This window comes from Streptomyces sp. NPDC037242 (assembly GCF_055604165.1).
This window is the reverse complement of sequence record NZ_JBVJUY010000037.1, coordinates 1-55561: the sequence shown is the minus strand read 5'-3', so window position 1 is coordinate 55561 and position 55561 is coordinate 1. Positions and strand designations below refer to the sequence as shown.

The window sequence follows — 55561 nt, the reverse complement described above, 5'->3', positions numbered from 1 at the left end:
ACTTGTCACCGCCAAGGGTGAATGAACTGTGCTTCTGAGGCGGCAAAGCACCGTAGTTGTCACCGAATCGGCAGGCTATTTGGCACCGGCGGCCCGGACAGCAGGGTGATCGGCTGCTATGGGGAGGTGAGGGGGACGGTGATTGCGAGGTGCCCGGCATGCTCCGGTTGAGGGGTATCGAGAGCGTTCATACGGGTGGCCAGGTGGCCGATCACGCGGCTGGTGAGTGACCCGTCCGGCGTGGCTGTGCCCTCTGGGGGCAGACGGGTTTCGTCCTCACTCGGTGGGTTGCTGCCGAAGTAGCGGGCTGTGTCCATGTTGACGACCCAACAGGCCAGCGAGACCTTGACCTGTCCGGGCACCGTCAGACATACCCGAACGTGGGCACACATGTTGAAGCCGTCTCCGCGGAAGGTAACCGTTGTGGAGGGCTCCTGGCCGTTAGCGCACTGGTGCATCAGCTCGCGTACGGCCGGTTCCACGACGGCTCGCGCCATGGGTTCTGTGTAGACCATCTGATCTCCTCGTCAAGCACTGAAGTGTCCCAGGTGAGGCCCTCTACGGCTATAGCGACCGCGAACGACGAGTGTGCGTTCTCATGCATGTTGCGGTACGGCCGTCTCTTGCCATCTCTCTGACCTGTGATGCTGCAGGTCGATGAGACGCCCCCTGATGGGTTGATTCGGGTGCTGGAGGAGGTTCGACCTGTGGTGCCGCAAGTTGGATGAGAGCCCCGCAGATGTATTGAGAATTTTGGCAGTTGCCTTCTGCGGGCAAGCGGACAGCGGTGTGACTGGCGGTTCGTGTTCACCGAGGTCGGCATCCTGTTGGGGGCGTATCTGGGCATCCGAACATCCCTCTCCGGAAACGTTCGCAACCACCGATAGAACTCAAGCGCGGTCGAGCGGGCGGGCCTGTCACTCGGCCATGCCCTCCATCACCGAATCGGTGATCGTCGAGATGGTCTGCTTGGAGACCTCAGCTCCGTAGACCTCGGCCAGATGCGCGGAGATCTCACCGTGGGTCAGGCCCTTCGCCGACAGCGACAGGACCATCTCGTCGACGCCGGTCAGTCGGCGCTGACGCTTCTTCACGATCTGCGGCTCGAACGCTCCCTCGCGGTCCCGCGGCACGTCGATCTCGACCGGGCCGACGTCGGCCACCACGGTCTTGGAGCGTTTGCCGTTCCTCGAGTTGCCGCCGTTCTTGCCCGCGGGATCGTGCCGGTCGTAGCCGAGATGGTCCGTCATCTCGCCTTCGAGAGGGGACTCCAGCAGCCGCTTCGTCAGCTGCTGCAGCAGACCGCCCTCACCCGTCAGCTGCAGCCCCTCGGCCTGAGCCCGGGCCACGAGCTCGTTCAGGAACCGGTCATCGACAGCCGCCGACGAGGCCTTAGCCTCAGGCGCTATGGCTATGCTCTCGCTGGTCACAGGTGCAATCCTCCATGATCGGAGTTACACCGTTCCTTCCCTTTACAGGCCCTGGCCAAGGGTGCGCAGCCGGTCGCGGGTGGCTGCTGGCAGGTCTGCTACCACGCAGTCCCAGGCGTGGTGGAGCATGTCGGTGAGGTCTTCGTCGGGCATCGTGGCGTCGTCCAGGTGCACGGTGAGCCAGTGCCAGCGGCGCCCCTTGTACCACGGGCGTACGGCCGCGTGCTGCTCGCACAGGTGCAGGGCGAGTTGGGGTTCGCACTTGACGGTGAGCTGATCGGGGTGGGTCCTGGTGGCTGCGCCGAGCATGGCGAAGATGCTGCCGCCGACCTTGTAGACGGGCCTGTTGGGACCGTAGGGCTCCTCCTCCGTCACCTCCGGCAACGCAAGGGCGAGCTCTGCGATGTCCTCGGGAGTCATGGTGATGTCCTTCGTCCGGCCGGGTTCCCAGGCGTGTTCAGCGGTAGTCGTCGGGGTCGGGTGCCTGTCCGGTGCGCATGTAGTCCTGGAAGTAGCGGACGGAGTCGGGGGCCGTTCCGTCGGCGTCGGTGAAGCCGTACTGCCCGGCCAGGGTGCCGACGGACAGGGAGCTGCCGGTGAAGCGGGCCACGTCCGGGTCGGTGACGAGTGCGGTGACGGCCCGGGCGGTGAACAGCGGGGTCTCGGAGATGGCGAACGTGGGGTCCACTTTGCAGCCGTCGCGCCAGTTGTCCTCGGTGATGTGGAACGCGTCGAGCATCGCCTCGGTACGCATCCAGCCCGGGGCCAGGCCCAGTGCCGTGCAGTCGTACTCCTTCAGCTCCTGCGACAGCGCCCACGTCATCCGGAACGGCGCGAACTTCGCGAGGTCGAAGGCGAAGGGGGCACGGTAGTGGCCGCTGTTGAACTCCTCGGTGCCGTCGGTGAGCTCCACCACCAGGCCGCCGGGCCGGCGGATCATCAGCGGCAGGAGGTGGTGGCTGGTGACGTAGTAGGTCTCGATGCCGAGCCGCAGCATGCGCAGGCCGTTGTCGAGGTCGCAGTCCCACATCTTCTTGCCGCGCTCTACGAGGTGCTCCGCGCCCCAGATGGCGTTGACCAGGATGTCCAGCCGGCCCTGTTCGCGGTCGATGCGCTCGGCGAGCGCCCGCACCTGCTCCGCCTGGAGGTGGTCGACCACGGCGGGGATGCCCTGGCCGCCTGCGGCGGTGACGAGTTCGGCGGTGTCCTCGACGGTCTCGGCCGGGCGGGCCGACTCGCCCGCTGTGCCGCGGGTGGTGCGGCCGGTCACGTAGACGGTGGCCCCGGCCCGGCCGAGCTCGACGGCGATGGCCCGGGCCCCGCCGCGGCTGGCCCCGGTGACCAGGGCCACCTTCCCCGCCAGAGCCTTGCCTTCGTCGTGGTTCATGTGGGTCTTTCCTTGTTCGCTCAAAGATGGTGATCGGAGCACGGTCCGTACCCTGATGTTTCGATCCCCGTCTGTCCGCTGCACTGCGCGGACCAGGGGGTGCCTCACCCGTTCTTGCCGGAGGCACTGATGCAGAAGGGCCAGCCCGAAGGGTCGAGCAGCACCGTCCGGTGCCTACCGCCGAGCGGCGTCTGGTGGGCCGGCTTGGTGGCACCGGGCCGACCAGACGCCGCCCGACGGCCTCCACGTCAGCGAAGGTCAGGTCGAGGTGGACGACGAGCTCGTCCGCGTTCAGGGCTCGGGCCCTTCTGATGTCCGGAGCCCGGGTCAGGCGTATTTGCCGAGTTCGCTGGCCTGGAGGGCGGCTTGGTCGTTGATGCCGATGACGTAGCCGTCGGGGTCGCGGAAGTAGAACATGCGCTGGCCGGTGTGGTCGGTGCCGGTGTCCTTGATGATCTCGGCATGCTGGGCGACGTGGTCGTGCACACCGTCGAAGTCGTCCACGCCGAGGTAGAACATGCCGGCGAAGCCGATGGGGGTGTCGGCCAGGCTGGGCAGCCAGTTCTTCAGGTCGGCGTTGCTGTAGAGCATGGCGCAGAATCCGCCCTGGTAGAGCAGCATGTGGATGTCGTCGCCGGGCTTGGCGGTGCTGGAATCGACGTCGAAGCCGAGCTGCTTGTAGAACGCGACGCTGGCCGCGGTGTCCTTGACACTCAGGCAGGGGGCGAATGGCATGAATCCTCCATGGTCGGGTGGGGGCGGTCTTCACCAGGGTGCGAGCGCAGGGGCCGGCATACGCCGGGTGCCCCGCGGCTTCTTTCTCCGCCGGTTGGGGCGGGCGTGCACTCCGGGGGCCGCCGTTGTGGTGAGAGCAGCCGCTCTGAACGGCTGACGGCTGTGTCAGCGGGTGCTGCTGATGCAGAAGGGCTGGCCGGAGGGGTCGAGCAGGACGGTCCAGTGGTCCCCGCCCGGCTGGTGGGCGGGCTTGGTGGCGCCCAGCCCGAGGAGCCGCTCCTCCGCCGCCTCGACGTCGTCGAACCTGATGTCCATGTGGAAGGCGAGCTCGTCCCTCGGCCAGGCCGGGGCCTTGAACGTCGTGGCGGACCAGAAGACGTACATCATGTCGCCGACCCACACGGGGAACGCCGCGGGATTGCCGTCCTCGTCCCGGTACGGCTCGGAGACCTGCGTGCCCAGGGCGGCGGCGTAGAACTTGGCGAGCGCGCCTCCGTCCTCGGCCCAGATCGCGTGCGACAGGACCTTGCCGCCCACGGCGTCGTCGGCATGTGCGTCGACCATGGTCTTCTCCTCTGATGGGGGTCGGATGTGGCGGTTTCGCCCTCTGCAATCGACCGTAATAGCCATATAGGACAAGTGGTGTCCTATATGGCTTGTGGCGGGGTTGCGCGGGCGGGTGTCGTAGTGCGTGGGTAGCGTGATGGCCATGGCGTATGACGAGGTGCTGGCGGAGCGGGTCGGGGAGCTGCTGGAGGAGGGCGATGCGGTCGTCGCGAAGAAGATGTTCGGCGGACTCGTCTTCACGGTGAGGGGAAACACGGCGGTCGGCGTGGTCGGCGACGACCTGCTGGTACGAGTCGCCCCGGACGATGCCCCGCAGGCCCTCGCCCAGCCCGGCGCGCGGCCCTTCGAGGTCCGCGGCCGGATCTCGAAGGGCTGGGTCATCGTGGCAGGAGAAGTCCTCGACGACCACGTCCTGGACGACTGGCTGCAACGGGGGCAGAAAGCCGCTGCTGCACATCCGCCGAAGTAGCCACCTCCGCACCCGCCCGAGCCCTGGCCGTCGTTTGCCGACAGCAACCGAGTGGGGAACGAAGAGCAGTACGGGCCGATTTCACGACTGTGGCGGATATTTCGTGACGGTCGGTTCTAAACATCGGTCATGATCGGCAATGTCCGTTCATCAGCATGGTGTTCGTGGGGGACGAACAGTTCTGGGATCTGGTGTGGCCCGACGTTGAGGGGCTGAGCATCGACGCAGTGGGCGTCATTGTGGACGCGGTGTGGATTGATCTGCATGCCCGGCAGCAGACGGTGGCATGCCCCTCGTGCGGTGTGACCGCCTCACGCGTGCACAGCACGTACATACGGCGCCTGACCGACCGCCCGCTGGGCGGGCGGCGGGTGCTGCTGTGCCTGCGGATCCGCCGGTTCTTCTGCGACAACGACCTGTGCTCCCGCCGGACGACGGCGGAACAGCTACCGGGGCTGACCACGCGGTACCGGCGCCGAACCACGGCCCTCGCCCTGATGGTGCAGGCGATCGGGCTGGCCGTCGGCGGCCGGGCCGGTGCCCGGCTCGCCGGCTACCTGCCGTTGCGGACGAGTCGGGACGTGATCCTCGGGGAACTCCGGCGACTTCCGGACCCAGCATCCGCCCATGTCAGGGTGCTGGGGATCGACGAGTTCGCGTTCCGCAGGGGTGCGACCTACGGCACCGTTCTCATCGACGTCGAAACGCGACGGCCCATCGACCTCCTGCCCGACCGCACCGCGGACACCGTCGCCTCCTGGCTCGCCGACCACCCCGAGATCGAGGTCATCTGCCGGGACCGGTGCAGCACCTTCAGTCAGGCCGCCGCCCGCGCGGCGCCCGACGCGATCCAGGTCGCAGACAGGTGGCACTTGCTCCACTCGCTCGCCCGTGCCGTCGAACGGACCGCTCACCAGCACCGCGTCTGCCTGCGCAAAGATGCCGAGACCGACGGGACGGACCAGCCCCTGGAGCCGTCGGATCCCGTGTCCCTGGCGGCGTTGATCGGGCCGCCGGAGCCGAGCGACCCACCAGACGGCCAGCTTCTGGCCCGCGTCCGTCAGTGGCACACCGACATCCACCAACTGCGTGAACGTGGCTGGACGATCAGCCGAATCGCCGACCGCCTGGGCCGGGACCGCAAGACCGTCCGGCACTACCTCACCACCGACCTCGACCAGATCCTCGCCTCGGCTCGCGAACGCCGTCCAAACGGCCACATCAACCGCTTCAAGCCCTACCTGCAACATCGCTTCCGCGGCGGCGCGACCAACGCTGCGGCCCTCTTCCGCGAGATCCGCGAACGTGGCTACCGCGGCAGCCGCGTCGTGGTCACCAAGTACATCGCGACCCTTCGCGCCGGCACCGCCGCCCCCGAACCCGCACGGCCGATCCCCAGCCCACGCCGGATCACAACCTGGGTCATGCGCCATCCCGACACCCTGACCGACAGCCAGCGCGACCAGCTCGGCAGCATCCTGGACGCCTGCCCCGAGCTAGCCACCGCCCGCGATCTCGCCCACGAGTTCAGCGCCATCGCCCGTGAACGCCGAGGTCAGGACCTCACCGGCTGGATGACCCGAGCCCTCGACCACGGACCACAGCCGGTCCAGGTCTTCGCCGCCTTCCTCCAGAACGACTGGGACGCCGTCGTCAATGGCCTCACCCTGCCCTGGAGCTCCGGCGCCGTCGAAGGCCAAGTCACCCGCATCAAACTCATCAAACGCAGGTCCTACGGACGGGCCTCCTTCGCTCTCCTGCGAACCCTCGTCCTCGCCCAGCCGCCATGACCGTCACGAGATATCCGCCACCCAAGGATCTTCAAGGACGCCCTTTACTACCTCGTGCAGCTCAGCCCGGAGCGGGCGCACCTGGCTCCACCACGCCTCCCGATCGTCCAGCGGGGGTAACGCGGCCCTCCGGAGCCGCATGAACGTCATCACCCTGCACAGCCCGGTGATGTGGAACGCGATGGCCTGCACCTCTTCGGGTCCCACCGAATGGATCACAAGCTGCGCGTGGTGGACCTCGTTGAACGCGTCCTCCACTTCACTGACGACAAGATCGCGAGCCAACAAGGCGCGACGAAACTGTGCCAACGAGTTCTGGAAAAGCCGGTACTCGGCACGGCGCGCTTCGGTGAGCCAGCGGATACGGTCGGCCTCCGCCTGATTGCGCGCAAGCTCCAACGCTCTGCGATGGTTCGCCTCCGCGGCCTCCAGCGCCCTGCGGTGGCTGACATCCGCGAGTTCCAAGGCGCTACGGTGGTTCGCTTCCGCCGCAGCCACCGCAGACTGACGCGCTGCCTCCGCCACGTCCAACGCCGTCCGGTGGGATGCTTCCGACTGACGTAAGGCGGTACGCATCTGCCATCGGGCGAGAATCACGCTAATGGGAATGCCGAGCAGGGCCAGAACCGCAGTGAGGTCAGACATGTCCATGGCAGATCATGATGGCTGCCCCAGCCGCTCCGCGCAGCCGCGTCGTGAGAAATCAACATCTTGCGGCACGAAATATCCGCCACAGCCGATTTCACGACTGTGACCGCGCTTCCGTGATGACTACAGCTGGATGCGGTCCGGCGTCTGCTGTTGGATGCCCCGATGTGTGAAATGTGTGGTCTGGTGGCAGCGGGTGGGCGTCAGCCCGCGTGTGACGGTTGTGCCTGCTCTCGCTGACTCTTGGCGCTGATCATGGCTGTCATGGAGCGACCAAGCTGCTGCCAGGTCCTGGAGCCCGCTGGCGGAGGGCCTGAGCGTGCCTCGAGATCTGGACCTCGGCGACGGCGCGAAGGCCTTGGAGTAGCTCGGCGTGGGCCGGCTCGCGCGCGCCGCGATCGTCGGCGTCGTGAAGGACGTCCTGCCAGAGGTGTCATGGTCGGTGGCGCCGGGGGTGCGGCCTTTTTTACTGCGCGGGTCGGACCGCGCGGGCCTCGGCAGCCTCGCAGGTCCACCACCACCGTCTGTGCAGCTCGATCTTGGGAGTGATACGTCCGGCGGTGACGTCGGAGTGGATGGTCTTGGTGCTCAGGCCGGGTGATCGCGGCGACCTCGGAGTCGCCGTTGCCGGGGGCCCGGCCGCTTGCACGCGCTCCGTGAGCTGCTCGACCGCACGGGCGTCGGCGACCCGACCTGCGGCGACGGCGTGTTCTCACACAGGGGCAGCCCGGACCGGGAGGAACATGCCGGGATGCCTGGAGGCGGCGGACCGTCGCTGGCCCCGGCGTCTGACGGAATAGCCGTTGCCGGCCTGTCTGTCAACGGGAACTCATGGCTTCCCGGTGGTGGAACGGACAGGGGGCCGGTCCGCCACCGGAAGCTTCGTATTTCTGCCGTGGCCTGTCGGCCGGCAGGCTGGGGCGCTGGTCAGGGAGGTGTCAGTGTGGTGGGTGGGTCACTGGTAGAGGTAGAGGTTCTGGTTGTTGTTGGCGGGGCTGGTGCCCGCGTTGGTGGTGGCCTGGATGTTGACCTTGGAGGCGGGTGCGGCCGGGGCGGTGACGGTGCAGCTGGTAGCGGTGCAGGTTACGGCGGTGGCGTTGCGGCCGGGGCCGAAGGTGATGGTGGCGCCGGTGAGGTTGGTGCCGGTGAGGGTGACTTTGTTGCCGCCGGCGGTGGGGCCGGTGCTGGGGCTGATCGCGGTGATGGTCGGTGCGTCGTAGGCGTAGCGGCTGGCGGGGGTGGGGGTGCTCCAGCCGCCCTGGTGGTGGGCCTTGACGTCCACGATGCCGCGGGTTCCGGCCGGGGCCTGCATGCTGCAGGTCGTGTCGGAGGAGCAGGAGCCGTAGGCGACGTAGTTGCTGCCGAAGGAGACGCTGTCGGTGCCGTTCAGGCCCGTACCGGTGAGAGTCACCCAGTTGCCGCCCGCCGACGGGCCGGTGCTGGGGCTGAGCCCGGTGATCGTGGGCGGGATGCGGAAGGTGTAGTAGACGTCGGTCACGCTCCACGGGGCGTTGTCGACCGACACCATGAGGTTGGTCGAGTAGCTGCTCGCCTCTCCGCCTGACGGGGTCTTGCCAGTGCAGGAGGTCGCGGTGCAGGTCACGTCGGTGGCGAGGTGCCCGAAGCCGAAGTCGATCTTCGTTGCCGTCGGGGAGGTGCCCAGCAGGTTGCTGCCGTTGACGGTGAAGGTGATGCCGCCTGCCATCGGGCCCTCGGAGGGGCTGATCGAGGTGAGTTCCGGATACGCCGCGGCGGAGGCGGCCGCCGCGTCGGCCGGCCCGGCGACGGCGAGCGGGCCGGCCAGGCCGAGCAGCGCCAGAGCAGCGCCGGCGGCCCGGACGGCGATCCGGCCGCCCAACCGGGTGTGCGGGCGACGGGCGTTCACGGGAAGGGAGTTCGAGGCGCTGGTCATGCGGTGTCCGTTCGTCGACCGGCAGTGTCAGGCCAGACAGTAACTACTGTTAGGCCTCTTATTCCAATATGCCCACTAAGTGATATTAGAGGACTTGCGTGTGGGTCCTATGGGTGGTAACTGCCGGGCTGCTGCCCTGGTTCGCCGCTGCTGCGGGAGCGCCGTGGGCGGGCCTGGGCGCGCGCTGGCCGCCGAGGGGTTCCTGGCCAAGGTCACCCCTGATGTCACGGGGCATTGGGCCACACGGGAATCGGGCCGTTCAGACCGCTGCGGTGGCCTGGTCAGCTGCCAAGATGCGCTCTCAGTCGGTTCTCCACATGTGCTCCAGTGTTTGTGCGGTCCGGGCGCTGTCGTGGGCACGGGCGGTGATCTGGCCGCGGAGTTCGACAATGGCCTGCGGGTCGTGGAGGACCCATATCGCAACCTTGGCCGTCACCACAGGTCCAGCGCTTCCAGGACGTGCGCAGCCGTGGGCAGCGGCGCAGTGGGGGTGGCGGCGAGGAGGCCGTCGGGGAGGTCGGTCTTGGTGTCGAGCTTGATCATCTCGCGCCGGCACAGGACCTGCTGCCACTGCGCCGTCCAGGCCGGGCGCAGTTCGTCGGCGGGGATGTACTCCAGCCGGCGGCCGGCGGCCGGCGGCCGTCGGCCAAGAGCCGGGCGGCGGTCTTGGCGCCGATGCCTCGAACGCCGCCGATGTTGTCGGCGGGGTCGCCCATCAGGGCGCGGAAGTCCGGCCACTGCTCGGCGAGGACGCCGTAGCGGGGGAGGATGTGCTCGCCTGCGGTGTAGCGGCGCTCCATGGCGAAGCCGGTGTTCAGCAGGCGCACGCTGGGGTCGGCCAGCAGCTGGAGGTAGTCCTTGTCGGTGGTCATGATGTCGACCGCGCGGCCTTCGGCGCGGGCGCTCGTGGGCAGGGTGGCGATGACGTCGTCCGCCTCGCAGCCGTCCTGCTCGATCCACCGGACGCCCGTGTGGTCGAGGGCGCGCTTGACCAGGGCGAGGGACTCGATCAGGCCGGGTTCGGGTGCGGGCCGCTGGGCCTTGTAGTCGCTGTCCTGTCCGGCGCGGGCCTGCGAGCCGTTCTCGGAGTCGAAGACCACGAAGATCTCGAACCCGTCGGCGTGCTGTACCTGTGCCTTGCGTAGGAGCGCGGTGAAGCCGAAGACGCCGGTGCGGTCGGAGGTCTTGTCGCGGCTCGTGATGCGGGCGGCGAACCCGTACCAGGCGCGGTGGAGGAGGTAGTGGCCGTCGACGAGCAGCAGGGATGCGGTCATGGCGTGGCCTCTAGGGGGTGGTGCGTGCTGGTGGGTGCCTGTGACCGCGGCGTATGGGCATCCGTTGCCGGATGACCATGGAGTCTAGGGCCTGTCCGGCGGATCTTGCCGGGCGGCCCACCGGCTGACTGGCTGTGGCGACCCACCGGACAAGGGGCTGGGTGGGGCAGTTCGGGCCCGTCGTTAAATGCCTCGACATCGGTCGCGGTGATCGGGGACGCTTCGCGCGATGACAAGAATCGACGACACGCCGCCCGCGTGGGACGAGCGCACCCAGCTCACCACGTTTCTCGACTACGCACGTGACACCGCCCGCGCCAAGTGCGATGGCGTCTCGGCGGAGAACGCCCGCAAGGCGCTCCTGCCGGGCTCACCGCTGATGACCATGAGCGGAGTGATCAACCACCTCCGCTGGGTCGAGTACTACTGGTTCCAGGTGGTCTTCCTCGGCGAGGAAGACCGGGGCCCCTGGACCGAGGAGGACCCCGACCGAGAGATGCGCATCGCCGTCGACTTCCCGCTCACGCAGTTGCTCGACGAATACGCCGAACAGAGCGCCCGCTACCGCGAACTGGTCGCCGGGAACGGCCTGGACAAGCAGGCCCAGCGAGCCGTCCGCGACGGTCTCCATGTCGACCTGCGCTGGATCCTCCTCCACCTCACCGAGGAGACGGCTCGCCACAACGGCCACCTGGACATCCTGCGCGAGATGCTCGACGGCACGACCGGCGACTAGGGCCTGTTGCGAAAGTGCTGGTCACAGCCACTCGTTGAGGACTGCGACCAGCACGGTCGCCTCGTAGCGGACGGCGAGCTTGTCGTATCTCGTGGCGACCGCGCGGTGACGTTTGAGTCGATTGATTCCGCATTCAACCGCGTGACGCTCGCGGTAGTCGGTCTTGTGGAACTTCGGCGGCCGTCCACCTGCGGAGCCGAGCCTCTGTCGGTTTCGGACCCGGTCCGCAGGGACCGGGATCGTCGCCTTGATTCCACGTCTCCGCAGGTAGGTACGGTTCTTGCGGGAGTCGTACGCCTTGTCGGCCCGCACTCTGTCCGGACGCTTGCGCGGCCGTCCCAGGCCGAGCCGGGGCACTCGGATCGCCTCCAGGACCGTCTCGAATTGAGTGGAAACACCTCGCTGACCGGCTGTGATCACGATAGCCAGGGGCTTTTGCCCCTGCTCGACAGCGAGATGGATCTTGCTGGTCAGCCCGCCCCGGGAGCGACCGAGCCCGTGGCCGGCCGGCTCGACGAACACCCCGCCGGGCGATTCCTTCTGGAGGTCCCCCTTTTTCACCGCCCCGGCGGCGTGCTGGTGGGCCCGGCAGACAGTGGAGTCGACGTTCACGTTCCAGCTGATCAAGCCTTTCGCATCTGCCTCCGCCTGGAGCTGAGTCACGATCCGGGCCCACGTCCCGTCCCGCTGCCAGCGCCGGAACAGGTCATAGGCCCGGTCCCACGGCCCGTACCGTTCCGGAACGTCGCGCCACGGGGCACCGGTCCGGGCCCGCCACCGTATGCCGTCTATCAACTGCCGCCGAGTCCATACCGGCGGACGGCCCGACTTGATGCCCTGCGGCAGCAACGGCTCAAGCCGGGCCCACTGGCCGTTTGTCAGATCGCCACGTCCCACGAAACGTGATCATTCACGACCAAGATCCACTTTCGCAATAGACCCTTAGCCGGTGTTCCGGGGGGAATGCAGCCGGCTGAAGCCCGCCTGCAGGGTGTGGAGGGTGACGGTGCCTCCGCCGAGCATCTCGGCCTTCTGGCGGAGCTGGTCCACGACCACCGGGCTCGGCTGGCCGTACACGTCGATGGATCTCATGCGGATGAGTGCACCGAATTCGCGGAACTTCGGTCCGCCGAGCTCCATGTGGAACTCCATCGATGCCGAATCAGGATGGACGGCTACCACGGTCATCGTGGACTGGGAGTCATCGATGTAGAAGTGGTAGGCGATCAGCTGAGGCTCGCGCGCCTCGATGAACGTGGCCAGGTCGCGCATCCCGTTCTTGACCTCCGCGATTTTGCCCTCGCGGATGTCCGAGCGGTCAACGTAGTAAATGGGTTCCGCCATGGCACCGGACCCTATCGCCGGACGCCCGTCCGGCCCGCTCGGCGCGCGGTCCCCCTGCTCGCCCCCCGCAATGCACCGGCTCCCACTTTCGCAACACGCCCTAGATCCGGTGGAGATCACGGGCGCAGCCAGAGTCGGATCGAGGCGACGGTGACGGTGCCGTGGAAGACATAGCCGCGCTTGTCGAACCTCGTGGCCACGGCCCGGGAGTTCTTCAACGCGTTGATCGTTCGCTCGACTTCATTCCTTCGCTTGTAGATCGTCTTGTCGAAGCCTGCGGGTCGGCCGCCCTTGCTGCCCCTTCGTTGGTGGTTGGCCCGCTGGTTCTTCGGTTCGGGGATGGTGTGCTTGATCTGGCGTCGTCGCAGGTAGCGGCGGTTGCGGCGGGAGGAGTACGCCTTGTCGCCGCCGAGATGGTCGGGCCGCGTGCGCGGTGTCCGCCGCCGAGGCGGGCGACACGGATGCGTTCGACATCAACTACGACGAAGACACCGCCATCCCCACCGAAGTGGGCGATGTTCCGCTGGATCCAGGTGAGCGCGGCGATGGCGTCATGCAGGAAGAGGTTGCTGGCCTCGGCGAGCCGCCCGCCATACTGCGAGAGTGAGTGAGTGCCCAGGGCGCCGAGCCGGTAGTTGATCGACACGCCCACCACGCGCCCCGTCGCAGCGAGGCCAGCGGCGTTCGAGGTGATCTGCGTGTTCGCGCCTTACTCGAATCCGCCGCCGTGGATGTACACGGCCACCGGCAGCGCCTCCCTGGCCGGCTCCTCGGAGCCCACACGTTCAGGTTCAGGCAGTCCTCGCCCATCCCGCTGTCCGCTTCGAGCCAGTCACCGCTGTCGGGCTGGACGGAGACGACGCCCTTGCGGTCATAGGGGAGGTCCGGATCAAAAACCGCGACCGCGGGGCGACGGTACCGCTCGGTGGTGGCATACGGGATCCCCCACCAGGACCGTACCCCTGGTGCAGTCGGAGCCTTGGGTGTGGTGGCGGCCGTGACATGCCCTTCCGGCGCGGTTCGGGTGATGTGGGAGGGTGCGTCGGCGGCTGATTGGTCGCCGTAGCGCCCTCCCATCCTTCCCCGGGATCTGACAAATCGCCCGGCGGAGAGCGGTCACCCGATGGTCGACAGGTGACATTTTGGCGCTGCTCCTCTTCGTCATCCATGGCCCCCGGGCTGCTGGTGGTCGATCTCCCAGTCCCGGGCCGTCGAAGCGGTGGCCGTGCTGGTTACGCAGAGGGGCTGGCGGGAGGCCCGGCACCAGTAGAACGACCGCTCCCGCTCCCTCACACCCCCGCCCCAGACCCGGCCGGTCCTCGGGCACCAGCTGTGTTCCGTGGCGTGAGCAGGCCTGGTGGGCGGAGTGTGCCGTCGATCGTGGGGGAGGGCAGCAGGCCGGCGGCGGACGCTTCTGAGCGGAGGCTGTTGATCATGTCCGCTGAAACGATCCGCCAGCCGCGGCGTCAGGGGGCATTGTGCCGCACGGGAGTCAGGCCGTTCAGACCCGCTGCGCAGCCGAGGAAGACGAGGGGCGGAGGCGGTCTGCGGCGCTTCCGGTGTCGGGAGCGGAACCGGTGTTCCGGCTCGTTGACAGACCTGGACGCACTTCACACCCCGGCCCGGGGTGTGAAGTGTGCGTGTGCATCCCGCGGCCTCGGCACCGCTGTTCTGGCCTTTGCCGTCCTTGTGGGTAAAGCAGGCTCGACGAGCCGGGCTTGGTCAGCCGCGGTGGAACAGGTCCGGGTCGGGGGAGCGGTGTGCGCAGATCCGCGTTCTCGCGGATTCTCCCGGAGTTGGAACCTCCCGGCCCTCCTGGAGCCACTGCCGCTCAACGGCGTCATAGATCGGTGAATCCCAGGCCCATCCGCCACCCGCGCCCGGATCGGTGGAACACCTCGGCGCCGAAACGGTTCTCTGCTCCATGGCCTGCCCAACGACTAGCGGCCGGAGCCGTCGCGGGCCGTGACCCATCCGTCACCGCTCATGCCCTGTGGCAGGGCGGGCTTTTCGGGGCCTGCACCCTTGGCATGGATAAGCGCGCAGGCCGATGCGTTGCCCAGGCGATGCCGTGAAGGGAAAGCGGGTCGAGGTCGACTACGCCTCGATCGGCTACTCCGCCGGAGAGGAGTTCGACGCCTGCTGGAACCGAGAGAGGTTCTCCAGTGACTTGGTGCTGGTGAGGTCATCACGGGCCGAGACGTGGTCGTGGAAGGCGTGAAGGTCGGCGGCCGCGGCATTGGTTATCCCTGTGCACGGCGCCTACGGGGATCGTGGTGCCGGTGCGGCGATCGGCCCATGGCAACCCTCGCTTCGGCATGGACTTGATCGCCGTGCAGTGGAGCCGGCTCCCGTCGGGGTACGTTCGGCGTACGGGGGTGCGGCCCTGGCCATCAGGGCTGCGACGGGGGCCGCACCCCGACATCCGGCACCGTTCGTGACGACGTGGGGGTCGCCGGTCTCGTCGCGAAGGACGGCGGTACTGATCCCGCCGCGCTGCGACACGACACACCCCCCTGAATCCCCGCTGGGCGGTGTGCTCGCTCCGGACATCCGGGCAGACCTTCACCAGGGTCGTGGCTGGGTCTGCCCGCTACCGCTCACGGGCAGATCCGAGCCCTCCGCTCGGTGTGATGCGGGGCCCGCACCCGGCACGCTCGGAGTGCTGGGTGCGGGTGTGCATCCCCCGTCCCTGGGTCAACGAGCGGGTGACAGGACGGTTGGTGTTCAAGGGATCCGGACGTGTGTGCAGAACCGTTTCTGTTCCGGATCGTTGAGGGGGGGGCGACCCCCCTGCGGAGTGCACGCATGGGCGTCGTCCCCCGGCGCCCCGTATTCCTGGGGGGTTTACGACATCAGGGCCCTCGGTGACGGGACCGCCTCCGTATGCCGTTGTGCCCGGCAGCCCACCCCTCCCCGGACTGCCGGGCGCCCAACATTCCGCCGGAGCAGCCCCCGTCGCACCGCACGTGCTGGCATGTGCCGGATTGGGGCCCGGGTGCATCCGGTGAGCTGTCATGATCCGAATTGCGTAAATACACCCGGTGCGCGATTCCCCGATGGGGTGGGTGAGGGCGGCCGGGCTCGGGTGATCCGCGCGATGCGAGGGGAGGGACCGAAGCGGCCGGTGCGGGGTTTGTGGAGGATCCGGACGGCGAGCTCGGCCGTGGGCTGCCGCTCGACCGGGAAGTTCATTTACAGCGGGTGGCGCAGGTGCTCGCCTGGTCCACGTCGGCTGCCCCGCCGTTGGAGGAGATCGACGTGGCCGCGCTCGAGCTGACGGGCCAGGCGTGGGTGATCCTGGAGGAACTCGAGGCCCGTGTCGCCGCTCTGCCGGCTGGGTCCGAACTCGGCGGACTGCTGGCATGCAGCCTGGCCGAAGCGGCCCGACCCCTCTCGGTAACGTCCTCGGGCCTGGGCGCCCTCGCCCACGCACAGAGCAGGGCGCGCCTCGTTGAGGGGCTGCACCGTTCCCTGAACCGCCTGGAACAGCGCCCGGGGCCGCACCTGCCCGCGTACTCCTGAAGCTGCTGGAATCGCCTCGACCGTCGGGGCCGGTGCCTCTATGAGCCTGGCTGCGCACCGGTCGCTTGTTGGACCTTGTGCTGGTCGGGTGGCGAGGCTGTCGTCGCTCCGTCGGGGATGAACGCGCCCGGCGCAGCGGTCGCCGCCAACGCCTCACAGGGAGATTTCTTCGAAGCGGGGGTACGGGGCTGACGGGCTGGACAGGCCGCCTGAACCAACAATCGTCTGCAACGAAACTATCTGCTACGGTCTTCCTTGTTGCAGCAACTGGCAGGAGGCGCCACGCGTTTGCCGCATCCGACGCCGTGCCATCGCGCGCTTCGCCCACAGCCCCGAGCGGCAGAAGGCCCCTGGAGCCCACTGCCGATGAGCCGGCTCCCGCCAACGCTGCGGTTGTCTGAACCGCCCTCCCACCCGCCTCACCCCACCCCCGACCAGAAAGGCTGATCGCCATGCACGAGCACACCGCCACCGAGGTCACCACCACCGGCACCACCCAGAACGACGGCCCGGCACCCCGAGTGCTCACCGACCAGGAGCTCTCCCAGCTGCTGAGTCAGCAGCAGTTCGGCGTACTCGCGAGCGTCAGGAGCACTGGCCACCCGCACCTGTCCACCGTTCTCTACGACTGGAACGCTGAGGAACGCGTACTGCGGGTCTCCTCCACCGCCGACCGCCTCAAGGTCCGCCAGTTGCGCAGTGACCCGCACGCCTCACTGCACGTCAGCGGTCCGGACATCTGGTCGTTCGCCGTCGCGGAGGGCGAGGCGGAAATAGCGGACCCGGCGGACGGGGCGGCCGCCGGAGAGCAGCCACTGCCTGATCGGCGTGTGACCATCCTGCTCCGGGTATCCCGCCTGTACGGGACTGCCCTGGATATCCCCGCCCAGAGCTGAGGCACCCGCGCCGTGCCGGAGTAGAAGATGAGCTGGTCTCCTGCCGCGGTGCAGCTGCTACGTCACCTTGGAGCACGCATTGTTCTCGACGAAACGGTTGGTGAAGCATCCGAACACCGACCCCGTCCTGGCGGTCGAGCCAATCGCCTCACCTGCCGGTACCGCGTACGTGTCGGTCGAGGGCCTCGGCTCGGAGCTGGTCTGGGACTCTTTTGTCCGGGGGGCGTGACGTTCACTGCCTCCCATGCCGTCCGGCAAGTCGGCGTACGGAAGAAGGCCCGGCCCCTCGCTACGGCGGCTCCGTGCAGGGGGTTCCCGCCCACCCCGTAGCGGCACGTGGAGGTGTGGCTTCTCTGCACCAAGCAAGGGAGGCTGGAGTCTCGATGGCGGATGCTGGACCAGGAGTGAGGGAGGGCATGGCCCGCCTGTCCCCGCTGAAGACCGCGCGCATCAACTTCCTCGGCCGTTACCTGTTCAACATCGCCGCCAGCGGGCCCGCCGCCCAGGGCCTGCGGCGGCCTTATCCCCTCGGGCCTGTCACAGGCGGCCAGTAGCCTCTCGCCATGCAGACAGCGCTGATGATCTACGACGGCTCCGCACCGGCCGATTCCGACGTCCTGCGTACCGGGGGCGTGCCGCTGGCACCTGCCGGATTCGCCTGGCCCTTGTGCGGTTGCGGGGGACCGCTTCAGTTCTTCGCCCATCTCCCCGTCGAGGACGGTGTCCTGTCGGTGTTCCTGTGCCAAAACGACCCCGGGGCGTGTGAGTTCTGGGACGCGAGCTCCAGCGCGAACAGGGTCCATCTGTTTCCCCGGGAGGAACTGCGGCCGGTAGCCGTACCCGAGGCGGGACTGACGCTGCTGCCCGCCACCTCGGCCATCCGCACCCACGTCGTGACGATCGACCGCGAAGATGGCTGCGACGAGGAAGGGATCGAGCCTGACGCCTACGACCTTGCCCGCTCGGGATGGAAGCGGGAACCCGAAGAACGATTCGGGAAGCAGCGCGAAGTGCTTGGGTCACTCGGAGGCAGCCCCTCCTACCTTGAGGACGACCGCCTGCCTGGGTGTCCCTCCTGCACCGGCACCATGGAGTTCGCGGCACACCTGGAGGAGGGGATAACCCCGGAGGCCGCGATGAACCTCGGCGGTCAGTTGGGCTACGTCTTCGTCTGCCGCCCTTGTCGCGAGGGAGCCTTCCTCACAGGCTGAGGGCCACCTGCGAGGGGTACTGACCGTGGCGCTGTCGCCGGTTTCGGAGCCATGGTGCAGTTAATACGCCACCGGGCGCAGGGGCCGGTCTGGCTCGGTGCCCAGGTGGCGACCTGCGGGCGGGGCGTGGTGGTCTGCTCGTTCATGCTGCTGCCTCCCCTTCTGCCCGGGCGGAGGTGTGGGTGGCGCGCCGCAGCTCGACGCTGCCGGTCCGCCAGGCGGCGGAGGCCGCCCAGTGGGGGTGGGTGCACAGGGTTCCGGAGAGGGCGTTCAGCCGGCGCCGCAGCGCGGTCGTACCGGCCCCTGAGGGGGCCTGCGCGAGCTCGGCGTACGTCTGCTGCCACGCCCTTTGGAGCGTGATCAGGTCCTCGGGGAAGCGGAACGGTGGTCTCACGCCCCCAGTGAAACGCGTGTTCGATTGCCTCCGCGAACGCCACGCTCCGGCCATCTGCCGGAGGTGCGACTGAGTGTGATGGTTGGCTCTTGGGCACGCCGGTTGGTCCCCGAATGTGAAGGTCGTTCATGGACACGACGGCGGATTGCTGCACCTCGCGCCCCCGCCCGGTAGCTGGATGGCTCGCCGAAAGTCATCTCGCGGAGGGGGCGGATGGGGTCGGCGTCGTGGGCAGTCCGCTCGGTCGTGTGCGGGTGCCTGTTGTGTGCAAGCGGCCAATCCGGGGGACCATGATCACGAAACTGGTGACAGTCGGTAGTCGCCTGTTATGTTGCGTGCGCATCGACCGCCACGTCTGGGGCTGGGGCAACAACCAGTACGGGCAGCTCCTGGAGGCCGACGAGGCGTTCGACCCCAACGTCTCGCGCACCAATCGCACCGCGCCCGTCGAGATCGACCGCCTGGAGGGCGTCCAGCACCTGGCCGCCGGCGCGCGCCACGTCGTCGCCCTCACTGCCGACGACGTCTACACGTGGGGCCACAACAGCGAGGGCCAGCTCGGCAACGGCACCACCATCGCCCGCTACGAATCGGTGAAGATCCTCAACGAAGGCTCCCCGATCAAGGCCATCGCCGCCTCACTGGGCGGCAACACGACATACGCGTACTGACCCACCCCGCCTGAACCAGATCCGCCAACACCCCGCAGGCCCGCCCGCTGAGCGCCGTACTTGGCCACTGAGAGTCACAGATGGCCACAACTGCGCCTCACTTTGGGAGGCGGCCCCGCCACGCCCTATTGGTCTTAGCCTGGCGGCGGGATCGCGCCCTTTCGCTCTCTGTGTCGTAGCGCTTCTCTTGCGGTGGAAGCCCAGCCAAGGATCCAGGTGACGACCGAGTACGTGCAAAGGATGTACCTGTGACAAGCAACGAAACAGACTCCGTCGGCATCGAGACCGAAGGCGTACAGCAGATTCCCGCGGTGATCCGGGTGACGCAGCCGGTTGGAACGGTCGGCGCGAGGGACCGGCTTCTGGAGGCCATCGGCCGGGAGGCCGAGCTCGTCGCGGAGAAATTCCCCGGACAGGCATCCGTGGCGCTGGAGCAGCTGGCCCGCGCTTTCGCCCTGGTGTCCGCCGGCACCCCCGCCGTCACCGATGTCACCAAGGGCGCTCGGTCCTTGGACTTCTCGAACGAGGTAGCGATCAACGGCGCGGCATCACTTGAGGTCATGTACCTCTGAGCTGTTGGTTCATGCGCGACTCTGCCCTGAGCGTGCTACTTGGCCACCGTGGCCAAGTAGCACGCTCAGTCACAGCAGAGCTGGTTCACGCGGGCAGGCCGATGGCTGGGCCAGGTTTCTGTTTGACCGCACGGATCGCTGCCGGGCGCCCCCATGTCAGTCGACCGGGCGCGCTGTCGCTTCTGCTTCATTCGGTGAGGCGGTTCCAGCGTGCGATGTCTTTCGGAAGGGTCAGTGGGTGGTGCCGGTCGGTGGCGGTGTCGGACAGTCGGGGTTCGTTGGTGGGGGAGGTGTTGCTGGTGTAGCGGGGGGAGGTGGCGGTCCACATGGTGACGCCGGCGATGAGGTGGCCGAGGGCTTCGAGGTAGGTGCGCAGTTGGGGGCTGGCGCCCGGGTGGAGGGTGTCGCGGAGTTTGAGGAAGGTGTCCAGGGTGCGGTTGCGCAGGGCGTTGGCTGTGTCAACGGCTTCTTGGAGGGTGAGGTGGGGGTCTTCGTTTTGCAGGACGCGGATGAGGCTGCAGTCGTATTCGCCGCGTTCGGTCTCTTTGTGGCGGGAGAGGAGTTCGTTGTCGAGCAGGGCGATGGTTACGGCGGTCTGGGTGGCGGCGATTGCGGCGGGCGAGTCGATCTCGTGGGCGGGGATGTCGACGCCGGTGGCGATTTCGACCATGGCGGCCACGGCGGCGCCGGCGCCGGAGGCGTAGCGGAAGGCGAGGTACTCGTCGAGGGAAGGCAGGGTGGCGGTCCGCTGGAGGGAGGCTTCGTGGACCAGGCCCAGTGCGTAGCTGCGGAATCCGTCGATGGCGCGGCGCAGGGCTGAGGGTGGGGCGATGGTGTGCAGGTCTTGGGCGATGTCGGCCCAGGCTCGGACCCAGAGGTCGTCGTCGGGTGTGAGGGCGTCTGGTGTCTCCATGACCTGGACGAGGCGGGTGACGCGGCGGATGGTCTGGTGGAGGCTGTCCTCGGAGGTGCCGGCGCGGTCGCCTTCGTCGTCCAGGGCGAAGCCCCAGGCCATGTAGCGGGCCAGGGTACGGGCGCTGAGGCCGGTGGCGGAGGGGATGGTGGCGGCGGTGCCGTAGGCGCCGACGGTGCCGAGCAGGGCGGCGTGTTCGGCGTCGGGGCACACCCCGGTCTGCTGAAGCCAGTGGCCGATCTCCTCGGCCATGGCCTGGGTGTCGGCGTTGGCGAGGGGGGTGATCGGGGCCCAGAAGGTCGGCAGCTCGAATGCGGCGGCGGGGGCGGAGGCGATCATGGGGTGCTCCTGGGGTACGGGTTTCAATGGGTCCGGTCGGCGGCGAGGCGGGCCAGAGTGGTGAGGTCGGCTTCGGCCACCTGCTCGGGGTCGGCTGCGCGCAGGTTTTCCAACGCCTGAGCGAGGTGGTGGCGGCTCTGGCCGACGGCCCAGTCGCGTCCGCCGGCGGCCTCGACGAGGTGGGCGGCCCGCTCGAGTTCACCAGGGCCCAGCGGGCGGGAAGTGGCGTACAGGGCGGCGAGTTCGCGGGCGGGTTCGTTGTCCGCGGACAGTGCGGCCGCCACCGGCAGGCTCTTCTTGCGGGCCTGCAGGTCGGCCAGGCGTGGCTTGCCCGTCACCGCCGGATCGCCCCAGATACCGAGGATGTCGTCCGCGAGCTGGAAGCACTGTCCCAGGTGCGCGCCGAACTCCCGCAGATGGGCGGTGCGCCGCGGGTCGGCTCCGCCCGCCAGGGCTCCCAGGGCGCAGGAGACAGCGATCAGAGAGCCGGTCTTCGCCGCGGCCATCGCGGCGGTCTCGCTCAGGCTGACCGGATCGGGGCGCTGTTCGAGGGCGGTGTCGGCGTACTCGCCGTCGATCAGCTCCTGTACGGCCGCCGTCAGCCACTGCAGGCCGCTGCCGGACAGTGGCGTGGGCGCCTGTGCCAGGGTCTGCACGGCGAGGAAGAACAAGGCGTCGCCGGCCAGGATGGCCGCCGGTGTGCCGAACAGGGCCTGGATGGTGGGACGGTGGCGCCGCAGCTGGTCGTTGTCGATGACGTCGTCGTGCAGCAGGGAGGCGTTGTGGACCAGTTCGGCCGCGACCGCAGCGGGCAGGGCCTGGGTGGCCTGGCCGCCGACTGCCTGGCACGCCAGGAGGGCCAGTGCCGGGCGCAGGCCCTTGCCCAGCCTGGTGGCGGGGCGCCCCTGGGCGTCGGTCCAGCCGAGGTGGTAGTCCGTCAGACGACGCATCGCTGGCGCCAGCTGCCCGGTGGCCTGGCGCAGAGCTGGATCGACAGTGCGCGAGGCATCGGCCAGGATCTCGCCTGCGGATCGGGCCCGGGGCACGGTTAATCGTTGTGATGCCATCCTGGCTCCTCGTGTGTGCGGTCGTGGTGGATGGTGACGGCGCGCGTGCAGAGCGGGGCGGCTGGCGCGGTGCGCGGCGGACTGGATCCAGACGTAGTTCGCCACGCGGTTGGGCGCGCTGTGGCCGCCGCAAGGGGATGAACCGAGGCGGGAGAGCGAGGTGCGACGTGGGTCTGTTTTACGGCCGGCCGGTCACCGGCCGCCGTCGTCGCCGGGAGACGGTCGCGGGTGGGCGATGACGATGACGCGGTCGGGCGTCAGCGCGGCCTTGGCAAGCGGCCGGGGTTCGGGGCCCGGCCCGGGAGTCAGGCGCCACCGGGTAGTGACCGCCACGAGGGCGATCAATGCCTCGGTGAGGCTGAAGACGTCACCGATGCACTTGCGTGCGCCGCCACCGAACGGGAACAGGCCGCGCTGCCCGGCGTTGTTGCTGCGCGGGGAACACCAGCGGTCGGGGTCGAACCGCTCGGGATCGGGGAACAGCCGCGCGTCATGGTGGAGCATGTAGGGGCTGAACACCACAGCACTGCCCGCGGGGATGCGCCACTGGCCCAGGCTGGCGTCGGCGGTCGTGGACCGGGTGAGCAGCCAGGCCGGCGGGTACAGGCGCATCGCCTCGGTCACTACGCCGCGGGTGTACTCCAGGCGGGAGAGGTCCCTGACGGTGGGCACCTGCCCTCCGAGGACGTCGGCGATTTCGCAGTGCAGACGTTCCTGGACTTCGGGATGCCGGGCGAGCAGGTGCAGGGTCCAGGACATAGCGTTCGCGGTGGTCTCGATACCAGCCATCAGGAACGTGAAGATCTGTTCGTGGACTTCCCTGCTACTCAGTCTGTCCTCGCCCTCACGGGCTTCGAGCAGTGCCGACAGCATGTCCTCACCGTCGGGGCGGTCGCCCTGGACTCCTTCGTGCTCATCGATCACCTGGTCGATGACTGCGTGCAAGTCCGCCGCCGCCCGGTGGTATTTGCGGTTGGCGGAGGTGGGCAGTTTCTCCCACAGCCGTAGCGGTGCGGTCATCTGCCGGTAGACGCCCTCGATGACGATGGGAATGGCTTGCTGGATGGTCGCGATGGAAGCCCGGTCCAGATCGGAACCGAACAGCGTGCGTGCGGTGATCCGCGCGAACAATTCGATCATCTGCTTCACGATGTCGACCGGCTGTTCGGCTTGCCACGCCCCGGCCAAGGCGTCGGCCTCCTGAGTCATGACCTGCGTATATGCCTCCAGCCTGGCACGCGTGAAGGCCGGTTGTACCAGCGGACGCTGGCGCTGGTGTTCGGCCCACGCACTGGTCGCCAGCCCGTTCGCCACGATCTGACGGGCCTTGTCGAAGAGCATCCCGCCCTTGTCGAACACCGCCGGCTCCCGGAGCACCTGCTGCACCAACCCCGGCTCGCAGACCGCATACGCCCGCACCGGACCTAATCGGATCCGGACCAGGGCACCGGCTCCCGATAACGACTTCATGAACTCCAAGGGCCCGCGCCTCAAGTGCGGCAGGTGCCCGAGGAGAGGCCACGCCCCCGGCGCGTCCGCCACCCGACTCGACATCCGCTCCGCCACCGCCGGCACCGAACCCCCTCCGTTGACGCCCACGCCGCAACCCTAGGGCGCTCGGACGCTGCCAGTCAGGCAAACGATCACATCGCCACGACAGACAGCCCCCGCAGGGCACCGCCACCACCGTCCAGGGATCTCGCCGACCCCAGGTGACGTACCCCACCCCCGAGCAGCGAGACCGGGGCCGACGCGCCCGGTCTCGACATCTGCGATCTCAACGATGCAGAACCCCGCTGCATGGATCGGGACCGGGATTGGCACTACCGCGAGCGAACGACCGCACAGAAGCCAACTCCGATTGGTGGGGGTGTGGTGGTGTGGTGGTGTGGCGGTATGCGGTGTGGGGAAGATCCACAGCGGTCAACAGGGAGTTGGCCGGGGAGGGATATCGCAATGTCTGAAGAGCAGGCCACGCCCGAGGTAACCGACCTGGGGGCGATCCCTACGTCGGACATCACGGGCGCGATTCCGCAGACTCAGGTCACGCCTGAAGACGGTCTGCTGAGCGTGCGCTACACGGACGGCGCACCGGTTCTCGTCGTCAGTGGCGGGGATGCCATCCCGGCACAGCTCACGGTCGTGGACCAGTCCGGCCGGGTCGTCGCCTCGTACACGGGCGCCGTGGCGGCGCCTGCCGCCAGTCCCGTGGGGCGGAGCATTCCGACTTACGCACTCAGCAAAGACCCCGAGAACCTCAGCAAGCTCCTCATTACTGGGGGGTGAGCTCTGTGTAGCTCACGGACGGGCCTCCGCCCCGGTGCAGCGCGTCGCCGCGGTGCCAGGGGCGGAGTCATGTCCGGGGATACCCCAGCAGGTTTCTGGTGTTCGTCGGCCGGGCGTGGACAACAGCTGGTGAGGTGCAGGCGTGGGGCGCTGGCGGCGGCTCAGGCGGCTCCTCGGCCGGGAACGGCGGCGGCAGACAGACGAGCTGAAGGCGACCGTGAACGCGAAGGAGGCCGACCCCGTGAGGGCGGCGCCTCTTTCGTGTGCCGCACCATGCGGGTGACCTTCGCCCACTGGCCTCGTTGCACCCGGCATGAAGAAGATCATCACCATCGCCGCCGTCGCGCTTGTCGCGGCCGCCGTGTCTGTGCCCGCCCACGCCGACAACGACTCCAACTTCGGCGGCGGCGTCAAGGCCGCCAACAACTGGAACTTCACCGCAGCCGCCGTCTGTCTCCAGGAAGTCGCCGTCGTCCCCGTCCTCGGCGACTGGGTCGGCGACCACGCCAACAACTGCTCCAACGGCAACGTCATCGACCACAGCGGTCGATAGCCGCTCCCCCCTTGCGGTACCGACCGCACCACGCGGAGCCCCGCCGCCGGACTGCCGGCAGCGGGGCGCGCGGGCTGCGCCACCCCCTGTGGCATCACGCCCTGGACTGATCCCTGCAAGCACATGCTTGAGGAGGCCCTCCACACTGTGCTGGGGCGCGGTCAGTTCACCTGCCCGAGTCGCCCCGCCCACGATGTGGCCTCGACGACCAAGGGAGGCCGGGCCGCCGGGTGCGGGGCCTCCTGGCGTGGGGGATTCGTCAGACGACGCGGACGTTGTCGGCCTGGGGGCCCTTGGGTCCTGAGGTGACGTCGAACTCCACCTTTTGGTTCTCTTCCAGCGAGCGGTAGCCCCCCGACTGGATCGCGGAGAAGTGGACGAATACGTCCGGCCCTTCGTCCTGGGAGATGAAGCCGAAGCCCTTCTCGGCGTTGAACCACTTCACCGTGCCTGTTGCCATGCTGTTCTCCTTCAAAGATGCCGATGCCGCTGGTACTGGGCAGCACCGCCACTGACCAGCGCACATAGCGCAAGGTACGGGCCTGCCCACCAACCGCGATATGCGGAACTCGGCCACCGGAGGCCTCACTCCGGCCGGAATCGGCGCTCGAAGTCGGACCGGCGGCGCATGCCGCCACCGTGCCGCAAACCGGCCGCCCCGCTCGCCAAACGGCCCCGCCCGTCCCTCGGATGGATGAGATCGCGGGCACTGCCGGGCCGGGTCTGCCGGGCGGGAGCCGCCGGGCGCGGTGGACTGTGGAGGGAAGGGCCGAGGAGGGAGGCCCGGCCGGCTTGCTGGTCCCAGGTCAGGCCGTTCACGGTGAGGAGCGGGGCCGCGGGCGCACGGGGTGCCGGCCATGGCCGCCGCCGCGGGTAGGAGTCCCCGGGTTCGGGGGCGGTGATTCTTTCGGCCAGGGGTGGCCACCGGGGGAGGAGGCCGCGCTGCTCGCGGCAGGGGGTGCAGGCGTAGAGGAGGACGGGCGGGCCGCTGCATGGCCACGTACTCGTCGCGGCTCAGGACGCCGTCGGTGTTGGTGTCGGCGGCGTTCATGACCGCGTCGGCGATCGCCATGACCGCGCTCTCGAAGTGCTCGGGAGCGGTGACGCTGTCCGTCATGGCGGTGATGAACTCGGTCCGGGAGACCTGCCCGTCGCCGTCGGTGTCCGCGTGCCCCAGGAGCAGCTGCCACCACTGTCCGAACGCGGTATGGATCGCGGTCACGTTGGTGTGGTCCTCGTCCCGGGCGACCTGGGCGAACACCTTCGCCGTCGCCTGCAGGTCCCCTTCCGAGAGCTGTCCGTCCCGGTCCTGGTCTAACCAGTCGAAGAGAATGCTGAACTTTCGGCCCTGCACAACACCCGCTCATCACGCATGTCCTCAATCCGCAGGCCACCTGCGCTTGGGGCAGGCAGCGGTCCCCGGACGGTAGGGCCGCCGACGCCCCTGCCGAAGGAGTTCGGCACGCTGCCACCGTGCCGAGGGACGGATAAGACACACGAACGCATCGCCTACGACGGTGCAACACCCTGCCTCACCGATGCGCAGTACCGATCCTTCCCGAAGGACTGGCCACCCAGCCGCCGGAAGACGGCCGTGAAGCCTTCGCCCCGTGGTGCGGGGTGATCGCTCCGTCCGGTCAGCACGACTGGGCTCGATCACTCCCGTGGGGGAAGTCGCGGGCCCAGGGCGAGGAGGGCGATGCCGGTCGCGCCGGCCTCGTTGCCGAGCGCCGAGGTGATGACGGGAGGGATGCCCGGTCGGAGTCGGCCGGCGGTCAGGGACTCCCGCAGGGCCGTGCGGGCGGGAGCGAGCAGCGTCTCTCCGGCATCGGCGGCTCCGCCGCCCACGATGACGACGGCCGGGTCCAAGAGGTCGACGAGGGCGGCGGCACCTCGGCCCAGCGCCGTACCGACCGTGTGCAGGATCCCCAGGGCGGCGCTGTCACCGTCGCGTGCGGCACGGGTCACCGACTCGCCGTCGGGGAAGCCGGCGGCGCGTCCGTGGTGCGAGATGGCTGTTCCGCTGGCGCTCACTTCGGTGCAGCCGTGGCGGCCGCAGTAGCAGAGTGGACCTTTCGGGTCCACGGCCAGGTGGCCCACTTCGCAGGCGTACCCCTGGCTTCCTTTGAGGAGTTGCCCGCCGGTGATGACGCCGCACCCCCAGCCTGTTCCCGCCGTGATGACGAGGAGATCGTCGTGCCCCTGGCCGGCCCCGATGCGGTACTCGGCCCACGCCGCGGCGCGGGCGTCGTTGTCGACGTGTACCGGAAGCCTTCCGGCGTCCTCCATCAGGCGGCGGACGGGCATGTCGTCGCACCGGAAGCCGGGGGCGTGCCGCAGGGTTCCGGTGGCCGTCTCGACCAGGCCGGGCAGTGCCACGCCGACGGCGGCAGTGTGTGGTGTGCGCAAGCGGTCGGTGAGACCGGTCAGGTGCTCCAGGAGGGCGCGAGGTCCTGTGCGCGGGGTGGGTTCGCGCAGGCGCGCGGCCACGGTTCCGTCGGCCAGTAAGCGCACGGCGAGGGTCTTGGTGCCGCCGACATCGATGCCGATGGCGTCTTCCATCATGCGATCTCCTGAAGGAGAAGGGAGCGGAGGTGCCCGGTCAGGCGGCCGTGTCTGACCGGGGGAGACGCGCGTCCGGGGACCGGTCGAAGGCCTGGCGGATCTCTTCGTCGGTGACATCGTTGGTGATGGCCGAACTGCCGATGCCGACGGGCAGGACGAAGCGCAGTCGGCCGTCCCGGATCAGGCGGATCTGTTCGAGGGCGGCGATGACCGCACCGGGGTCGGTGGGCGCGGGCAGTTCCGCACGCTCGCACGGCAGTCCCGCCCGCCGCAGGACCTCCAGGAGACGCGTGTGCGCGGTGGCGGCCATCCAGCCGCGTGCGAGAGAGATCCTCGCGGCGCATGCCATGCCGAACGCGACGGCCTCTCCGTGCAGGACAGGACCGTAGCCGGTGACCGTCTCGACGGCGTGGCCGATGGTGTGCCCGAAGTTCAGCGGCCGTCGCAGGTCCTCCTCGTACGGGTCCCGGTCGATGAGCGCGCATTTGACAGTGGCGGCGCCGTGGACCAGGCGCCGCAGCGCCGTCGGCTCCAGCGCCAGGATCTGGGGAAGGTCTCGTTCTATCAGGCCGAAGAGGGCGGGGGAGGCGATGACGCCCTTCTTGACGGCTTCGGCGAGTCCGGCCCGTACGTGCCTCACGGGGAGCGTGGACAGCCACGGAATGGCGGCGACGACCCCGGTCGGCTGGTGGAAGGCCCCGATGAGGTTCTTGGCCCGCGGGTGGTCGACCGCGACCTTTCCGCCCAGGGCGGCGTCGACGGCTGCAAGGAGGGTGGTGGGCAGGTTCACGTAGGGCATGCCGCGCATGTAGGCGCTGGCGACCCAGCCGGCGGTGTCGATGACGACTCCGCCGCCGAAGGCGACGAGCACGTCGCGCCGTCGCATCCGGCTGTCCGCCAGCCAGTCCAGAAGCCGTTCGGCGGTGCGCAGGGTCTTGCTGCCCTCGCCGGGTTCGATGCTGGTCATCGTCGCGTCGACACCCTGCCGGCGGAGTTCGTTCAGTAGTTCCCCGCCGTGCAGGGCCGCGACGGTGTCGTCCGTGACCAGGGCGATGCGCTGGTCCGACACGAGGGTGCGCAGGTGCTTCACCGCCCCTTCCACGGTGTCCGCGAGCACCACCGGGTATTCCGCCCGGTGCACGGCGCGGGCGCGTACGGCGTCGTGGGGTGCCGGGAGTGCGATGGTGTCGTGGATCACATGGGTGCCGTGGGGCAGGCTCATGGTTCCCTTTCGTACGGCGTCGGGTACGTCGGGGTACCGACGCGGACAGGACTGGGGTGAGGGCGAGGCGGGCAGAGGTCAGCGGGCCAGGCTCGGCAGGGACTCCAGGGCTTCGCCGAACCGGTCGGCGATCAGGTGGGCGTCCTGCGGCGTGAGGATCAGCGGTGGCCGCAGTTCGATGACGTTGCCCTGGCCGTGTTCCGACACGCGGGTGATGACGGCGCGTTCGGACAGGGCGCGGTGCAGGGCGTGCGCGAGCGGTGAGGAGCGGGTCCCGTCCGGCTCGGCGACCTCGATGCCCAGCATGAGGCCCACACCCCGCACGTCGAAGACGCACGGGTGCTCCTCCTTGAGTTTCAGGAGCCGGTCGAGGAGCAGGGCGCCGACGGTGCGCACCTGCGCGAGGAACTCCGGTCGGCTCACGATCTCCAGGGTGACCGCCGCGGCTGCCGCGCCCAGCGTGTGACCACCGTAGGTGAAGCCGTGGAGCGAGCGGTCCATGCCGACGAAGCGCTCCTCGGTGATGACGGCGGCCAGCGGCAGGCCCGAGCCGGTCAGTCCCTTGGAGACGGTCATGATGTCCGGCTGGACCCCGAAATGGTCGGCGGCGAACATCTGTCCGGTCCGGCCGAAGGCCGTCTGCATCTCGTCGAAGATGAGGACGATCCCGCGCTCGGTGCAGAACTCCCGGAGCCGCGGCAGATATCCCGGCGGAGGCACGACGTTGCCGCCGACGCCGCTGATCGGTTCGATGATCAGGCACGCGGTGCTGCCCGATCCGGCGTACGTGAGGAAGTCGTCGATGCGGTCCACACACCACAGGCCGCAGCTGTCGGGCTGCTGGCGGTAGAAGCAGCGCCGGCAGTAGGGATCGGGGAAGTTCAGCGCGCCGGGGTGATGCTGCGGGAAGGGCGCGCGCATCCGGGCGAGTCCGTTGTACGCCGTGGCCGCCAGGGACTGCCCGACCTGACCGCGGAAGGGAACCAGTACGTCCCGGCGTCCGGTGTGCAACTGGGCGATCTTGATCGCGCCTTCGTTCGCCGTCGACCCGCTGCAGCTGCGGAGGTTGACCCGGGTGAGGTTGGGCGGCGTGAGCTCCGCCAGGAGCTGCATCACCCGGTTGGTGGGAGCGGTCTGGAACGCGGAACTCGCGAAGATCAGATGGTCGGACTGCTCCTTGAGGGCCGCGACGACGGCTGGGTGATTGTGCCCCAGGAGGAGGTTGAACGTACCGGACACACAGTCCAGGTACTCGCGCCCCTTGTCGTCCCACACCCGGATCCCCTCACCTCTGACCAGCAGGTCCGGGCCCAGCTCGTGATAGGCGACGATCTGCGGATCAGGGAGTGTGGGAGTGAGTTGCGGCGGGTGTACGGGGTCGGGCGTGTGCATGGGAGACCTCATGTTCGGCGGAACGGCATCAGGGAGGGGGGACAGAGGCGGACAGCCCGCGTCAGGGCAGCGAGCCGACGGGCAGGCTTCGTCCGGAAACGGCACGGCCACCGTGCCGGTCCAGGTAGCGGGCACAGCCGATCAGCCCGTCGTCGTCGTCCGGTTCCGCCGCGAACGGCAGCACCGGGGCTTCTCCGGCAGCAGCCCGGAGGCCGCCGGCCCCGGCCATCTCCTCGCCGAGGAGCCGCAGGTACGCAGGACCGGCCGCGCGGGCGAACCCTCCCATGACGATGAACCGCCGCACGCCCAGAGCGGCGGTCACGGTGGCCAGCGTGCGGCCGAGATGTCCCACGCCGGGAGCCACGGCCCGCACGGCGAAGGTGTCACCCCTGCGGAAGGCCGAAGCGACCTGGTGTGCCGTCAGCCGGTCCGCCTCGCCCCCACAAACAGCGTGCAGGCAGGACGTCGCGAAGACGCGCGGGATGAGCAGAGCCAGGCTGCGGGCGGCGCTGAGGGCTCCGCGTCCGGAGGCGATCGCCCCCAGATGGCCTTGCCCTCCGCAGTCGCAGCGGGGGGCGTCCGACGAGAAGTCCACCCGCAGATGTCCGATCTCACCGCCGTTCCCGTCGTCCGGTACGAGCACCTCGCCGCGCCGGAAGACCTTGTTCCCGACCCCGGAGCTGACCGTCACCATGCAGAAGAAGTCTTCGGCCTCGGCCCCCGGGTCCCTGGCCACGTAGCGCCAGCCTGCCGCGGTGACGTCGTTCAGCACGTACGCGGGAACCCCGAGCTCCGCGCCCAGAACCTCCGCCAGCCGCAGTGCCGGACCACGCCGCCCCCATACCGTCGGGGCGTCACAGACCACCCCGGCCCGGTCCACCGGGCCGGCGAACGCGACCGCCACGGCCGAAGGAGGACGAGGCGCAGCCCGTGACCGCTCCCGAAGGAGGTGTACGAGCTGGTCCACGACGCGCGCTTGCAATACGGCGGCAGGCACGGCCGGGAACCGGGCGATCCCCTCCACCGCGGCGCGGCGCACGCCGAGCACCGCGCCGGAACCGGCCTCGGCCCAACCGGCCCGCACCGTGGTGCCACCCACATCCGCGACCAGATACGGGCCGGGCCGCTGGTCGCTCAATGGCTCGCCTGGAACACGAAGAGCCGCACATCCCGCGACGAGTCGTTGCGCAGGCCGTGCTCCCCGTAGGGGCGGTTGACGACGATGTCGCCCGCCGTCACGGGAAACTCCTCCCCGTCCAGCGACATCGTGGCAGACCCCTCCAGGACGACGTACCACTCCTCGTCATCCCCGTGGCGGTGACGCCCGATCTCCGAGCCCGGCGGGATCACTGCCAGATCGATGAAGTCCACCCGCAGCCCGTCAGGCTGCCGTTCGAAGGGCCGGAAGACATCCACGTGCCCGGCGCCCCCGTGGCACTGCTCGACGCGACGCAGCTCTCTCCCCAACGCTTTGCGTACGTGGTGCGAGTCCAAGCCGCCTCCTCCGCAGACTGTTCCCGATGGTAAGGAGGCGTGTACGCAGGGCGACAGACCGTTTCGCGCACAAGCGGATCTCGGCGCGGGGTCGACTGAGCTGGGGTTTTTCCACTCACGCACGTTGACCTGGCCAATTCGGCGGCCTTGCGGAAACGCGTGGCAGGCGATGACCAGGTCCGGGGGAGCGGGACTCATGGTGACGCCTTCCGTGGGAGGGGAACTGCCCTGCCCCACGAAACGGCGACGTCCTCACCGGATCGCTCACCACGGCAATCCCCCTGGCATCACAGGTGGGGAACGACCGAAGCGGTGAGCTACCGGTGACTCACCACGACCTCCCCACCGCAGGTCACAGCCCTAAAGACTCGCTACTCACCGGGCCTTCAGTAAGTTGTTGGTGAGGTCGCCCATCAACTCACCGGCCTCCTGAGGGGGACCGTTCTGTTACACCCCGTCGCGTTCGAGCAGTCGGGGCTGGGCGGCGACAGCGTCACGGAGGAATATGCGCTTGGAGTAGAAGGTGCCTTCTTGCGCCAGGCCGCGGGCGGTCAGATACGACAGGAGCCAGCTGTTGACGTGTTCCATCTCCTGCAGCATGTCGTTTGGGTCGTTGTCGAGGATGCTGCGGGAGCGCCGGTATTCCAACTCGCACTGCGCGAGCACAACCTCCGGTGCGGCGAGTAGCGAACAGCGGTCGAAGAAGATGCCGTAGACGTGGCCGGTGCGCATCGACTCGACCTTGGACGTCGTAGCGCACTCGCCGGAAGGGTGGCAGGGCCTGCACCTGGAGGTGCAGCTCCGATCGCAGGTAGTCCTCGAAGCTGCCGGGTGAGACCTCGATGTCGGTGAGGAGCTGCTCGCGGCGGGCGAAGGCATCCTCCTCGTACCACTTGCGTTTGAGCACGTACCCGCCGTCGGCCCGGGGGATGAAGGGGGCGTACCCGACTTCCCCGGCTGGCCCGGTCACGTCGAACATGTGGTTTTCGAAGGCGTGAATCTGGAACTCCTCCCGGTATTCGGGCTGGCAACCGGGCAGTTCGCCGTGGCGGACGGCTTTGAGCAGTTCAAGGGATGTGGCCCAGATGTCGGGGGCGGGTTCCAGGTTGTACTTGTATTCCAGCTCCGTGCCGGCGAAGTGAGTCCGGAAGTATCGCAGGTGGTTGTTGAGTCGGAGGGCTGCTTGGGTATGCGCGGCCAGCGCGGGCTTCAGCCAGCGCAGCGCGTCTACGGGGCCCTTGCCTATTGGGTTCCGGGTCGTGCGGAGGAAGCAGGCGTCGTCGGCGTAGAAGCGGATCTGCCCGTATGAGTGGTAGCCGCCCCCCTCGGGGTGCTCGGAGAGGCACAGAGGGACGAGGCTGGGGGCGGCTGCCGGGCCGACCATGGCGCGGAGCGCGGGGCCGGCGATGGCGTCGGGGAACAGCGCGCTGCCCGCGATGCGGGCGTTGGCGATCCGGCCACAGCCCGCGGTCAGCGCGATGGTGGGGCAGATGCCGAGGGTGTCCCATCGCACGACCACGGTGGTGCTCGGGACGCAGAACTCCTGCGGCGTGACCTTGACCAGGACAATCGGGTCGTCGGCTTGGCGGGGTGCGGTTTGGTTGAGGAGGTGGATGCCGCCGAGGACGATCCAGGCGGCTCGTTTCGTGTCATCGGGCATGGCAGGTACTCCTGGTGGGGATGGGCACGGGAAGTGTGCCGGGGCTGCTGGCTTCCTTGAGGCCGCTCTGTGCGGCGTCGGGCCGCGCGGGCGGGGCACGGCGGCATAGGGTGAGTCGGGTGACTGACCAGATGACCTTGGAAGCGGCGGTCGCCGATGCCCGCCTCGCCGTACGGGAGTACGACGAGGCCTTGGCGTGGCTGGACCGGGCCCGCCAGTTGCCTATGGAGCCGCTTTCGGCGGAGGTGTGGGTCACCGACCCCTCTTTCACCTATGTTCTGCTCGTGAAGCACCGGGTGAGGGGGTGGGTGCCGCCCGGCGGAAAGGTCGAGCCGGGCGAGACGCCCCGTCAGGCCGCCAGGCGCGAACTCGTGGAGGAGACCGGGCTGCGCAGCGAGCTGCTGCCGCTGCCGGCGGCCGTGGCCGTCCGTTCCTATCGCGCTGACTGGTCCGCGACCTTGGGGCTCTCGTACGCGGCCGTCATCGACCGCGAGGCACCGCTGGGAGGGGAGAGTGGGCAGCCGCCACGCTGGTTCGACCTGGCCGAGGCGTGGGAGAGCGCCTTCCCCGCGGACCGGGAGCGGATTCGGGCGCACGTGCGACTTCTGGCGGCAGGGCAGTCGATCGCGGCGCACTGAGCGCCAGCTGGCCCGTGGACGACTATCAGGGCCGCTGGGCAACGACCGTGAGCCAGCTCGTCACGGTGGGGGCGTCGGGGGTGGTGAGGGCGTAGGCCTTGGCGAGGATGTCCATGCGCTGGGCGTGGGTGAAGTCGCCGTCGGGCCGGGCAAAGGCGGGAATCGACAGCCAGGCCCTCTTCTCGGCGACGGTGCTGTGTTGCGCGACGACCTCGGCGTCGACCAAGTCCATCCCGGCGCAGGACAGGTGCGCGGCGACCGCGTCCAGCGGCAGCTTGGGAGCAGCCGGTCGGGTCGGGGGCGGGGTGTATCCGTAGTCGCGGGCGGCGACCTGGTGGATCAGCCGGTTCAGTGACGGGCCGGGGTGGGCGCTCTTCTCGTCATCGTGCTGGACGCCGGCGAACCTCCCGCCGATGCTGAACACGAACCGGCCGCCTGGGCGCAGAACCGTGTGTACGGCGGTGAAGACGCGGGGGACGTTGGTCTTCCAGATCGCCGAGTTGCACACCACGGCGCCGACTTCGCCGGCTGGCGCGTGGCAGGCCAGGTCTTCGGCCCCGGCGGTAACCCAGGTCAGGCGCGGGTCTTCCATCGAGCGTCGGCCGACGCGCTGCATGGCTGCAGCACTGCGATTCGTTGAGCTGTCCTGGCCGACCGTGTCCCTTCCAGCCTCGGCGAAGACTGCCGGTGCGCTTGACGCACCTGCGGTGGCATCCCAGGGGCGGCATCCGGAGTGTCGAACTTGCCCGGGGGTCTCGGGGTTGCCGCCTTCAGTGTGAGGGAGGCGCCGTCGCCCGGGCCGGACGGCCGGTCCCGACTGGCGGCCGTGCGAGCCCCGTGGGCGATGCGGCTGCTGATCGGACATCGGCCGAAGCGGCTGCCGTAATTGGCTTGCAGGTGCATGACAGGTTGGTGAGGCGCACGGCTACCTTCTTAGAGCTCCGGAGGCGCGGCCATCCGAACGTGCGGGCCACAGACGGGCGGTGGTGGCGTCTCCAGTGCCCCGGCTCCACCGAAGGGGCCGGGCCCCCCACGCGTGAAGGAAGACGACCATGTCTCTGGGCACCTGGCTGAAAGTCGGCACCTCCGCCGCCGCAATGGTTCTCGCGGCGGCGACCGCCGCGACCGCGGCACCCGCGCCCGTACCGGATGCCTCCGCAGCGGTAGTGACGCTCCGATACGACGACAGCCGGGCCGGCGGCTGGGAAGCGGCCATCGCGGCCGGGGTCGCTTCCTGGAACGCGAACGTCAGCAACGTTCGGCTGGTGGAGGCCGCGCCCGGGGTCCGGGCCGAGATCGTCATCGTGGCCACCACCGGCTGGCCGCAGGCCACCCTCGGTCCGGTCCGTCCCGGGCGACAGGTGCGAGTCGAACTCGGCGCGCAGGCCGTGAGCCAGGGGTACGACAAGACGCGCATCGCTGCGCACGAGCTCGGCCACAGCCTGGGCCTCCCGGACACCAAGCCGGGGCCGTGCTCCCAGCTGATGTCCGGGTCCAGCGCCGGGACGGCCTGCACCAACGCCGTGCCCAATGCGACCGAGCGCTCCCGTGTGCAGAACGCGTACGCGAACGGGCTCACGGCAACCGTGCCGACCGACGGCCGGGTACTCATCGACGCCCCCTGACCGGCGGGTCGCCGGGTGGGCCGGCGCGGGCGCCTGACCGGGACTCCCGGAGAGCGGCCGTCCCGGCCCACTGCCCTTCATCCTGCGCAGCGTTGGGACTCGCTCTCCCAGCTAACGCCGTACGGGACACCGATGGGAGGTCCTCCTCCGGTCCAGCCTTGAGAGACCGGAGCTGACGGACGCTCGCCGTCGACGAGAATGAGCCGGTTGCTCCTCCATATCTTCCGGCTCGTCCTCGCGGTCGGGGCCGGGGAAGGCCGCAGCTTCGAGGTTCCGCCGGGGTCCGGATGTGGATGCATTGCTCCGGGCCACCGGCCTCGGCTCAGTCGTCACCGTCCTGAGAGATGAGATCTGGGCGCTGGTAGGCGCCAGCACCGCACCGCCGGCTGGGCACTGCTCGCCATCACCGCGCTCACCGCCGACCCCGAGCACTGCGGTGCCGCGCTGACGGCATTCGAGCAGAACCACTGGTGCGGCTGGGCCGCTCCCGTATCAGCGACTCTGCGGTTGCGGCCCTCGCGTAGCGCCGTACCGTTTTGCGGTCGAGCCCAGCAGGGCGCTGATCGCGTCGATGGTGAGGCCCTGCCGGAACAGGGTCTGGACGTCATGGTGACGTTCTCGGGTCTTGCGTTCGTAGGCGGACTCCTCACCCGCGGTGCCGGCCGGGCCCGAAGTGGCCGCGGGCTCGAGTGCCAGCGGTCTGGGACCTGCGGGATTCCGGGCTGGCCATGTCCGGCGCCCTCGGCGAAGGCGCCGCCGCGGTCCCGGCAGACCGTGCCGATGTGCGGGTGCTGGCGGAGCCAGTTGGCGAAGGTCTCGGCCGAGGCCGCCGCGGGCAGGACTCACCAGAACGAGCGATGCCCCTCATCGAGACTCGTCCGCATGTGGGGCGACACGGGAGTGTGAGTGCTCGGCGACACGATGTGCGTCAGTGGCTGCGGTGGCTTCGGGACCCTCGCGTGACGGGTGCTCTCGCGTCACTTTCCGTCGGACTTGGGGTCGAGGTCGGGCTTGGGCTCGGGCTCGGCGGGAGGTGAGACGCCCTCGCGCGCGCGGCGCTTGGCCCACGCCTTGCCCCACGCGTCGTGGTTCGTCATGCTCCCCGAGACCAGAACGCCTCCCAAGACGCCGAACCCGATGGCCCATGGGAAGCGCTCCGACACCAGGGCGATCAAGACGGCCCAGCCGAAGAGGCCGACCAACAACAGGGGATGCCGGATGACGTGCCCCAGAATGACCCCCAGCCTCCAGATCAGGTGAACGGGGTCGGATCGTTCCCGTTTTGACGGCGACATGCCATCACGATAGGGCCGGCCGCCCGGCATGGACACCCACCCGGAGCCGTCGACACGGCATCACCGTCCCGGAAGACGGTCAACCATTGTCATGCATGGATCAGGATCAGATGCTGACCGCCCGCGCGTGGCTCACCCCCTGTTAGCGCACCGACTGGCACGGCACCACGGAACTACTCATCGCGACCGTCCTGCGCTGCCAGGGCGCCACGTACCGCCCCGAGGCCGACACGATGCGCACGGCCCGCAACGCGCATGCCTGCTGGTGAACCGTTCTGACTTCGCTGCCGCTCCGTTGCGAGCTATCAGGGGAGGGTGGGTCTCGTGCCCAAGAAGATTGACGCAGCCCTTCGTAGCCATGCTGTGCATCTGGTGGCAGAGCATCGTGCGGAGTACTCCTCCGAGCGTGCACAGCACATCCAGGTCGCTGGTTCCCTCGGTGTGTCCCGGGAGTCGGTGCGGCGGTGGGTGATGCAGTACGAGGTCGATGCCGGCCAGGCGGCGGACGCGAGCACGGACGAGCGGGAGGAACCCTCGCCAGCTGCGAGCGGAGAACAAGCGTCTGCGCGAGGTCAACGAGGCGCTGAAGTCGGCGGCGATCTTCTTCGCGGGGGAGCTCGACCCCCGAAACCGCTGATCGTGGCCTTCACCGATCAGATGCGGGCCACCGGGTATGCCGTCGAGTTGACGCCCTGGTCGAGGACGCGGTCCGTCGGCTGGCCTTCACCACCAACACGGCCGGTTTAGCGTGTGCTGGCTCCCGAGGGGCCTTATGGGCGGAGCAAAATGCTGGCTCTCATCCGCCGCACTCTCCTGCTCGAGGCCGGGTTCGGGGCCGTCGACCGCGCCATGCGCTCACTCGGTCTCCACGGCGTGGTCCGCGGGCGAAGACCGAGAACCACCATCCCCAACCGCGTCGATGCGCGGGCGCCGGACCTCCTGGGCCGCGACTTCACGGCCCTGGCGCCGAACCGGAAATGGATCACCGACTTCACTTACTGACCGCATCGCCACCAGCCTGGGCGGGACCCCCAAGTTCCACCTGGCCGCCCTCGCCCCCAGGCATCCGCCGCGCTGGCTGCCGAAGTCGTCGAACGGGGAAGGACGCCGGCCGTCGTGATCGACGAGTCGCACCTCCTGGACCACCACGAACTGGACGCGATTCGCACGCTCACCAACTACGACATGGACTCCACCACGCCGTTCGCCGTGTTGCTGATCGGCCGGCCCACCCTGCGCAAACGCATGAAACACGGCGTCCTCACGGCCCTGGACCAGCGGATCTCGATCAGCTACCAGATGCCCACGAAGAGCTAGGGAGGAGCCGCTCATCCGCATCAACAGCCGCGGCCTGCCCCGCTCGGTCAACAACATCGCCTGGCAGTCCCTCATCGCAGCCTTCACCGAGGAGAAGGGCATCGTCGACGAGTCCTCCACCCGCACCGCCATCATCGAGACCCACGCGACAGAGTGAGTACGAAGACGACGATACCGAGTTCACGATGACCCCGGCGGCGTGACGGCCGCCGGGGTCGTTTCATCCCGTCCCATCGACAACCAGCACGTCGCCTTCATGCTCATCTTCAGCGTCGCTCAACATCGCTCCTGCTGTGACTCCAGGAGCGGGGCGCGGCACTGCCGGCAGAGCTGGTTCGCATCGGCTGGGGTCGGGGTCGATGACCAGGTCCACGGTCAGGTCGAAGGCGCCGTCCGGAGCTGGGCAAGCCGGCCCAGCTCCGGACGGGTGGCCTGGGCGTGCCGCGTGACTCCCCGCGGGAGATCGCGGGGAGTCACGTCCGGTCCTGTACCCGCGCCCTTTGACCCAGGCGCTCAATGGCGGGCGGCTACCACTGCCCGATGATGGGAGTGTCCGTGGGGTTGCCGAAGCGGACGTTGTAGATCACTGTGTCCGAGTCCTTCGCAGCGCCGTAGAAGCCGCCGTCCGCCGGCCGGTGGACACCGATCTTGTCGGTACCGTCGCCGTTCCAGTCGCCCTTGATCGGGACATCGCCCGGGTTCCCGAACAGCACCTTGTGATCGACAGTGGCGGAAGTCTGTGAATCGGTGAGGTAGAACGTCGTGTCCGAGGCTCGGTAGACGCCGACCGTGTCCTTGCCGTCGCCGTTCCAGTCACCCACCATCGGGGTGTCGTGTGCGATACCCATCCTCACGACATAGGCCGCCGAGATGTTGTCGTTGGACAGGTAGAACGCCTCGTCCGAGGGGCGGTATACGCCGATGGAGTCGACGCCATCGCCGTCCCAGTCACCGACCAGCGGAACGTCACCCGGGTTGCCGAACTTGCGCGAGACGGCGACCGACTTGTTGTCGTTGGACAGGTAGAAGCCCTGATCGCTGGGCCGGTACACGCCGAACGTGTCCTTCCCGTCCCGGTTCCAGTCGCCCGTCAACGGCACGTCACCCTGAGCGCCGAAGTACGCCTGTCCCGCCAGGTTCCCGCTCCGGTCCGACACGTGGAACGAGGAGTCAGCCGAACGGTACACACCCACAGTCGCTGCTACCACGGCGGTGTGCTCATCGATCCACTTGCCGAGGTCGTCGGTGCGCACCGAGACGGCGCCCGTGCGGGTTTCGGCGGCGTTGGTGCCGAGGCAGCCGCCCTGCCAGGACTTCGCGTTGATGCCGACGAGCTCTCCGGCGGCGTTGAGGAGGGGGCCGCCGGTGTCGCCCTTGCACAGGACGTCGGTGCCCTTGCCGGTGATGGCGAGGGTGGTGGCGTCGGTGGTGTTGGTGGTGAAGGTGCCCGTGTGGAGCTTGCCGGGGACCCACTCGGTCTTGGTGCGGCCGAACCCGGCCGCCGTCAGGTCGGTGCCGGCGGCCGGGGCGGCGGTGGCGCGCTTGACGCCGGCGATGCCGGTGGCCGGGGTGGCGAGGCGGGCCAGGACCAGGTCGCGGTCGGTGCGCGGGGCGAGGTCGGTGACCTCGACGGTCTTGCCGTCGCTGAGCGTGGCGACCGTCTTGAGGGCGGGCTTGCCGGCGGGGACCTGCTCACCCGGGGTGGTCGCGAAGCAGGAGGCGGCGGTGGCGAGCCAGTACGAGTCGATCAGCGTGCCCGAGCAGCCGCGGCTGTTGGCCTCGTCGCCGATGCTCAGCTTCAGGGTGGAGGCGTACTGGCCCGCTGTGGCCTCGGGACCGGAGACGGCCTGGGCGGCACCGGCCGAGAACAGGCCCGCGGTGACGGTCGTCGCACCGACAAGAAGGCTGGTGATCCGCGCGGTGCGCGGACGGGGAGCAGACATGTGGATCTTCCTTACGAACGTGGGTCGGCGTTGGCGTGCGTAACCGGTGGTCGGCCAGGTGGTCAGCCGACGCGGAGTTCGAGGAGGATGGAGCGCTCGCCGGTGTCGCCTGCTTCGCCGAAGGGCTTGTAGTCGTTGGCGGGGGCGTCGATGACGGTCTTGTTGGTGCCGTCGGCGGTGATGGTGGCCTTGACGGGGAAGGCTTCGGTCCAGATGCCGAAGGCGTCGGGGAGCTCCAGGGTCACGTAGCCCTTGGGGGCGTTGACGTCGAAGCAGTAGAGCTTCTGGCCGGTGCGGGACTTGACGGTGATGTCGGGGGTGCCCTCGCAGGTGGTGAGGGTGATGTGGCCGTCGCCGCGCTTGAGGATGATCTGCTGCTCGGCCTGGATCTTCGCGGCGTCGGGGTAGGCGAAGTCCTCGACGGCGGTGGGCATCTCACCGGCGGCAGCGGCCCCGGCGGTCTGCGGGCCGGCGTACGCGACACCGAGCGTGGTGACGGCCGCGGCCGTGCCGACGAGACCGGTGAACAGTGCCTTGCGGGCACGGGTAATCGCCATGAGTTTCCCCCTGATTACAGGCCGCACGCGCGGCCCTTGATATCGCGAAATGAACGTTTGTGTGGAAGGTCCACCCGACAGGCCACCGCCACGGCAAGCGCAGACCGCCGTACGTCCCCCGACGCGATCACAGGCGGGCCTGTCCCAGGCAGACGGTAGCGCCCGAACCCCCTCGTCATCAACTATCGTTGATGCCGCGTCGACTGTGATTGTTTCATGCCAGGTCAGGGCATACGCTCTGGTAGGCCGGGCGCACCTCATGCCCAGCCGCGCCACGGCTCCCTGTCACGACATCGTCGTCCGGGGCGTTCCGGCGACCCGAGGGAAACGGGAGAGGCGCAGGCGGGGTCGCCGCCCGCAGCGGATGAAGCGCTCCCTCATCGCACCGGTGTTGTCATGCGGATTCTCCGACGGCACCCGCGAGATCCTCCTCCTGCGGGCCGGCGACGGTGGTGAGCGCCAAGCATCGGGCACCGTGCGCTCCGATGGGGGCGAAAAGGCCCTCGAAGATTGGCGGCGCTCGAGACGGGGAGGGGTTCGGGGCCGTCGACTCGGAGGACGCCGAAGGCGATGAAGAACGCGAGGTCTTCGCGGCCGGAGCCCTGGCGTCATGTGCCGGAACGTCGCCTGGCGTTGTCGGTGGTGCCTTCTATCCTCCTTCTATGTCCGTCAACATTGATCTTGCCTTTACCGTTACCGGTGTCACGGGTGAACCGCAGGCCTGGGAGATCGTCCGTGCCCTGGAGGAGCTACTGCGTGAGGAGTCCCTCATCCTCCAGGTGTCTTTGGGGGTGGCGGTGGACGACGACGGCGCGTTCTTCGTGTCCGGCGAATCCGACTTTCCGCTTGGGATCAGCCGCTTCTACCTGTGGCGGCCGCATTTCGAAGGGCTGTTCGCGGCGACCGTCGCAGAGGTGGCTGCCGGAGCGAGCGGGAAGGTTCAGTGGGGCTATCCCGACGAGGAGTACTGATGTCCGACCGGCACCCGGCACTCTGCTGCCCTGGTGGAGCTCGCTGAATCTGGCCGTGGCGGATATTTCGTGACGCACACGATGGCGGGGGCCGATGAACGCGGCGATCTTGCCGGTCCCTCAGCTCTCGCCGTGACGGGGTATCGCCGAGGTGCAGGCCAAATGGTTTCTGCGAGCACGCAGGCGTGGCCCGGCCTCGCGCCCAGTCGGGAGACGGCCACGAGCCCCGATCAACTGGCCTCCGAGTTCGCGCAGGCGTTCCTTGCCGACTGCCCACAGATCCGTCCGGGGCTGTCCGCCGCAGCGTCCGGTGCCGACGCGTTGACGGCTGCGAGGTGGGCCGGCCCCTGCAACCATGAGAACGACACCGCGAGGATTTCCGCGGTCGTCCGCGATGGGGAGCACCGGTTCGGCGCCCGCGTCGTTGCGGTCGGTTTCTCCACGCTCCACATCAGCGTCGCCGCGCCAGGGCGAGCGGGCATGAGGCTTTCCTCGTCGCGGTCGAGCACTTCGCGTTCTGTCCGGACAACATCTGGACTGATCCGTCCTGACCTGCCTCCTTCCCATGTCCCTGAGAACCCGATGCGGTGATGCCGGATATGTTGCGCCCAAACGAGCACAGAGTTTGGAGGAGCCGTGCCGCCTGAGGAGACACCTCTCGCCGCGCTTCTGTCCGTCATGCCGGCCCATGACGGTGCGGATGAGCAGGTGGACTGGGATGCGCTGCGACGAGCTTGGCAGGTTGGATTCCCGTCCGACTACATGGCCTTCATGGCCACCTACGGAGCCGGAGGCATCGACGATGCGCTCAGCGTCCTGACTCCCGAAGCAGCCGCGCAGCCAACCTACGGGCAGGAACTCGGGAGCATGTCAGGCGAGACTGCCCTGATTCGGGATGTCTGGGCGACCGAAGGAGGCCCCGACGGAGTCACTGCCGGCCCTGACTCCGTCATCGCGTGGGGTGTCAGCTGCGGAGCCGACATCCTCGGCTGGGTCGCGGATGATGAGGACCCTGACACTTGGCCGGTCATCGTGTGGAGACGACATGGTCGGCCCCACTGGCAGGTCTACGACTGCGGCATGGCGGAGTTCCTTCGCCAGCTGTTCGTCGAAGGCTTTGACAAGTGCCCGCTCAGCGACGCGTCCCTCTGGGGCGAGCCCGCTCCGCACTTCGTCCACTGGCGCGAGGAACAACGACGCCGGGAGTCCGGGATCGACCCGTACACAGGTGAACCCGACCTCTACTTCGGGATGGAGTTCGACTGATCGCGCGTTCCTGACCCGCCTTCGGCGCCAGTGCCCGGTACCGGATCTGGCCATCGTTTGACGACAGACGGGAAGCCGCGGAAGCCGACCCGACGGCCCGGTTCACGGTCCGTCAGAACTTCTGCCAGCAACACCGGCTTCCTGGTCCGTTCCTACTCGGACCCCGGGTGAGCCGAGGCTGCTTCCCACCCACACCCAAGCCCCTCGAAGAATCGATCCTGTTTCAGCGGGAAGCGAAACAGGGCAATACGGGGGAGGGTGACCCTCGGCCATATGGCTGACGGGCGCCGGGAGAGGGGGAGGGGCGGCATGTCGCGAGGGTGGAAGGCGACGGTCATCGTGCTGGCGGTGCTCGGGACGGCCAGTACGCCATTGATCTGGCTGCTGAACAGCCCGGACGCGGGGCAGCTGGTCGGCGCCACGGTTCAGGGGGCCGTCAGCATCGCCGCCCTGGTCTGGGCGGTGCTCCAGCCTTCGGGCAACGGCCCGGACGACAGCGTGGTGAGGAGCGGGCCGGTCGACGTCGCAGACGGGGGAGCGGGGAACACGGGGATCTGGCGCCGGAGGCGGTGGGGCGGCGGACGGGCGAGGCTGGAGGACAGCGGGAGCGTCACCTCCACGGGCAAAGGCAGCGACGGGAACACCGGCATCCGCTACCGCTGACCGGTCCGTCGGGGAACGGCCCGGAGGAAGGGGGGAGCCTCGTGTGGTTGCGGAAGAAGGGCGGGAGGACGGCTCGGGGGGACGGCACCAAGCCTTCATTCCACGTCTCCGGCTCGGGAGATGCCCACAGCTCCCACGGCTCGCTGTCCAACACCGGCATCCTCATCCTGAACATCAAGAAGCTGGTCCTGCGGCAACGGGGCGGCCCGGGCACGGTGGGCGGCAGGCCGGCGTGGCCGGCGGACTGGCGTAAGGGCAAACGCCGGCGTGCGCGGGCCCGGACGATGGTCCGTACGGTCGAGCGCGACTGGGTCGGGCCGCAGCTCGACAACGCACTGACCAGGCTTCCGCGCCTGATCGACCTGCCCATGACCGTGACCGTCCGGCAGGACCCGCCCGCCGCACTCCCGGAAGGCACCTCGCCGCTCGACGTGTTCAGGCGGTGCGACGAGCAGATGCTGATCGTGGGTGAACCCGGGGCCGGCAAGTCGGTCCTGATGCTGCGCGTGATGCACGAACTCCTGGAGGCCGACGACGCATCGGTTCCCATACCCTTCCCCGTCGTCCTGCCGCCCGACCTCCCTGCCCCCACAGACCTGGTGGAATGGCTGGCCTGGCGGGTGCCGCCCCTGTTCGGCGGCACGATCGACGAGGCCGTCGACCTGATGAGGCTCGGCGCCGTGGTCCCGTGTCTGGAAGGCCTGGACTTCGTGGCCGGCGCCCACCTGGCGGGGTGGGCGGCGGCGATCCGCCGCTACCCGGAACTGCCGATGATCGTGGCGAGCCGGGAGGCGACGGCGGAGGCAAGCCGCCTGGGCTCCTCGCTCACGGGCACCGTCCGCCTGCACGACCTCTCCACCACGGCGCTGGACGAGGCGATCGTCGCGCTCGGCGACAGTGGCCAGCCCGTCCGAGACCTGCTCGCCGACAACCCCAGCGTGCGGGAATGGTGCACTACCCCGCTCATGCTGTCGGTCGTGGCCACCGCGAACCTGTCGGGCGACTGGGACGGGCCGTCGCTGGACGAGGTCGTGGATTTCACCACGGCTTCGGAGGATCCCCGGCTCCTGCGCGGGATACTCCAGTCGTCTCCCCTGGCCAGGCAGCACATACGCGAGCAGTACGTGGTCCTGCGGACGTACGTCCGGGACCTGCTGGACATGTCGTCCCCGGCTGTGCCCCGGGACCCGGCTGCCGCGGAACCGGCCATGAGCACCCCGGTGCTCGCCCGTGGCCTGTGCGGACTGGCGCGTGCCATGAGAACGGGACGACAGGAATACTTCGACACGGTCACCCTCCTGGCCGCCTCCGACCCGGCCGAAGCCCGCCACACGGGCACGCGGATCCATGCGCCTCGCTTCCAGCACGAACTGCTGGTCATGCTCGCGGTTGCGGGGGTGGTCCTGAGCGCAAAGTCCTGGCCCGTCGTGCCCCACGCCCTGCTCGGCTTCGGCCTGAACATCCTCCTGCTCTGGTACAGCCGTGTGTACGGCGGGCTGTTCGAGGCGCCGGCGCTGCGCTGGGCCGGGCGCTGGACGCACGCCCTGGCCGGGGAGTGGCGCGTGCCACTGGAGATGACGGCCCTGACCTGCGCGGTGACCCTCGCCTACGCCACCATGGCCAAGGTCCCGTTCGGCAGGGCCGTCGCCGCCGCCGGCGTCATGTCCCTCGCGCTGCTCGCCGTCGGGCTCGGTGCCGGGCTGGTCAAGTTCCGGGTCCGCGGCGTTGCGGCGGAGCCGGCGCGCGGCCTGTCGCGGGTCCTGGTGCGGGGGCTGGCGGCCGGTGCCGTCATCGGGCCCGGCTACGCCGCAGCGGCGGTGTGGTCAGCCCACCTGGCGGGTACCGGGGGCATTCCGGCCGGGGCACGGGCCCAGAACGTGGTCCTGGGCTGCTTCTCCGTGTTCCTCGTGGCCGGGGGCTCCGCCCTCTTGCGGCACGTGGTCGACCGGGTGCGGCTGGTGGTGGAGTACCACGTGCCCTGGCAGCTGCCGGTGTTCCTCTCCACGGCGGTCGAACGCGGCTTCCTCGTGGCCACCAGCAGTGGGTACCGGTTCACTCACACGACGGTCCGTGCCGCGGTCGAGGTGGGCCTGGAGCACCGGCCGGCCGACGAACCGGCGTCCTCCTCGTCCATCGGGCCGTGGTCGAGCGGACTCGACGCGCCCGAGGCGATCTACGCATCCGTACTGAACGAGGTGATGGCCCGGCGCGACATCCGCCGGAGGGCGGCCGCGCACCGCGGTCTTGAGGAGGAGCAACTCCGGGCGTCCCTGATGGTCGTGCGGGCGACCGTGCTGTCCGAGGTGTCCCGGCTGGAGAGCACCTACCGCGACGTCCTGGCGGAGGCCCGGGCCGCCGACGATGCCGATCCCCACTTCAGGAGCTCACTTCCGGCGGGCCTGGTGTGGCTGCTGCTGGGCACCAGCCCACTGTGGGAGCTGGTCTTCCCTCGCGAGCCACGCGGTCTCCTGGACACGGCTGTCGGCATCGGATCCACGCTCTTGCTCCTGATCGTGCCCTTCTGGGCGTTGAGCCGCCGGGACGACGACAAGGGATGTGCCGGAGCGCTGGCGGCCGGCATGGCGTACCTGGTGCTCGCCGTGATCTTCTCCGTCTTCGCACTGACGGCGCTGCTGAACCACTTCTTCGGCCCGCCCCCGCCGGACGAGATCGACGGCTGGCGGGCCTTCGTGGCGGGGGCGGGAGCCCTTCTGCTCCCGGTCGTCACAGCCGGCATGGGGCGGGTCATCGGGCGGGTCATCGACCACCTGCTCCTCGGCCGGCATGCGACCTGGGCGGACGCCGACGCGGCGTACGGCGCGTGGCGAACGGCCCTGGGCGGTCGCGTGCTGGCCCGCGCCGACGTGCATCTCGGTCCTACGGAGAACTGACCGACGGGAGTGCGGCCACCCGGTGAGCAGCCACCGGCGAAGCCATGCCCCCCTCAGCCCCGCCGCCCCCCTCTTACTCCAGTGCCTCCACCATCCCGTCCTCCGCCTGATGGTGCTGCGTCGGGGCCTCGCCCAGTAGGTGAGCCGTTGGTGACCCCGGTACCGGCGTCACCGCACACGCATGCAGGACCTCATGGCAGCCGCCTGGTTTTCGGACCAGACGGAGTACGTGGCCGCCCGGTCGGGGTCGCACACCTGGTGGACTCCGTCCCAGGCGGGGAGCGGTACGGGGCACCGGACGTCGACGACGAGCCACTGCTGGGCCTCGCCGAGAGGCTGGTGGCGGGAGCCGATCGCCCGGCGGGTCAGGCTGGTGGCGCCGACACCGGTCTCTTCGACGGACACCCGCCCCACATCGACCCGTGTCCATCCAGAAGGGTGTGCACGCCAGAGCGCGAGAGGCGCTCAGGAGACGACGGGCTCCCAGCCGACGTCGAGGTCGGCTGGGTGAGGTGGGCACTCGCCGGTTGAGGTCGAGGCGCCGTGCGGCAGTCTGCGGGCCGAACTCGGCCGCGGGGTCCACAGAACTAAAGTTGCCGGCCATCAATATTTCGAGAGTCGATCAGAACGACTGGAGAGGGGGTGAGCCGCCCGCGGCGCTGCTGCTCCTCGGAGAGTCGGCCGAAGTCCTGGCGTTGGGTGGTGAGCCGGCGTCCGATGTCTTCGCCGTGTCGGGTGACTCCGGGGATGTTCGTGCTGGGGTGGGCGCCGTCGGCGAGGATCTGGGCGAGGTGGGCGTAGTGCCGCTGCCAGTCGACCGTCCACCCTTTCTGTGAACCACCTGCGCGATGGGCACCTGACGGCAGAACCTCGGTCACTCCTGGTGCCACGGCCGCACCCGTTCACGCGACGGCCGGGAGACGGGCACCGAGCCCCTGCAGTCGAAGCGGCCAGGGCAGGCCTCGGAGCGGAAGATGGTTCCGGAACTCCTCGCAATCAGTCACAGCTTATGCGTTTCAACTGTGATTGATTTTTCGGGGTTTCGTGCATACGCTCCTCACGCTGGCGCCCAGGGCGTCGTATCGCACCTGGCGCCAGCGAGTTCACGCAGGTCAGACACACATGATCGCCCGCGGTTCTGAGACCGCTGAGCGGCGGCCGGGGGAGGGCTCCCGCCAAGTTGCTGATGAGACGTCAAGCAGACGTCGAGCGACGGCTTGCGGCCAGGCCGTCACCCCGTGCACGCGCATGTCATGGAAGCAGTAGGCATGGGGGGAAGGCGCCGAATGAAACGGCGAACACTCATTTTCGGAACAACACGCTCCGCCGATGGGCCGGACAGGCTCGACCGCGCGGCCAAGGCCAACAGGTCCGCCGCAGCGAGGCGAACGCTCCGAGGACTCTGCGGCATGGCCCTGCCCGCGGCCCTGACCGCAGGCCTGCTGGGGGCCTCCCCGGCAGCGGCCGAGGACTCCACCATGGGCGCGGCCAAGCGCCCCTTGGCCGTGGAGTACCTCAGGTACGGCGGTGTGGGCGTCAAGGAGGCGGCCGAGCAGGCGCTCCTGGGGACCGACGCGGACATCCGCAAGTTCCTCGACGGAGCCGACGAGATCCAGTACGACGACGACTACATCGACGCGAGCCGGGTCCTCAACGTCGGCGGCGTCGGCGTCCGCGAAGCGACGAAGAAGGCGCTCAAGGGCACGCCGGAGGAACTGCGCGCGTTCCTGCGCAGCGGATGGCAGAAGCCCCTGCAGGACGACCGCGAGGTCGAGGCCTCGCAGGTCATCAACTTCGGCGGGGCCGGTGTCAAGGACGCGGGCAAGGCGGCGCTCCAGGCCGGACCCGCGGCCGTCACCAAGTTCCTGGACGAGGGTCAGTACGAGGCGCGCGCGGCCGACAACGAGGTCGCGGTCTCGAAGCTCATCAGCTCCGGCGGCGCGAACATGAAGGCCGCCGGAAAGCTCGCTCTGCGGGGCACGGCGGAAGACATCAGCGAGTTCCTGGACGTCGGGCAGTTCGTCGCCCGCAACCGTGACCAGGAGCATGCGACGATCGAGCAGCTGACGGACCAGGCCCAGCAGGCCGGTCTGCAGGCGGAGGAGGCGACGAAGAAGTCGGAGGCAGCCTCCGCCCGTGCCGTCGAGGCGTCCAACCTCGCCAAGCAAGCGGCGCTGAAGGCCGCCCACGAGAGCCAGCAGGCGGGCAAGGACGCCAAGCGTGCCGCGGTGAAGGCACAGCAGGCCGCGGAAGCGGCACGCGGTGCGGCCGCCGCCGCGCAGCAGGCGATCGCGTCGGCGAACGCTGCCAGCCGCGCGGCCCGTACCGCGTCGCTGGCTGCCGCCCAAACGGCGAACGCCGCCGCCGCGGCGGCAAACGCGGCGAACGACGCCTACAACGCGGCGATCGCCGCTGCCGGTGACGCCGGCAAGGCGGAGGCCGCGAAGAACACGGCGCTGATCGCTCGCAACATGACGTTCCTGACCAGGGCGTCTGCGGACGCGGCCGAGCAGGCTGGGCGTGCTTCGCTGGCCGCGGGCGCCGCTGCCGACGCGTCGCGCAGTGCCGGTTCCAACGCAAACGCCGCAGCGGATGCGGCGGACGAGGCGAACCGGTACGCGGACGCGGCCGGCGTCCACTCCGCCGAGGCGGCCAACGCCGCGGCCGAGGCCCGTCGGCACGCCAATGCCGCCAACCGCGCCGCGAACACCGCGGGTGCGCTCGCCCGTCGTGCGGCGCAGGCCGCCTTCCAGGCCCGCGACGCCGCGAGGTCCGCGGCGAACCATGCGGAGAAGGCCGCGGACGCGGCCGAACTGGCGGCGAAGTACGCCGGACAGTCTGCTACCGCGGCGGCCGATTCCCGCAAGCACGCGGAAGCCGCGAAGCAGGCCGCCGATGCGGCGACCACCGCGGTCAGCACCGCGAAGACGGTCCACAAGATCGCCAAGGAAGTGGAGGCAGAGGAGCTGACCGCTCGCTCCGAGGCCGCCCTCGAACGAGCCCGGTCCGACAAGGCGCAGTCCGAGCGCCTCATCTCCGGCACCGCGTCCATGGCCCAGAAGACCCGCTCGCTCGATGCCACGGCCGGCGCGCTGGCCGTGGAGGCCGCGAAGCCCGGTGTTGACGTGAAGGCCACGGCCGCCAAGGGCCGTGTACTCGCCGTGGACGCCATCAAGCTCCGCGGTCCCTGGAGCCAGCAGGCCGCCGCCGGCGCCCTGGTCGGAACCGACCAGACGGTGCTCGAATACCTGAAGACCGGTTGGAACCGGGCCGGCCAGGAGGAGACGCGCGCCGAGGTCCTCGAACTGAGTCTCTCCAGCCCCTACCCGTCCATCAAGCAGGGCGCGACCGAGGCGCTCAAGGGAACCACCCAGCAGATCGCCGACTTCTACCGGGTCGGCCAGTATGCCGTGGGCAAGGACGATCTCGCGGTCGCCGTCTCCAAGATCAACAACGAGGGCGGCGTCAGCGTCAAGGACGCCTCCAAGACAGCCCTCGCGAGCTCCGACGGCAAGGCGCTAGCGACCTTCCTCGCGGGCGGCCAGTACGCCGCCCGCATCACCGACGAGCAGGTCATCGCCTCCAAGCTCGTGACCACGGGAGGCGACGAGGTCAAGTCGGCGGCCAAGGCAGCCCTGGCCGGTACCGCCGATCAGCTCCACGAGTTCGTCGCGGTCGGCCAGTTCATGGCCGCCCGCAAGGATGCCCTCGCCGAGCACCACCGTTCCCAGATCGAGCGCATGCTCGCCGAGGGTGAGATCATCTCGGCCAAGGCCCAGGCCAACCGCTGGCGTGCCGCCGAGGCGGCAGCCAGGGCCAACCAGGCCGCCGCCGAAGCCGAGACCGCCAAGGTCGAGGCCAAGAAGTCCGCTGACACCGCCGCCGGCTACGCGGCCAGCGCCAAGAAGTCCGCCGAGGCCGCCACCCAGAGCGAGGCCCGGGCCAAGCAGTCCGCCGCCACCGCGCGCAACGCCGCGGCCGCCGCCGGCCGCGACGCCGACAACGCGGAAGCATCCGCGGCGCAGGCCGCATTCTCGGCGAACTACGCCCGCGAGTCGGCCCGCGAGGCCGACCGCTCGGCGGCTCAGGCCCGTGAATCGGCCATCGCGGCAGGCAAGAGCAAGGACGAGGCCGAGGGCTACGCCTCCCAGGCGTGGGCCGACGTCAAGCAGAAGCGCGAAGCGGAGATCGCCGAAGCGAAGCGCCTGGCCGAGGAGGCCCGCAAGAAGCAGGCCGAGGCGGACAAGAAGAAGAAGCCGAAGTGCATCGTCCCCTACAACAGGGACAGCGTGCCGCCTTGCCTCCTGGCAGGTGCCGACCCGGACCAGGTCGTCTTCGCCAAGCCCGACGCGGAGCTGGCGAAGCTCCTCGCCAAGGGAGCCTGGGAGCTCTCCGGCGGCGCCGACATCCAGAAGTGCATCGAGGAGCCGACCTGGGGCGGCTGCGCCATGGCCGTCGCCGGTGTGCTCCCCGTGGGCAAGCTCAAGCTGCTCAAGAAGGGTGCCGACGCGGTCGAGGACGCCATGAAGGCATCCCGGATGAAGCCGATCCCGTGCCTCCGCCCGAGGAACAGCTTCCCGGCCGGCACCCCCGTCCTGATGGGCGACCGCACCACCCGCCCGATCGAGCAGATCGACATCGGTGACGAGGTCCTCGCCACCGATCCCGTCACCGGAGTGACCGGTCCGCGTCGCGTCGACGCCACCATCTACACCCCCGACGACCGCGAGTTCACCGACATCACCCTCGCAGGGAACACCGGAGGCGCCCTCACCACCACCGACCACCACCCCTTCTGGTCCGAGAGCGACAAGAAGTGGAAGAACGCGGTCGAGCTCACTGCGCAGGACACCTTGCGCACCCCCGAGGGCGGCACGGCGCAGATCGCCGGCGTCCGTCACTGGACGGGCCTCCAGCCCGCCTACAACCTCACGGTCAACGACCTCCACACCTACTACGTCCTGGCGGGCCGGACCCCGGTCCTCGTCCACAACGAGGACCGGACCTGCCCGGTCACCTTCGCCGACCTCGGTAACGACGACTTCCTGTCGCCGGGTGGCCTCGTCTACGGCGTGGGCAAGGACGGTCACAAGATCGACCATGTTCTCCGGCACGCCGTGGAGATGCCGGGCAGGCCGACGCACACCGTGTTCGAGGAGCTGAACCCGAACAAGATCCTCGACCTGGTGGACGACGCTTGGATGTACAAGTCCAAGGGCCGGCAGATGGACGCCATGACGTGGGTCGTTCCCTTCGACAAGGTGATCGGAACGAAGGGCGAGAAGTTCATCCGGATCGTGGTTGACCCCGCGGACAACCGGATCAAGAGCGCCTACCCCGTGTCCGGATACTGATCGTTCGGCCGGCACCGTCCAGCGGTGCCGGCCGAACCTCCACCACAGAGCACCGAACGTGAGGACATCCGCGGTATGAGCAAGGACATCGCCCGCGCGGTAGCGGCCCTGGCCAACGCCGACTACGCGGATGTCTCCACACTGCGTGCTCAAATCGACTTCCAGGCCGACGCCGGCGCCTTCGACTGGCTCGGCGACCTCGGAGCGGAAGTCGCCCGGGGCGCGGCCGGGAACGACGCCCACGGGCACCACCGACTCGTCCTGGACCACGTACTACGGGCGCTGGCCGCTCACCCGGGCCCGGCAAGCCTGCGTACCCTCCTACGCGTGCCCCCCGCGCAACACCCGCAAGGGCCCGAGCGGACTCGGGCCGAGCGGCACCTGGCCGCGTCGGTGGCCCACGGCCACCGCATCGAGGACATTGCCCGGGTGGTCTTCGCCCCGGAAGCCGAGTCGGTGCATTCCGCGGAGTTCTCGGCATGCCTCCTCCACGAACTCGTGCTCGTTTCGGACCAGGTCGCCGAGCACCCCGCGCTTGTCTCTTACGCCGAAGGACTCGCGGCAGCGGGACACCCGCTCGCCGCGCTGCCGCTCGGGCTCCTCCCCCCGGAGAGCGGGCTCCGCCGCCAGGCGGGCGCACCGGATGCCTGGGCCTGGACCATGTTCCCCAACCGCGAGGTGCCCTTCGACGCGCCCGCACTGAACACCATCGCGGCGGCGCGGCAGCGCACGGCCGATATGGAGATGACGGAAACCAGCGTTCCGGAAACCGCCGAGGCCATGGGCGCGGCCGTGCGGCACTGGTGCACCCAGTCCAACGGCAAGCTCGCAGCACAGGACTTCTGGTCACCCGCCCCAGCCGCCCCCGATGACTTCCCGGCCGTCTTCGCATGCCTGCCGCTCATCGCCTGGCCCGCCGGTGAAGCGCCAACCCGTTTGTACCGCGCCACCCCGGAATCGGTCTTCCGAGTCCTGCTCACCGCCGCGGCGACCCCTCCCGCCTACGGCTCCGGCCTTTACGGCGCATACGGAAGACTCGCGGCCTGGCGCTCGCTCGGCGGCCTGACCGGCGCTCCAACAGACTCCCCGATCACGCACACGGCCGACCTGGTCATGCAGAGCCGCTGGTTCCGCCTCGACACCACGTCGCCCTGGTTCTACGAAGTCGCTTGGGACCTGGCCATCGCGGTACTGCGCCCCGGCGGCCAGGAGATCGCACTGCTCGCCGCCAGCGACACCGACTGAACGATCGGCGCCGGCCGAACGGCCCAACCGATCCACCCCACCCCGCCGTAGGCGCTCCACGCAACGGTCAGGACGACCGTACGGCTGTCCGGTTCGCTCAGAGCGTGCCGCCCGCGGCAAACGAATCACGGGACAGCCCAAGCGGCCCGATTGAACCGAGGTGACTTCTCTGCCGCTCTGTTGTGAGCCATCGAGGAACGCCTTGTAGTCGCCGGGGAGTGGGCCGCCGAGGTGTTTCCCGGCGGCCTCCCACAGGTGCGGCCGCGCCCATCCCCATCAGGTCGGCTCGCCGAGCAGTTCCTTGAGTCTTTCCAAGGCGGCTGTCATCTGCGCTCCCTGTTGAGTACGTGGGCATGACCGCGGGCAACCCTCGCATGCGGGTACGAACAGGGTGGTCAGCACGTGCGCAGGCCATGGTCCGCCGGGCGATCGCGGAGAAGATTCCGTTCCGGTGGGTGACCGCGGATGCCGCCGACGGTCTCTCCAAAGGCTGGCGCACCGAGCTGGAGCAGGCGGCTGGTCAGGACAGCAGGCTCTGGACGTCGAGCTGAAGTTGTGCGGCCTATTGGGTCGTGTTGGCCCTCGGGACTGGTAGGTGTATTGGAACGGCAAGCAGCGGCAGTTGCGGATCAGCTCCGTACGGCCGACCGCTCCCGAGTCTGATCGCCGCGCACCCGGTAGACACCTGGAACCACCTCGTCGGATTCTTCGACGACACGTGATGCCAAGTGATCAGGCCAACGGGTGCTTGAGTCCCAGATCGCTCCATCCGGAAGGTCTACGCCCCTGGCGGATCCGAGTTGCGCGCCGATCAGCTTCGCATCAGTCAGGCGCGCATTGTTCAGATCTGCACGGTTCAGGTCCGCGCCGGTCAGGTCCGCGCCGGTCAGGTCCGCGCCGGTTAGACGCGCGTCAGTCAGGTCCGCGCCGTTCAGGTCCGCTCCCATTAAGCGTGCGCCTGCAAGGAGCGCGGAGGTTAGACGCGCGTTAGTCAGGTCCGCGCCGGTCAGAATCGCGAGACTCAGCCACGCGCCCGTCAGGTCCGCGCCGCTCAGGTGGGCGCGTCCCAGGAATGCGCTGCTCAGGTTCGCGCCGCTCAGGTTCGCATTGCTCAGATCTGCGCCGGTCAGGTCCGCACTGCCCAGGTTCGCATTGCTCAGATCTGCGCCGGTCAGGTCCGCACTGCTCAGGTTGAGCCGATCGGCAGGATTCTCGGGCTCGTTGAGCTGTGCGGCTTCGGGGACTGGTGCGCAGGGCGCTTCCGCTGTGTGCTGGACGATAGCTTCTGCGATCGCGGTGATGGCGGCGGCGGGAGCATCGGGGCAGGCGAGGTAGAGCAGCCCGCGGAGAGCGGCTGCCTGTCGCTTGCGCTCGTCGTCCGTCACCACGTCTCCAGGGTAGGCCGGTGGCTCACGGCAGGGGCCGTTGCCGCTTGACGCAGATGGGGCAGCGGTAGTCAGGCTGGCTGTTAGCTGCCAGCAGGAAGCCGATGGCGGCATTTTCGGCCCGGCGCACAGGTCCGTCCGTGCTGCCGGGCGGAGGGGGTGCGGCAGATCCCATGATCGTCTCAATCACCTCGGTGAAGTGCTTCTCTGCCAGTTTCCACTCTGGTTCGACATCCGGACCTCCGGTGCTGGTGGCGTGGCGGGCGCCGAAAGCCAGGACCGCGGCCTTGACCGTGTCGTTGCCCTGCTTGTAGACGTCATGCAGCGTGATCACTCGCCGCTCCCGGCGGAGGGGGGCGGCGGTTCGGCCAGGCGGCGCAGTTCGTCGAGGACGTCGTCCAGTTCGCGTGCCTGGTGGGCACGGATCTGCTCGGTAATGACGTAGCCAGCCGCGGCTCCGATGATGGCGGGGATGACGGCCCAGCCGGTCAAAGACAGCGGCCATGCGCACCACTGGGGGCGGACGGCCGCGGGCGAGGTTTCCCCCCTCAGTACCTCGTAGGCGTTCACCCAGCCGATCAGGAACCCGTTGAGCACGTACAGGGCCGCGCACACCGCGAGCACGACGGTTCCCCGGCTGAGAAGCCAGAAGCCGAACCGGGGGAGGGCGTGCCGGTCGGCCCAGCGGGCTCGCAGCCGATGCCGTCGGCCTGGTGGCGGGGGCCCGTCGGGTAAGGGGGCAGGTGCTGCGGACACCCTGCTTACGGTAGGGGTTGGGTCACCGGCATCGGAAGTGAACAGCCGCCTTCGCTGGGTGCGTTGTGGAATGTGGCTGGCGCACAATGGTACGGCAGCACTTGGCCAGGAATGCCTGCTGGACGCCCTGCCGACCGTGTGGCCGGGACCGGCCCGATCCGCTTCGCCCTGCGTGGCCACTCTGCCACACTCGCGCCAGGCAAGCAGAACCAGCCAGTCCCCCCACGATATTGGTCTGCGTAGATACTGAACCTGAAAGTGTGATGTCGGGGTGTTTCGCAGGACGGTGGGCCTGTGGGGCCGGTAGTCCTGTGTAGGTGAGATACGCGCAGGGCGGCGGGTTGACCGATGTCGGGAGGGCCGTGCGGGAGCGGCTGCGGTTGCAGGCCGTGGAGCGTTTCGAGGGTGGGCAGAAGAACACTGAGGTCGCCGCCGGGCTACGGGTGAGCGTCCGGTCGGTGGAGCGGTGGCGCCGGTCCTGGCGCGAGAGCGGCGCGGCAGGGGTGCTGCCCGTCTACACGGCGGCGACCGAGGACGCGGCCCTGGAGCGGTTCGCCGAGTTCGCCGACGCCTGGGGCCGGAAGTATCCGGCGATCGTGCGCC

54 protein-coding genes and 4 pseudogenes are annotated in these 55561 nt (G+C 69.1%); 24 read left to right on the top strand and 34 right to left on the bottom strand.

Features of this window, described 5'->3' with window-relative positions; translation table 11 throughout:
• Positions 1–116 precede the first annotated feature (116 nt).
• The 6 genes and pseudogenes from ACZ7GJ_RS32550 to ACZ7GJ_RS32525 all read right to left on the bottom strand — a co-directional run bounded on the left by ACZ7GJ_RS32550 (position 117) and on the right by ACZ7GJ_RS32525 (position 4116).
• The gene (locus tag ACZ7GJ_RS32550; protein WP_470756752.1) at positions 117–515 is read right to left on the bottom strand and encodes a hypothetical protein; all 399 of its coding nucleotides are present in this window, start codon (positions 513–515) and stop codon (positions 117–119) included.
• A gap of 405 nt (positions 516–920) precedes the next feature.
• Positions 921–1409 (bottom strand): annotated as a pseudogene (locus ACZ7GJ_RS32545) (transposase); the annotation flags it as partial.
• A 63-nt stretch (positions 1410–1472) separates the two neighbouring features.
• Positions 1473–1850 carry an MmcQ/YjbR family DNA-binding protein gene (locus tag ACZ7GJ_RS32540; RefSeq protein ID WP_470756750.1) on the bottom strand — a complete coding sequence of 126 codons (378 nt, stop codon included), beginning with the start codon at positions 1848–1850 and terminating at the stop codon, positions 1473–1475.
• Positions 1851–1887: 37 nt separating this feature from the next.
• Positions 1888–2817 carry an SDR family oxidoreductase gene (locus tag ACZ7GJ_RS32535; RefSeq protein WP_470756748.1) on the bottom strand — a complete coding sequence of 310 codons (930 nt, stop codon included), beginning with the start codon at positions 2815–2817 and terminating at the stop codon, positions 1888–1890.
• Positions 2818–3144: 327 nt separating this feature from the next.
• Positions 3145–3552 (bottom strand): VOC family protein, encoded by a 408-nt coding sequence (locus ACZ7GJ_RS32530; RefSeq protein ID WP_470756746.1) that lies wholly within the window; start codon positions 3550–3552, stop codon positions 3145–3147.
• Positions 3553–3717: 165 nt separating this feature from the next.
• Complete coding sequence (locus ACZ7GJ_RS32525; protein WP_470756744.1) at positions 3718–4116, bottom strand: VOC family protein; 399 nt, start codon at positions 4114–4116, stop codon at positions 3718–3720.
• Positions 4117–4261: 145 nt separating this feature from the next.
• Here ACZ7GJ_RS32525 and ACZ7GJ_RS32520 point away from each other — a divergent pair, with 145 nt between their 5' ends.
• Together ACZ7GJ_RS32520 and ACZ7GJ_RS32515 are read left to right on the top strand one after the other, a co-directional pair.
• Positions 4262–4588: a TfoX/Sxy family protein gene (locus ACZ7GJ_RS32520; protein WP_470756742.1), complete on the top strand. Its 327-nt coding sequence runs from the start codon at positions 4262–4264 to the stop codon at positions 4586–4588.
• 155 nt (positions 4589–4743) lie between these two features.
• On the top strand, positions 4744–6378 hold the full coding sequence (locus ACZ7GJ_RS32515; RefSeq protein ID WP_470756740.1) for an ISL3 family transposase: 1635 nt from the start codon (positions 4744–4746) through the stop codon (positions 6376–6378).
• A gap of 3 nt (positions 6379–6381) precedes the next feature.
• Here ACZ7GJ_RS32515 and ACZ7GJ_RS32510 read toward each other — a convergent pair whose 3' ends face one another.
• From ACZ7GJ_RS32510 to ACZ7GJ_RS32495, 4 genes are all read right to left on the bottom strand, one after another.
• Positions 6382–7029 carry a hypothetical protein gene (locus tag ACZ7GJ_RS32510; protein ID WP_470756738.1) on the bottom strand — a complete coding sequence of 216 codons (648 nt, stop codon included), beginning with the start codon at positions 7027–7029 and terminating at the stop codon, positions 6382–6384.
• Positions 7030–7981: 952 nt separating this feature from the next.
• The gene (locus ACZ7GJ_RS32505) at positions 7982–8938 is read right to left on the bottom strand and encodes an IPT/TIG domain-containing protein (RefSeq protein WP_470756736.1); all 957 of its coding nucleotides are present in this window, start codon (positions 8936–8938) and stop codon (positions 7982–7984) included.
• Positions 8939–9239: 301 nt separating this feature from the next.
• Positions 9240–9374, bottom strand: a complete 135-nt coding sequence (locus ACZ7GJ_RS32500; RefSeq protein WP_470756735.1) for a hypothetical protein — start codon at positions 9372–9374, stop codon at positions 9240–9242.
• A 103-nt stretch (positions 9375–9477) separates the two neighbouring features.
• Positions 9478–10212, bottom strand: a complete 735-nt coding sequence (locus ACZ7GJ_RS32495) for a 5'-3' exonuclease (RefSeq protein ID WP_470756733.1) — start codon at positions 10210–10212, stop codon at positions 9478–9480.
• Positions 10213–10441: 229 nt separating this feature from the next.
• On the opposite strand from ACZ7GJ_RS32495, the gene ACZ7GJ_RS32490 reads away from it, so the two are divergent.
• Complete coding sequence (locus ACZ7GJ_RS32490; protein WP_401453595.1) at positions 10442–10948, top strand: DinB family protein; 507 nt, start codon at positions 10442–10444, stop codon at positions 10946–10948.
• A gap of 21 nt (positions 10949–10969) precedes the next feature.
• Here ACZ7GJ_RS32490 and ACZ7GJ_RS32485 read toward each other — a convergent pair whose 3' ends face one another.
• The 4 genes and pseudogenes from ACZ7GJ_RS32485 to ACZ7GJ_RS32470 form a co-directional block, all read right to left on the bottom strand.
• Positions 10970–11845 (bottom strand): IS5 family transposase, encoded by an 876-nt coding sequence (locus ACZ7GJ_RS32485; protein ID WP_470756731.1) that lies wholly within the window; start codon positions 11843–11845, stop codon positions 10970–10972.
• 45 nt (positions 11846–11890) lie between these two features.
• A complete protein-coding gene (locus ACZ7GJ_RS32480; RefSeq protein WP_470756729.1) occupies positions 11891–12292 on the bottom strand; it encodes a hypothetical protein in 402 nt (133 codons plus the stop codon).
• Between the two features lie 116 nt (positions 12293–12408).
• Positions 12409–12764: pseudogene (locus ACZ7GJ_RS32475) on the bottom strand (transposase); the annotation flags it as partial.
• Between the two features lie 84 nt (positions 12765–12848).
• A pseudogene (locus tag ACZ7GJ_RS32470) lies at positions 12849–12938 on the bottom strand (hypothetical protein); the annotation flags it as partial.
• A gap of 1425 nt (positions 12939–14363) precedes the next feature.
• Here ACZ7GJ_RS32470 and ACZ7GJ_RS32465 point away from each other — a divergent pair.
• From ACZ7GJ_RS32465 to ACZ7GJ_RS32445, 5 genes are all read left to right on the top strand, one after another.
• Positions 14364–14513, top strand: a complete 150-nt coding sequence (locus ACZ7GJ_RS32465) for a hypothetical protein (RefSeq protein ID WP_470756727.1) — start codon at positions 14364–14366, stop codon at positions 14511–14513.
• A gap of 917 nt (positions 14514–15430) precedes the next feature.
• Positions 15431–15817, top strand: coding sequence for a DUF6415 family natural product biosynthesis protein (locus ACZ7GJ_RS32460; protein ID WP_470756725.1), 387 nt, complete (start codon positions 15431–15433; stop codon positions 15815–15817).
• Positions 15818–16269: 452 nt separating this feature from the next.
• Complete coding sequence (locus ACZ7GJ_RS32455) at positions 16270–16713, top strand: pyridoxamine 5'-phosphate oxidase family protein (protein ID WP_470756723.1); 444 nt, start codon at positions 16270–16272, stop codon at positions 16711–16713.
• A gap of 416 nt (positions 16714–17129) precedes the next feature.
• Positions 17130–17267, top strand: a complete 138-nt coding sequence (locus ACZ7GJ_RS32450; protein ID WP_470756721.1) for a hypothetical protein — start codon at positions 17130–17132, stop codon at positions 17265–17267.
• A 9-nt stretch (positions 17268–17276) separates the two neighbouring features.
• Positions 17277–17924, top strand: coding sequence for a YwqG family protein (locus tag ACZ7GJ_RS32445; protein ID WP_470756719.1), 648 nt, complete (start codon positions 17277–17279; stop codon positions 17922–17924).
• Between the two features lie 142 nt (positions 17925–18066).
• Here the strand turns inward: ACZ7GJ_RS32445 and ACZ7GJ_RS32440 are convergent, their stop codons facing one another.
• Positions 18067–18318: a hypothetical protein gene (locus tag ACZ7GJ_RS32440; protein WP_470756717.1), complete on the bottom strand. Its 252-nt coding sequence runs from the start codon at positions 18316–18318 to the stop codon at positions 18067–18069.
• A gap of 335 nt (positions 18319–18653) precedes the next feature.
• On the opposite strand from ACZ7GJ_RS32440, the gene ACZ7GJ_RS32435 reads away from it, so the two are divergent.
• Together ACZ7GJ_RS32435 and ACZ7GJ_RS32430 are read left to right on the top strand one after the other, a co-directional pair.
• Positions 18654–18989 carry a hypothetical protein gene (locus tag ACZ7GJ_RS32435; RefSeq protein WP_470756715.1) on the top strand — a complete coding sequence of 112 codons (336 nt, stop codon included), beginning with the start codon at positions 18654–18656 and terminating at the stop codon, positions 18987–18989.
• Positions 18990–19237: 248 nt separating this feature from the next.
• Positions 19238–19561, top strand: coding sequence for a hypothetical protein (locus ACZ7GJ_RS32430; RefSeq protein ID WP_470756713.1), 324 nt, complete (start codon positions 19238–19240; stop codon positions 19559–19561).
• A 187-nt stretch (positions 19562–19748) separates the two neighbouring features.
• Here ACZ7GJ_RS32430 and ACZ7GJ_RS32425 read toward each other — a convergent pair whose 3' ends face one another.
• From ACZ7GJ_RS32425 to ACZ7GJ_RS32415, 3 genes are all read right to left on the bottom strand, one after another.
• Complete coding sequence (locus tag ACZ7GJ_RS32425; RefSeq protein WP_470756711.1) at positions 19749–20813, bottom strand: terpene synthase family protein; 1065 nt, start codon at positions 20811–20813, stop codon at positions 19749–19751.
• 23 nt (positions 20814–20836) lie between these two features.
• On the bottom strand, positions 20837–21763 hold the full coding sequence (locus tag ACZ7GJ_RS32420) for a polyprenyl synthetase family protein (RefSeq protein ID WP_470756709.1): 927 nt from the start codon (positions 21761–21763) through the stop codon (positions 20837–20839).
• 309 nt (positions 21764–22072) lie between these two features.
• A complete protein-coding gene (locus ACZ7GJ_RS32415; RefSeq protein WP_470756802.1) occupies positions 22073–23434 on the bottom strand; it encodes a cytochrome P450 in 1362 nt (453 codons plus the stop codon).
• Positions 23435–23836: 402 nt separating this feature from the next.
• Between ACZ7GJ_RS32415 and ACZ7GJ_RS32410 the strand changes: the two genes are divergently transcribed.
• Together ACZ7GJ_RS32410 and ACZ7GJ_RS32405 are read left to right on the top strand one after the other, a co-directional pair.
• The gene (locus ACZ7GJ_RS32410; protein ID WP_470756707.1) at positions 23837–24166 is read left to right on the top strand and encodes a hypothetical protein; all 330 of its coding nucleotides are present in this window, start codon (positions 23837–23839) and stop codon (positions 24164–24166) included.
• A 313-nt stretch (positions 24167–24479) separates the two neighbouring features.
• Positions 24480–24719: a hypothetical protein gene (locus ACZ7GJ_RS32405; protein ID WP_470756705.1), complete on the top strand. Its 240-nt coding sequence runs from the start codon at positions 24480–24482 to the stop codon at positions 24717–24719.
• Between the two features lie 259 nt (positions 24720–24978).
• Here the strand turns inward: ACZ7GJ_RS32405 and ACZ7GJ_RS32400 are convergent, their stop codons facing one another.
• From ACZ7GJ_RS32400 to ACZ7GJ_RS32365, 8 genes and pseudogenes are all read right to left on the bottom strand, one after another.
• Positions 24979–25179, bottom strand: coding sequence for a cold-shock protein (locus ACZ7GJ_RS32400; protein ID WP_470756800.1), 201 nt, complete (start codon positions 25177–25179; stop codon positions 24979–24981).
• Positions 25180–25716: 537 nt separating this feature from the next.
• Positions 25717–26073: pseudogene (locus tag ACZ7GJ_RS32395) on the bottom strand (EF-hand domain-containing protein); the annotation flags it as partial.
• A 302-nt stretch (positions 26074–26375) separates the two neighbouring features.
• Positions 26376–27284: an ROK family protein gene (locus ACZ7GJ_RS32390; protein WP_470756703.1), complete on the bottom strand. Its 909-nt coding sequence runs from the start codon at positions 27282–27284 to the stop codon at positions 26376–26378.
• 37 nt (positions 27285–27321) lie between these two features.
• Complete coding sequence (gene aroB / locus ACZ7GJ_RS32385) at positions 27322–28506, bottom strand: 3-dehydroquinate synthase (protein WP_470756701.1); 1185 nt, start codon at positions 28504–28506, stop codon at positions 27322–27324.
• A 78-nt stretch (positions 28507–28584) separates the two neighbouring features.
• A complete protein-coding gene (locus ACZ7GJ_RS32380; RefSeq protein ID WP_470756699.1) occupies positions 28585–29898 on the bottom strand; it encodes an aspartate aminotransferase family protein in 1314 nt (437 codons plus the stop codon).
• 61 nt (positions 29899–29959) lie between these two features.
• Positions 29960–31036, bottom strand: a complete 1077-nt coding sequence (locus tag ACZ7GJ_RS32375; protein ID WP_470756697.1) for an ROK family protein — start codon at positions 31034–31036, stop codon at positions 29960–29962.
• Entirely contained in the window at positions 31033–31392 is a 360-nt protein-coding gene (locus ACZ7GJ_RS32370; RefSeq protein WP_470756696.1) for a cupin domain-containing protein, read from the bottom strand. Before ACZ7GJ_RS32370 ends, ACZ7GJ_RS32375 begins: the two co-directional genes overlap by 4 nt.
• 493 nt (positions 31393–31885) lie before the next feature.
• On the bottom strand, positions 31886–33052 hold the full coding sequence (locus ACZ7GJ_RS32365) for a hypothetical protein (protein WP_470756694.1): 1167 nt from the start codon (positions 33050–33052) through the stop codon (positions 31886–31888).
• 119 nt (positions 33053–33171) lie between these two features.
• On the opposite strand from ACZ7GJ_RS32365, the gene ACZ7GJ_RS32360 reads away from it, so the two are divergent.
• Positions 33172–33690 (top strand): NUDIX hydrolase, encoded by a 519-nt coding sequence (locus tag ACZ7GJ_RS32360; RefSeq protein WP_470756692.1) that lies wholly within the window; start codon positions 33172–33174, stop codon positions 33688–33690.
• Between the two features lie 25 nt (positions 33691–33715).
• Here ACZ7GJ_RS32360 and ACZ7GJ_RS32355 read toward each other — a convergent pair whose 3' ends face one another.
• The gene (locus tag ACZ7GJ_RS32355; RefSeq protein WP_470756690.1) at positions 33716–34555 is read right to left on the bottom strand and encodes a methyltransferase domain-containing protein; all 840 of its coding nucleotides are present in this window, start codon (positions 34553–34555) and stop codon (positions 33716–33718) included.
• 187 nt (positions 34556–34742) lie between these two features.
• Between ACZ7GJ_RS32355 and ACZ7GJ_RS32350 the strand changes: the two genes are divergently transcribed.
• The 3 genes from ACZ7GJ_RS32350 (at position 34743) to ACZ7GJ_RS32340 (ending at position 37927) form a co-directional block, all read left to right on the top strand.
• Entirely contained in the window at positions 34743–35315 is a 573-nt protein-coding gene (locus ACZ7GJ_RS32350) for a snapalysin family zinc-dependent metalloprotease (RefSeq protein WP_470756688.1), read from the top strand.
• A gap of 2081 nt (positions 35316–37396) precedes the next feature.
• On the top strand, positions 37397–37612 hold the full coding sequence (locus ACZ7GJ_RS32345; protein WP_470756686.1) for a hypothetical protein: 216 nt from the start codon (positions 37397–37399) through the stop codon (positions 37610–37612).
• Positions 37613–37684: 72 nt separating this feature from the next.
• Entirely contained in the window at positions 37685–37927 is a 243-nt protein-coding gene (locus ACZ7GJ_RS32340) for an AAA family ATPase (RefSeq protein ID WP_470756798.1), read from the top strand.
• 527 nt (positions 37928–38454) lie between these two features.
• Here the strand turns inward: ACZ7GJ_RS32340 and ACZ7GJ_RS32335 are convergent.
• Both ACZ7GJ_RS32335 and ACZ7GJ_RS32330 read right to left on the bottom strand, forming a co-directional pair.
• Entirely contained in the window at positions 38455–39870 is a 1416-nt protein-coding gene (locus ACZ7GJ_RS32335) for a trypsin-like serine protease (protein ID WP_470756685.1), read from the bottom strand.
• A gap of 62 nt (positions 39871–39932) precedes the next feature.
• Complete coding sequence (locus ACZ7GJ_RS32330) at positions 39933–40427, bottom strand: hypothetical protein (RefSeq protein ID WP_470756683.1); 495 nt, start codon at positions 40425–40427, stop codon at positions 39933–39935.
• Positions 40428–41089: 662 nt separating this feature from the next.
• On the opposite strand from ACZ7GJ_RS32330, the gene ACZ7GJ_RS32325 reads away from it, so the two are divergent.
• The 5 genes from ACZ7GJ_RS32325 (at position 41090) to ACZ7GJ_RS32305 (ending at position 46218) form a co-directional block, all read left to right on the top strand.
• On the top strand, positions 41090–41398 hold the full coding sequence (locus ACZ7GJ_RS32325) for a hypothetical protein (protein ID WP_330300452.1): 309 nt from the start codon (positions 41090–41092) through the stop codon (positions 41396–41398).
• 81 nt (positions 41399–41479) lie between these two features.
• Positions 41480–41989, top strand: a complete 510-nt coding sequence (locus tag ACZ7GJ_RS32320) for a DUF4253 domain-containing protein (RefSeq protein ID WP_470756796.1) — start codon at positions 41480–41482, stop codon at positions 41987–41989.
• A 45-nt stretch (positions 41990–42034) separates the two neighbouring features.
• Positions 42035–42664: an SMI1/KNR4 family protein gene (locus ACZ7GJ_RS32315; RefSeq protein ID WP_470756681.1), complete on the top strand. Its 630-nt coding sequence runs from the start codon at positions 42035–42037 to the stop codon at positions 42662–42664.
• A gap of 309 nt (positions 42665–42973) precedes the next feature.
• Positions 42974–43327 (top strand): hypothetical protein, encoded by a 354-nt coding sequence (locus ACZ7GJ_RS32310; RefSeq protein WP_470756679.1) that lies wholly within the window; start codon positions 42974–42976, stop codon positions 43325–43327.
• Between the two features lie 41 nt (positions 43328–43368).
• Positions 43369–46218, top strand: coding sequence for an NACHT domain-containing protein (locus ACZ7GJ_RS32305; protein WP_470756677.1), 2850 nt, complete (start codon positions 43369–43371; stop codon positions 46216–46218).
• 168 nt (positions 46219–46386) lie between these two features.
• On the opposite strand, the gene ACZ7GJ_RS32300 is transcribed toward ACZ7GJ_RS32305, so the two are convergent.
• On the bottom strand, positions 46387–46623 hold the full coding sequence (locus tag ACZ7GJ_RS32300) for a hypothetical protein (protein ID WP_470756675.1): 237 nt from the start codon (positions 46621–46623) through the stop codon (positions 46387–46389).
• A 182-nt stretch (positions 46624–46805) separates the two neighbouring features.
• Positions 46806–47096 (bottom strand): helicase associated domain-containing protein, encoded by a 291-nt coding sequence (locus ACZ7GJ_RS32295; protein WP_470756673.1) that lies wholly within the window; start codon positions 47094–47096, stop codon positions 46806–46808.
• A gap of 531 nt (positions 47097–47627) precedes the next feature.
• On the opposite strand from ACZ7GJ_RS32295, the gene ACZ7GJ_RS32290 reads away from it, so the two are divergent.
• Together ACZ7GJ_RS32290 and ACZ7GJ_RS32285 are read left to right on the top strand one after the other, a co-directional pair.
• Positions 47628–51572 carry a polymorphic toxin-type HINT domain-containing protein gene (locus ACZ7GJ_RS32290; RefSeq protein ID WP_470756671.1) on the top strand — a complete coding sequence of 1315 codons (3945 nt, stop codon included), beginning with the start codon at positions 47628–47630 and terminating at the stop codon, positions 51570–51572.
• Positions 51573–51647: 75 nt separating this feature from the next.
• Positions 51648–52817 (top strand): DUF6183 family protein, encoded by a 1170-nt coding sequence (locus tag ACZ7GJ_RS32285; protein WP_470756669.1) that lies wholly within the window; start codon positions 51648–51650, stop codon positions 52815–52817.
• A gap of 629 nt (positions 52818–53446) precedes the next feature.
• Here ACZ7GJ_RS32285 and ACZ7GJ_RS32280 read toward each other — a convergent pair.
• From ACZ7GJ_RS32280 to ACZ7GJ_RS32270, 3 genes are read right to left on the bottom strand one after another with little or no spacing between them, the layout of a single operon-like run.
• A complete protein-coding gene (locus ACZ7GJ_RS32280) occupies positions 53447–54205 on the bottom strand; it encodes a pentapeptide repeat-containing protein (RefSeq protein WP_470756667.1) in 759 nt (252 codons plus the stop codon).
• Between the two features lie 22 nt (positions 54206–54227).
• Positions 54228–54536, bottom strand: a complete 309-nt coding sequence (locus tag ACZ7GJ_RS32275; RefSeq protein WP_470756665.1) for a hypothetical protein — start codon at positions 54534–54536, stop codon at positions 54228–54230.
• The gene (locus ACZ7GJ_RS32270; protein ID WP_470756663.1) at positions 54533–54826 is read right to left on the bottom strand and encodes a DUF6313 family protein; all 294 of its coding nucleotides are present in this window, start codon (positions 54824–54826) and stop codon (positions 54533–54535) included. The genes ACZ7GJ_RS32275 and ACZ7GJ_RS32270 overlap by 4 nt, the downstream gene beginning before the upstream one ends.
• Before the next feature lie 449 nt (positions 54827–55275).
• On the opposite strand from ACZ7GJ_RS32270, the gene ACZ7GJ_RS32265 reads away from it, so the two are divergent.
• Positions 55276–55561: helix-turn-helix domain-containing protein (locus tag ACZ7GJ_RS32265; protein WP_470756662.1), on the top strand; the 286-nt coding region annotated here is incomplete at its 3' end.

Bases quoted from the DNA above. Each gene is read 5' to 3' on its own strand.
- ACZ7GJ_RS32550 (WP_470756752.1), bottom strand. From the start codon at position 515: ATGGTCTACACAGAACCCATGGCGCGAGCCGTCGTGGAACCGGCCGTA.
- ACZ7GJ_RS32540 (WP_470756750.1), bottom strand. From the start codon at position 1,850: ATGACTCCCGAGGACATCGCAGAGCTCGCCCTTGCGTTGCCGGAGGTG.
- ACZ7GJ_RS32535 (WP_470756748.1), bottom strand. From the start codon at position 2,817: ATGAACCACGACGAAGGCAAGGCTCTGGCGGGGAAGGTGGCCCTGGTC.
- ACZ7GJ_RS32530 (WP_470756746.1), bottom strand. From the start codon at position 3,552: ATGCCATTCGCCCCCTGCCTGAGTGTCAAGGACACCGCGGCCAGCGTC.
- ACZ7GJ_RS32525 (WP_470756744.1), bottom strand. From the start codon at position 4,116: ATGGTCGACGCACATGCCGACGACGCCGTGGGCGGCAAGGTCCTGTCG.
- ACZ7GJ_RS32520 (WP_470756742.1), top strand. From the start codon at position 4,262: ATGGCGTATGACGAGGTGCTGGCGGAGCGGGTCGGGGAGCTGCTGGAG.
- ACZ7GJ_RS32515 (WP_470756740.1), top strand. From the start codon at position 4,744: ATGGTGTTCGTGGGGGACGAACAGTTCTGGGATCTGGTGTGGCCCGAC.
- ACZ7GJ_RS32510 (WP_470756738.1), bottom strand. From the start codon at position 7,029: ATGGACATGTCTGACCTCACTGCGGTTCTGGCCCTGCTCGGCATTCCC.
- ACZ7GJ_RS32505 (WP_470756736.1), bottom strand. From the start codon at position 8,938: ATGACCAGCGCCTCGAACTCCCTTCCCGTGAACGCCCGTCGCCCGCAC.
- ACZ7GJ_RS32495 (WP_470756733.1), bottom strand. From the start codon at position 10,212: ATGACCGCATCCCTGCTGCTCGTCGACGGCCACTACCTCCTCCACCGC.
- ACZ7GJ_RS32490 (WP_401453595.1), top strand. From the start codon at position 10,442: ATGACAAGAATCGACGACACGCCGCCCGCGTGGGACGAGCGCACCCAG.
- ACZ7GJ_RS32480 (WP_470756729.1), bottom strand. From the start codon at position 12,292: ATGGCGGAACCCATTTACTACGTTGACCGCTCGGACATCCGCGAGGGC.
- ACZ7GJ_RS32455 (WP_470756723.1), top strand. From the start codon at position 16,270: ATGCACGAGCACACCGCCACCGAGGTCACCACCACCGGCACCACCCAG.
- ACZ7GJ_RS32450 (WP_470756721.1), top strand. From the start codon at position 17,130: ATGGCCCGCCTGTCCCCGCTGAAGACCGCGCGCATCAACTTCCTCGGC.
- ACZ7GJ_RS32445 (WP_470756719.1), top strand. From the start codon at position 17,277: ATGCAGACAGCGCTGATGATCTACGACGGCTCCGCACCGGCCGATTCC.
- ACZ7GJ_RS32425 (WP_470756711.1), bottom strand. From the start codon at position 20,813: ATGATCGCCTCCGCCCCCGCCGCCGCATTCGAGCTGCCGACCTTCTGG.
- ACZ7GJ_RS32420 (WP_470756709.1), bottom strand. From the start codon at position 21,763: ATGCGTCGTCTGACGGACTACCACCTCGGCTGGACCGACGCCCAGGGG.
- ACZ7GJ_RS32415 (WP_470756802.1), bottom strand. From the start codon at position 23,434: ATGTCGAGTCGGGTGGCGGACGCGCCGGGGGCGTGGCCTCTCCTCGGG.
- ACZ7GJ_RS32410 (WP_470756707.1), top strand. From the start codon at position 23,837: ATGTCTGAAGAGCAGGCCACGCCCGAGGTAACCGACCTGGGGGCGATC.
- ACZ7GJ_RS32405 (WP_470756705.1), top strand. From the start codon at position 24,480: ATGAAGAAGATCATCACCATCGCCGCCGTCGCGCTTGTCGCGGCCGCC.
- ACZ7GJ_RS32400 (WP_470756800.1), bottom strand. From the start codon at position 25,179: ATGGCAACAGGCACGGTGAAGTGGTTCAACGCCGAGAAGGGCTTCGGC.
- ACZ7GJ_RS32390 (WP_470756703.1), bottom strand. From the start codon at position 27,284: ATGATGGAAGACGCCATCGGCATCGATGTCGGCGGCACCAAGACCCTC.
- aroB (WP_470756701.1), bottom strand. From the start codon at position 28,506: ATGAGCCTGCCCCACGGCACCCATGTGATCCACGACACCATCGCACTC.
- ACZ7GJ_RS32380 (WP_470756699.1), bottom strand. From the start codon at position 29,898: ATGCACACGCCCGACCCCGTACACCCGCCGCAACTCACTCCCACACTC.
- ACZ7GJ_RS32365 (WP_470756694.1), bottom strand. From the start codon at position 33,052: ATGCCCGATGACACGAAACGAGCCGCCTGGATCGTCCTCGGCGGCATC.
- ACZ7GJ_RS32355 (WP_470756690.1), bottom strand. From the start codon at position 34,555: ATGTCCGATCAGCAGCCGCATCGCCCACGGGGCTCGCACGGCCGCCAG.
- ACZ7GJ_RS32350 (WP_470756688.1), top strand. From the start codon at position 34,743: ATGTCTCTGGGCACCTGGCTGAAAGTCGGCACCTCCGCCGCCGCAATG.
- ACZ7GJ_RS32345 (WP_470756686.1), top strand. From the start codon at position 37,397: ATGCTGGCTCTCATCCGCCGCACTCTCCTGCTCGAGGCCGGGTTCGGG.
- ACZ7GJ_RS32335 (WP_470756685.1), bottom strand. From the start codon at position 39,870: ATGTCTGCTCCCCGTCCGCGCACCGCGCGGATCACCAGCCTTCTTGTC.
- ACZ7GJ_RS32330 (WP_470756683.1), bottom strand. From the start codon at position 40,427: ATGGCGATTACCCGTGCCCGCAAGGCACTGTTCACCGGTCTCGTCGGC.
- ACZ7GJ_RS32325 (WP_330300452.1), top strand. From the start codon at position 41,090: ATGTCCGTCAACATTGATCTTGCCTTTACCGTTACCGGTGTCACGGGT.
- ACZ7GJ_RS32320 (WP_470756796.1), top strand. From the start codon at position 41,480: ATGGCGGGGGCCGATGAACGCGGCGATCTTGCCGGTCCCTCAGCTCTC.
- ACZ7GJ_RS32310 (WP_470756679.1), top strand. From the start codon at position 42,974: ATGTCGCGAGGGTGGAAGGCGACGGTCATCGTGCTGGCGGTGCTCGGG.
- ACZ7GJ_RS32290 (WP_470756671.1), top strand. From the start codon at position 47,628: ATGGCCCTGCCCGCGGCCCTGACCGCAGGCCTGCTGGGGGCCTCCCCG.
- ACZ7GJ_RS32285 (WP_470756669.1), top strand. From the start codon at position 51,648: ATGAGCAAGGACATCGCCCGCGCGGTAGCGGCCCTGGCCAACGCCGAC.